General features: G+C 66.9%; 45 protein-coding genes (2 of these 45 cut by a window edge). 25 read left to right on the forward strand and 20 right to left on the reverse strand.

All coding sequences use genetic code 11. The features are described 5' to 3' along the window. On the reverse strand, positions 1–7,709 hold the 5' portion of the coding sequence (locus AC5P7S_RS08380) for an ESPR-type extended signal peptide-containing protein (protein WP_095378087.1). It extends 199 nt beyond the left edge of the window; only the first 7,709 of its 7,908 coding nucleotides appear in the window; its start codon is at positions 7,707–7,709; the stop codon falls past the left edge of the window. A 439-nt stretch (positions 7,710–8,148) separates the two neighbouring features. Further along, positions 8,149–12,033 (reverse strand): phosphoribosylformylglycinamidine synthase, encoded by a 3,885-nt coding sequence (gene purL / locus AC5P7S_RS08385; RefSeq protein ID WP_095378098.1) that lies wholly within the window; start codon positions 12,031–12,033, stop codon positions 8,149–8,151. Positions 12,034–12,852: 819 nt separating this feature from the next. Between purL and AC5P7S_RS08390 the strand changes: the two genes are divergently transcribed. Beyond that, the gene (locus AC5P7S_RS08390; RefSeq protein WP_197599318.1) at positions 12,853–14,952 is read left to right on the forward strand and encodes a glycosyl hydrolase family 18 protein; all 2,100 of its coding nucleotides are present in this window, start codon (positions 12,853–12,855) and stop codon (positions 14,950–14,952) included. 110 nt (positions 14,953–15,062) lie between these two features. On the opposite strand, the gene AC5P7S_RS08395 is transcribed toward AC5P7S_RS08390, so the two are convergent. Together AC5P7S_RS08395 and xerD are read right to left on the reverse strand one after the other, a co-directional pair. Further along, complete coding sequence (locus AC5P7S_RS08395) at positions 15,063–15,848, reverse strand: thioredoxin fold domain-containing protein (protein ID WP_095378089.1); 786 nt, start codon at positions 15,846–15,848, stop codon at positions 15,063–15,065. A gap of 100 nt (positions 15,849–15,948) precedes the next feature. Then, positions 15,949–16,926: a site-specific tyrosine recombinase XerD gene (xerD, locus tag AC5P7S_RS08400; RefSeq protein WP_005415216.1), complete on the reverse strand. Its 978-nt coding sequence runs from the start codon at positions 16,924–16,926 to the stop codon at positions 15,949–15,951. Positions 16,927–16,982: 56 nt separating this feature from the next. Between xerD and AC5P7S_RS08405 the strand changes: the two genes are divergently transcribed. Beyond that, positions 16,983–17,474, forward strand: coding sequence for an RDD family protein (locus AC5P7S_RS08405; protein WP_065179146.1), 492 nt, complete (start codon positions 16,983–16,985; stop codon positions 17,472–17,474). 90 nt (positions 17,475–17,564) lie between these two features. Here the strand turns inward: AC5P7S_RS08405 and lptG are convergent, their stop codons facing one another. Both lptG and lptF read right to left on the reverse strand, forming a co-directional pair. Beyond that, positions 17,565–18,671, reverse strand: a complete 1,107-nt coding sequence (gene lptG / locus AC5P7S_RS08410; RefSeq protein WP_049414332.1) for an LPS export ABC transporter permease LptG — start codon at positions 18,669–18,671, stop codon at positions 17,565–17,567. Next, positions 18,668–19,750, reverse strand: a complete 1,083-nt coding sequence (lptF, locus tag AC5P7S_RS08415; protein WP_495213621.1) for an LPS export ABC transporter permease LptF — start codon at positions 19,748–19,750, stop codon at positions 18,668–18,670. The genes lptG and lptF overlap by 4 nt, the downstream gene beginning before the upstream one ends. 104 nt (positions 19,751–19,854) lie before the next feature. On the opposite strand from lptF, the gene AC5P7S_RS08420 reads away from it, so the two are divergent. The 4 genes from AC5P7S_RS08420 (at position 19,855) to AC5P7S_RS08435 (ending at position 25,697) form a co-directional block, all read left to right on the forward strand. Further along, entirely contained in the window at positions 19,855–21,333 is a 1,479-nt protein-coding gene (locus AC5P7S_RS08420; protein ID WP_005415212.1) for a leucyl aminopeptidase, read from the forward strand. Between the two features lie 82 nt (positions 21,334–21,415). Beyond that, the gene (locus AC5P7S_RS08425; protein WP_005415211.1) at positions 21,416–21,841 is read left to right on the forward strand and encodes a DNA polymerase III subunit chi; all 426 of its coding nucleotides are present in this window, start codon (positions 21,416–21,418) and stop codon (positions 21,839–21,841) included. A 72-nt stretch (positions 21,842–21,913) separates the two neighbouring features. Continuing rightward, entirely contained in the window at positions 21,914–24,742 is a 2,829-nt protein-coding gene (locus tag AC5P7S_RS08430) for a valine--tRNA ligase (protein WP_095378091.1), read from the forward strand. Between the two features lie 133 nt (positions 24,743–24,875). Beyond that, positions 24,876–25,697: an EamA family transporter gene (locus tag AC5P7S_RS08435; RefSeq protein ID WP_095378092.1), complete on the forward strand. Its 822-nt coding sequence runs from the start codon at positions 24,876–24,878 to the stop codon at positions 25,695–25,697. 45 nt (positions 25,698–25,742) lie between these two features. Here AC5P7S_RS08435 and rimI read toward each other — a convergent pair whose 3' ends face one another. From rimI to pssA, 3 genes are read right to left on the reverse strand one after another with little or no spacing between them, the layout of a single operon-like run. After that, positions 25,743–26,240, reverse strand: a complete 498-nt coding sequence (rimI, locus tag AC5P7S_RS08440; RefSeq protein WP_005415208.1) for a ribosomal protein S18-alanine N-acetyltransferase — start codon at positions 26,238–26,240, stop codon at positions 25,743–25,745. Then, on the reverse strand, positions 26,237–26,746 hold the full coding sequence (locus tag AC5P7S_RS08445; protein WP_005415207.1) for a hypothetical protein: 510 nt from the start codon (positions 26,744–26,746) through the stop codon (positions 26,237–26,239). Before AC5P7S_RS08445 ends, rimI begins: the two co-directional genes overlap by 4 nt. Continuing rightward, positions 26,743–27,519: a CDP-diacylglycerol--serine O-phosphatidyltransferase gene (gene pssA / locus AC5P7S_RS08450; protein ID WP_005415206.1), complete on the reverse strand. Its 777-nt coding sequence runs from the start codon at positions 27,517–27,519 to the stop codon at positions 26,743–26,745. The genes AC5P7S_RS08445 and pssA overlap by 4 nt, the downstream gene beginning before the upstream one ends. An 80-nt stretch (positions 27,520–27,599) precedes the next feature. On the opposite strand from pssA, the gene AC5P7S_RS08455 reads away from it, so the two are divergent. The 3 genes from AC5P7S_RS08455 to AC5P7S_RS08465 all read left to right on the forward strand — a co-directional run bounded on the left by AC5P7S_RS08455 (position 27,600) and on the right by AC5P7S_RS08465 (position 30,863). Beyond that, positions 27,600–27,977 (forward strand): DUF4124 domain-containing protein, encoded by a 378-nt coding sequence (locus AC5P7S_RS08455; protein WP_032953917.1) that lies wholly within the window; start codon positions 27,600–27,602, stop codon positions 27,975–27,977. A 577-nt stretch (positions 27,978–28,554) separates the two neighbouring features. After that, positions 28,555–30,258 (forward strand): proline--tRNA ligase, encoded by a 1,704-nt coding sequence (locus AC5P7S_RS08460; RefSeq protein WP_095378636.1) that lies wholly within the window; start codon positions 28,555–28,557, stop codon positions 30,256–30,258. Between the two features lie 221 nt (positions 30,259–30,479). After that, on the forward strand, positions 30,480–30,863 hold the full coding sequence (locus AC5P7S_RS08465) for an H-NS histone family protein (protein WP_005415203.1): 384 nt from the start codon (positions 30,480–30,482) through the stop codon (positions 30,861–30,863). A gap of 109 nt (positions 30,864–30,972) precedes the next feature. Here AC5P7S_RS08465 and AC5P7S_RS08470 read toward each other — a convergent pair whose 3' ends face one another. Next, entirely contained in the window at positions 30,973–32,232 is a 1,260-nt protein-coding gene (locus AC5P7S_RS08470) for a threonine/serine exporter family protein (protein WP_046428410.1), read from the reverse strand. A gap of 92 nt (positions 32,233–32,324) precedes the next feature. Between AC5P7S_RS08470 and AC5P7S_RS08475 the strand changes: the two genes are divergently transcribed. Genes AC5P7S_RS08475 through AC5P7S_RS08490 form a run of 4 tightly spaced genes read left to right on the forward strand, consistent with a single transcriptional unit; the run spans position 32,325 to position 35,843 of the window. Next, positions 32,325–33,446: an MlaE family ABC transporter permease gene (locus AC5P7S_RS08475; protein ID WP_095378638.1), complete on the forward strand. Its 1,122-nt coding sequence runs from the start codon at positions 32,325–32,327 to the stop codon at positions 33,444–33,446. Between the two features lies 1 nt (position 33,447). Then, positions 33,448–34,275 (forward strand): ABC transporter ATP-binding protein, encoded by an 828-nt coding sequence (locus AC5P7S_RS08480; protein ID WP_005415200.1) that lies wholly within the window; start codon positions 33,448–33,450, stop codon positions 34,273–34,275. Positions 34,276–34,278: 3 nt separating this feature from the next. Next, positions 34,279–35,205, forward strand: coding sequence for an MlaD family protein (locus tag AC5P7S_RS08485; RefSeq protein ID WP_095378641.1), 927 nt, complete (start codon positions 34,279–34,281; stop codon positions 35,203–35,205). Next, a complete protein-coding gene (locus tag AC5P7S_RS08490; protein ID WP_095378644.1) occupies positions 35,202–35,843 on the forward strand; it encodes an ABC-type transport auxiliary lipoprotein family protein in 642 nt (213 codons plus the stop codon). The genes AC5P7S_RS08485 and AC5P7S_RS08490 overlap by 4 nt, the downstream gene beginning before the upstream one ends. Positions 35,844–35,918: 75 nt before the next feature. Here AC5P7S_RS08490 and AC5P7S_RS08495 read toward each other — a convergent pair whose 3' ends face one another. From AC5P7S_RS08495 to AC5P7S_RS08505, 3 genes are read right to left on the reverse strand one after another with little or no spacing between them, the layout of a single operon-like run. After that, entirely contained in the window at positions 35,919–36,506 is a 588-nt protein-coding gene (locus AC5P7S_RS08495) for an alpha-ketoglutarate-dependent dioxygenase AlkB family protein (protein ID WP_095378647.1), read from the reverse strand. A gap of 46 nt (positions 36,507–36,552) precedes the next feature. Further along, the gene (locus tag AC5P7S_RS08500; RefSeq protein ID WP_095378650.1) at positions 36,553–37,185 is read right to left on the reverse strand and encodes a CoA transferase subunit B; all 633 of its coding nucleotides are present in this window, start codon (positions 37,183–37,185) and stop codon (positions 36,553–36,555) included. A gap of 1 nt (position 37,186) precedes the next feature. Beyond that, positions 37,187–37,921: a CoA transferase subunit A gene (locus AC5P7S_RS08505; protein WP_095378653.1), complete on the reverse strand. Its 735-nt coding sequence runs from the start codon at positions 37,919–37,921 to the stop codon at positions 37,187–37,189. 139 nt (positions 37,922–38,060) lie between these two features. Between AC5P7S_RS08505 and AC5P7S_RS08510 the strand changes: the two genes are divergently transcribed. After that, on the forward strand, positions 38,061–39,407 hold the full coding sequence (locus AC5P7S_RS08510; protein ID WP_095378656.1) for a phosphohexomutase domain-containing protein: 1,347 nt from the start codon (positions 38,061–38,063) through the stop codon (positions 39,405–39,407). An 11-nt stretch (positions 39,408–39,418) separates the two neighbouring features. Further along, positions 39,419–40,822, forward strand: coding sequence for a mannose-1-phosphate guanylyltransferase/mannose-6-phosphate isomerase (locus AC5P7S_RS08515; protein ID WP_005415191.1), 1,404 nt, complete (start codon positions 39,419–39,421; stop codon positions 40,820–40,822). Positions 40,823–40,925: 103 nt separating this feature from the next. On the opposite strand, the gene rfbD is transcribed toward AC5P7S_RS08515, so the two are convergent. From rfbD to rfbB, 4 genes are read right to left on the reverse strand one after another with little or no spacing between them, the layout of a single operon-like run. Next, positions 40,926–41,819, reverse strand: a complete 894-nt coding sequence (rfbD, locus tag AC5P7S_RS08520) for a dTDP-4-dehydrorhamnose reductase (RefSeq protein WP_095378659.1) — start codon at positions 41,817–41,819, stop codon at positions 40,926–40,928. Next, positions 41,816–42,373: a dTDP-4-dehydrorhamnose 3,5-epimerase gene (gene rfbC / locus AC5P7S_RS08525; RefSeq protein WP_004141806.1), complete on the reverse strand. Its 558-nt coding sequence runs from the start codon at positions 42,371–42,373 to the stop codon at positions 41,816–41,818. The genes rfbD and rfbC overlap by 4 nt, the downstream gene beginning before the upstream one ends. Continuing rightward, entirely contained in the window at positions 42,370–43,257 is an 888-nt protein-coding gene (gene rfbA, locus AC5P7S_RS08530) for a glucose-1-phosphate thymidylyltransferase RfbA (protein WP_014645856.1), read from the reverse strand. Before rfbA ends, rfbC begins: the two co-directional genes overlap by 4 nt. Positions 43,258–43,271: 14 nt before the next feature. Beyond that, the gene (gene rfbB, locus AC5P7S_RS08535) at positions 43,272–44,327 is read right to left on the reverse strand and encodes a dTDP-glucose 4,6-dehydratase (RefSeq protein ID WP_095378662.1); all 1,056 of its coding nucleotides are present in this window, start codon (positions 44,325–44,327) and stop codon (positions 43,272–43,274) included. 263 nt (positions 44,328–44,590) lie between these two features. On the opposite strand from rfbB, the gene AC5P7S_RS08540 reads away from it, so the two are divergent. The 10 genes from AC5P7S_RS08540 to AC5P7S_RS08585 all read left to right on the forward strand — a co-directional run bounded on the left by AC5P7S_RS08540 (position 44,591) and on the right by AC5P7S_RS08585 (position 55,122). Continuing rightward, positions 44,591–45,337 (forward strand): electron transfer flavoprotein subunit beta/FixA family protein, encoded by a 747-nt coding sequence (locus AC5P7S_RS08540; protein ID WP_095378665.1) that lies wholly within the window; start codon positions 44,591–44,593, stop codon positions 45,335–45,337. Continuing rightward, entirely contained in the window at positions 45,337–46,275 is a 939-nt protein-coding gene (locus AC5P7S_RS08545) for an electron transfer flavoprotein subunit alpha/FixB family protein (RefSeq protein ID WP_095378668.1), read from the forward strand. Before AC5P7S_RS08540 ends, AC5P7S_RS08545 begins: the two co-directional genes overlap by 1 nt. Beyond that, positions 46,276–47,259, forward strand: a complete 984-nt coding sequence (locus AC5P7S_RS08550) for a lysylphosphatidylglycerol synthase transmembrane domain-containing protein (RefSeq protein ID WP_095378671.1) — start codon at positions 46,276–46,278, stop codon at positions 47,257–47,259. A 113-nt stretch (positions 47,260–47,372) separates the two neighbouring features. Further along, complete coding sequence (locus AC5P7S_RS08555; RefSeq protein WP_095378674.1) at positions 47,373–48,791, forward strand: UbiA family prenyltransferase; 1,419 nt, start codon at positions 47,373–47,375, stop codon at positions 48,789–48,791. Continuing rightward, on the forward strand, positions 48,788–50,101 hold the full coding sequence (locus tag AC5P7S_RS08560; RefSeq protein WP_095378677.1) for an FAD-binding oxidoreductase: 1,314 nt from the start codon (positions 48,788–48,790) through the stop codon (positions 50,099–50,101). Before AC5P7S_RS08555 ends, AC5P7S_RS08560 begins: the two co-directional genes overlap by 4 nt. 2 nt (positions 50,102–50,103) lie before the next feature. Continuing rightward, positions 50,104–50,835, forward strand: coding sequence for an SDR family oxidoreductase (locus tag AC5P7S_RS08565; protein WP_095378680.1), 732 nt, complete (start codon positions 50,104–50,106; stop codon positions 50,833–50,835). Between the two features lies 1 nt (position 50,836). Beyond that, positions 50,837–51,781 carry an NAD-dependent epimerase/dehydratase family protein gene (locus AC5P7S_RS08570; protein WP_095378683.1) on the forward strand — a complete coding sequence of 315 codons (945 nt, stop codon included), beginning with the start codon at positions 50,837–50,839 and terminating at the stop codon, positions 51,779–51,781. A gap of 28 nt (positions 51,782–51,809) precedes the next feature. After that, the gene (locus tag AC5P7S_RS08575) at positions 51,810–53,117 is read left to right on the forward strand and encodes an NAD(P)/FAD-dependent oxidoreductase (protein ID WP_095378686.1); all 1,308 of its coding nucleotides are present in this window, start codon (positions 51,810–51,812) and stop codon (positions 53,115–53,117) included. Continuing rightward, complete coding sequence (locus AC5P7S_RS08580) at positions 53,114–53,539, forward strand: GtrA family protein (RefSeq protein WP_095378689.1); 426 nt, start codon at positions 53,114–53,116, stop codon at positions 53,537–53,539. The genes AC5P7S_RS08575 and AC5P7S_RS08580 overlap by 4 nt, the downstream gene beginning before the upstream one ends. Continuing rightward, positions 53,536–55,122 (forward strand): hypothetical protein, encoded by a 1,587-nt coding sequence (locus AC5P7S_RS08585; protein ID WP_141239389.1) that lies wholly within the window; start codon positions 53,536–53,538, stop codon positions 55,120–55,122. Before AC5P7S_RS08580 ends, AC5P7S_RS08585 begins: the two co-directional genes overlap by 4 nt. 116 nt (positions 55,123–55,238) lie before the next feature. Here the strand turns inward: AC5P7S_RS08585 and AC5P7S_RS08590 are convergent, their stop codons facing one another. From AC5P7S_RS08590 to AC5P7S_RS08600, 3 genes are all read right to left on the reverse strand, one after another. Next, positions 55,239–56,780, reverse strand: coding sequence for an ArnT family glycosyltransferase (locus tag AC5P7S_RS08590; protein WP_095378694.1), 1,542 nt, complete (start codon positions 56,778–56,780; stop codon positions 55,239–55,241). A 79-nt stretch (positions 56,781–56,859) separates the two neighbouring features. After that, the gene (locus AC5P7S_RS08595) at positions 56,860–57,417 is read right to left on the reverse strand and encodes a hypothetical protein (RefSeq protein ID WP_141239390.1); all 558 of its coding nucleotides are present in this window, start codon (positions 57,415–57,417) and stop codon (positions 56,860–56,862) included. Between the two features lie 12 nt (positions 57,418–57,429). After that, positions 57,430–57,671, reverse strand: the final stretch of a protein-coding gene (locus AC5P7S_RS08600) for a phytanoyl-CoA dioxygenase family protein (protein WP_095378699.1). 718 nt of this gene lie beyond the right edge of the window; the window shows 242 of its 960 coding nt (coding positions 719–960); its start codon lies off the right edge, out of view; the stop codon is at positions 57,430–57,432.

A 57,671-nucleotide genomic window follows, 5' to 3' on the forward strand; every position in this document is an offset into this window, starting at 1 on the left:
GCCGCACTCATCGCGCCCTGGCGGTCGATGCGACGATCCATGTGGCGCAGGCGCCCGTCGATCTCGCCCTTGAACACATCGAAGCTGTCGGCGACGGCCTGCACGCGGCTGTCGGTGTAGCTGTTGGCGGTGGCCATGCCACGATCCAGCTGGCCCTTGTTGACGGCGTCGGTGGCGGTGGTGCCTGCGGCGACGTTGGTGACCTGGCGTTCGTTGCCTTCGCTGCCCACCGACACCGTATTGGCACGATCAGCGACCGAGCCCTGGCCCAAAGCCACCGCGTTGGCAGCCGTGGCACTGGCACCCTGGCCGATGGCTGTGGACGAGGCGCCACTGGCCACTGCGCCCTCACCCATGGCGACGGCATTGAAGCCGGTGGCCGGGGTGCCAACCGGAATCCCGGCACCGGCGGCGGCGGCAGTCGGCGTGCCCTGCACGCGTGCGGTGCTGGCCGGTGCTGCATCGGCGGTGGCCGGTGCGTCGGCGACGCTGGCCAGCGGGCTTTCATCCAGCGAGGCACTCATCGAACGCAGGCTTGCCGTTCCCGAACGCGTGCCTCCGGCGGTGCGGCGATCGATCTCGCTGACCTTGCGGTCCAGCGCACCGAGCGCATCGCCGACGTTGCTGTAGGTGGCGCCCTGGATCACGTAGTTCGGCGCCACGAACACGCCCTGCATGCCGACGCTGGCGCCACCGCCGAGGAAGCTGGCGGCATCACTGAGCGACTGGAACAACTGCCCGCCATTGATCGCCTGGCGGCTGCCGGCGGCGATGCTGCCGGCACCGACGTTGTCGATGGTGGTACCCTGGAAGCCGGAGAGGGTCAGGCGATCACGGCTGGCGTCGTCATAGCCGACTGCACTGGCCGCCGTGGTCTCGACCGTCGCGATGCGCGAATCGAAATCACCGACGCGGGTTTCCACTGCGCCCACGCGCTGGTTGGTGACGTTGAGCTGCGAACCGGTGACCGCATCGGTGCTGCCGGCAGCGATGCGGCCGTCGGCCACATTGACGATGCGCCGCGTGGCCGGGCCATCGGTGCCATTGCCGCCGCCGACCGAGACCACGTTGGCATCGAGCGCACGCGAACCCGCCCCCAGAGCCACCGAGTTCGCACCGGACGCGCCGGCGCTGTTGCCCAGTGCAAGCGCACCATTGCCAATGGCCATCGCGTTGGCACCCAGCGCATTGCTGCGTGCACCACTGGCAGTGGCGGCCGAACCGACCGCAGCGGCATCGCTGCCGCTGGCACTGGCGGTACCCGCACCAGTGGCCTTGACGTAGCGTGCGGTGCCATCGGCGGTCGCCGCGACCGCATCGAGCTGGCCACGATTGACTGCATCGGTGCGCTCGGTACCGGCGGCGACACGGGTGATCTGACGATCACTGGTGCTGCTGCCCACTGACACGGTGTTGGCACGATCAGCCACCGAGCCGGCACCCAGTGCGATGCTGCCGGCTGCCGACGCATTGGCGCTGACACCCACTGCGGTGGCATTCGCGCCGGTGGCCTTGCTGCCGTAGCCGACCGCCGTACCAAGCCGGCCACTGGCTTCGGCATAGCTGCCCAGCGCGGAGGCACCGTCAGCCGAGGCGTTGGCGCGGAAGCCGCTGGCCTGCGACTGCGTGCCGCTGGCCGTGGCCTGCGCACCACTGGCGGTGCTGTAGGCACCCTTGGCCTGGGCACCGGTGCCGCTGGCGCTGGCACCGAGTTCGCTGGCGCTGGCGCCGCTGCCCACCGCCACGCTGTCGACACCACTGGCCTGTGCGTTGTTGCCCAGAGCCGCGGCGTTGTTGCCGGTGGCCAGGGCATCGACGCCGACGGCGGTGGCGTTGACGGCCATGGCATTGGCTCCGCTGCCCAGCGCGGTGGCGCCGTTGCCGACGGCGTTGGCCGCGTTACCGGCGGCCAGTGCGTTGTCGCCGTCGACCAGGGCACCGGCTTCGCCGTCGGCGTTGCCGCTGGCCTGGAACTGCCGGGCAGTCCTGTCGGCAACGCTGGCAACCGCGTCCAGCTGGCCCTTGTTCACCGCGTCGGTGGCCTCGGTGCCGGCTGCCACATGCGTCACCTGGCGCTCACCGCCCGCGGTGCCCACGGCCACGGTATTGTCGCGCTCGGCCTTGGAGCCGGCGCCCAGCGCCACGCTGTTCAACCCACTGGCGGTGGCACTGGCGCCCAGTGCCGTGCCATCTGCGGCATCCGCCCACGAATTCCAGCCGATCGCGGTGGCGTAATCTTCGGTCGCCCAGGCGCCGGCACCGAAGGCCGCCGCGCCGGTGCCGCTGGCACGCGACGGGATCAAGCCGAAGAAGGTGCTGCCACCAATGGCCACGCTCTCCTCGCCACTGGCCTCGCTGGACTGGCCCACGGCCACGGCACCGGTACCGGCTGCGGCGGCACCGAAGCCGACCGCGGTGGTGTTGGCCCCGCTGGCGGCCGAGCCGTAGCCCAACGCGGTGCCGAGGCGTCCGCTCGCTTCGGCATAGCCACCGACGGCGGTGGTGCCATCGGCAGAGGCGGCACTGCGGAAGCCACTGGCCAGTGCCTGCGTGCCACTGGCGTTGGATTCGGTGCCGGTCGCGGTGCTGTACGCACCACTGGCCTGCGCACGCGCCCCTACCGCGCTGGCGCCGAGCTCGCTGGCGCTGGCGCCGGTACCGAGCGCAAGGCTGTCTTCGCCGGTGGCCTGTGCGGTACTGCCCAGTGCTGCGGCGTTGTTGCCGGTGGCCAGCGCATCGATGCCGACCGCCGTGGCGTTGGCGGCCAGTGCATTGGCGCCGCTGCCGAGTGCGGTGGCACCGTTGCCGATGGCGTTGGCCGCATCACCGGCCGCCAGCGCGTTGTCACCCTCGACCAGGGCGCCGGTTTCACCCTCGGAGTTGCCACTGGCCTGGAACTGCCTGCTGGTCTTCTCCGCTGCTGCGGCTACGGCGTCAAGCTGGTTCTTGTTGACCGCATCATTGCCCTGCGTGCCATCGGCCACGTTGGTGATCTGGCGGGTGTTGCCAGCACCGCCTACCGACACGGTGTTGTCACGGTCCGCGATCGAATCGGCACCCAGCGCCACGCTGTTGGCAGCGCGCGATTCGGCGGCGTTGCCCAGTGCGGTGCTGTTGATGCCGCCGGACCAGGCGCCGCCACCGACGGCGGTGGAGTAATTGCCCGATGCTTCGGTGGCCAGCACGCCAAACAGCGAACCACCGACGGCGACGCTGTTGGTGCCGGTGGCCAGGCTACCCTGGCCGGTGGCGGTGCTGTAGGCACCCGACGCCTCGGAGTCGCCGCCCAGCGCCACGCTGTTGGAACCGGTGGCACTGGCGAAGTTGCCGAAAGCGGTGGCGTTGAACGCCGATGCCTGGGAATAGCCACCGATGGCGGTGCTGTAGCCACCGGTCGCTTCGGCGCCGATGCCGAACGCTGCCGACGCCGTGCCGCTGGCGACGCTTTCGCTGCCGACCGCGGTGGCGCCGCTGCCGCTGGCATTGCTGAAGTAGCCCACCGCCACGGCTTCCTCGCCGGAGGCTTCGGACAACACACCGTTGGCGGTACTGCCGGCACCACTGGCGATGCTGGCGGCACCGAACGCCGCGCTCTGCTCGCCGCTGGCTTCGCTTTCCGCACCCTGCGCGGTGGCGTACTCACCGGTCGCCTGTGCGTTGGCACCGACGGCGCTGGCGTTGGCGGCGCTGGCCAGCGCGTTGAGACCGATCGCCTGCGCGTTGTTGGCCAGCGCATTGGCACCACTGCCGAGTGCGGTGGCACCGTTGCCGATGGCGTTGGCCGCATCACCGGCGGCCAGCGCGTTGTCACCCTCCACCAGCGCACCGGCTACGTCGTCACCGCTGCCACTGGCCTGGAAGAAGCGGCTGGTGGTGGTGGCGGTACTCGCGACCGCATCCAGCTGTGCCTTGTTCACCGCATCGGTGGCCTGGGTGCCAGCGGCGACGTTGGTGATCTGCCGCTCGTTGCCGGTGCTGCCGACCGACACGCTGCGGGCGCGGTTGGCAACCGAGCCGGCGCCGAGCGCGACAGCGTTGCTGGCGCTGGCGTTGCTACCGGCCCCGAGCGCGATCGCGCTTTCACCACCGGCCACCGTGTTGGTGCCGATGGCAATGCTGTTGAGGCTGTTACCCAGCGCCTGGAAGCCCAGCGCCACGCTGTTGTCGCCATAGCCGAAGGCACCACGGCCGACTGCGGTTGAGCTGGCACCATTGGCCCAGCTGTTGTATCCGATGGAGGTTGCGCCACTGCCGCTGGCCCATGCCGCGTTGCCGAACGCCGAGGCGTTGGTGGCGGTGGCCCATGCACCGGAACCGAAGGCGCTCGCACCACTGGCCGTGGCCCAACTGTAGCCACCGACAGCGGTGCTGTCATCGCGGCTGGCGAAGGCGCTGTCACCGACCGCAACGGCATAGCTGCCGGTCGCACGCGACTTGCCGCCGGCCGCGAAGCTGTTGTCGCCGCTGGCCTTGGCGGCATTGCCGAACGCGCTGCTCACGGCACCGGTGGCCTGCGCACCGCTGCCGACCGCCGTGGCATCGGCAACCGCCGTGGTGCCCACCTGTTGCGCCTTTCCGTCGGCGCCGATGATCGGCTGGTTGTACTCGTCGTAGGCCTGTCCGACGCCACCGATGGCAACACCGCCGTTGCCGGTGGCGCTGCTGTTGCGACCCACCGCCACGCTGTCATCACCGATCGCTGACGCGGCAGCGCCATGTGCAACTGCACCAGCACCGACCGCGTTGCTCGAGGAGCCGGCCGCAACCGCACCTTCGCCCTCGGCGAACGCACCGGCATCACTGCCCGCTTCGGGCTGTGCCTGGAAGAAGCGCGCGGTGCCGTCGGCGGTGCTGGCCACAGCGTCCAGCTGCGCCTTGTTCACTGCATCCGTCGCCTGCGTACCTGCGGCCACGCTGACGATCTGGCGTTCATTGCCATTGGTGCCCACGGCCACCGTATTGGCCCGATTGGAGCCCGAATAGGCGCCCAGCGCGACACTGTTTTCGGCGCCAGCGGTGGCGTAGTAGCCGATGGCCGTGCTGTCCTTGCCGATGGCCCAGGTCTGCGCGCCCAGTGCACTGGCGTTGTCGCCTGCGGCATAAGCGAAGTAACCCAGCGCGGTGGATTCCGCGCCCACTGCTTCGGTGAAGCTGCCGTTGGCCAACGAACGGTCACCACTGGCGACCGCACCGCCGCCTACCGCGGTGGAGGACACACCGCTGGCCCGCGTCTGCACATACAGGCCCATGCCCGGCACGATGTCGGCCGGGCCACCGATGGCGACGCTGCCGGCGCCGGTGGCGCTGCTCTGCGTTCCCAGGGCGGTGGCGTTGCTGCCACTGGCGGTGGCCGCCGCGCCGAAGGCCGCGCTGCCCTGCCCCGAAGCCAGCGCATTGCTGCCGACGGCAGTGGCGCTCTGCGCGATGGCGACGGCGCCCGCACCCAGTGCACTGGTGCCATTGCCGATCGCGTTGGCCGCCTCGCCGGCGGCCAGCGCATCTTCGCCTTCGGCCAGCGCACCGGCATCGCTGTTGCTGCTGCCGGTGGCCTGGAAGTGCTTGGCGGTGGCATCAGCCACGGCAGCGACGCCCTTCAACTGGGCCAGATTGACCGCATCGGTGGCTTCACTGCCCGCGGCAACGCTGGTGATCTGCCGTTCGTTGCCTGCGCTGCCGACCGCTACGCTGTTGGCGCGGACAGCTTCGGAGTTCGCGCCCAGTGCAACGCTGTTGGCACCGCGAGCGGTGGCGTAATAACCGACGGCGGTGCTCTGCGCACCGCTGGCCCAGGTCTGCGCACCGAGCGCGCTGGCATTCTCACCCGGGGCATAGGCGAAGTAGCCCACGGCGGTGGATTCCACGCCGGATGCTTCGGTCAGGCTGCCGTTGGCCACCGCACGATCACCGCTGGCGATAGCGCCGGCGCCGACCGCGGTGGCGGCTTCGCCGCTGGCCTGGGTCTGCACGAAGAAGCCCAGGCCCGGAATCAGGTCGGCCGGGCCGCCGATGGCGACGCTGCTGGTACCGGTGGCGGTACTCTGCGTACCCAGTGCGGTGGAGTAGTCACCGATGGCATTGGCGACCGCACCGAATGCCGACGACTGCGCACCGGCGGCATACGCGCCAACGCCGTAGGACGACGCCGCAAATCCACTGGCTTCGGCACTGGCGCCGACTGCGGTGCCACCGACACCTGCGCTGGTGGCGCCGGTTTCCACCGGCACGCCGCCACTGGTGATCAGCGGGTTGCCGTCGGCATCCACCGCAGCACCACCGACGGCGACACTGCCCGGGCCGTTGGCCTGTGCGTTGTTGCCGAACGCGGCGCTGTTCTGGCCCGACGCCAGCGCGTTGTTGCCGACGGCGGTGGCGTTCTGCGCAACGGCCGTGGCGCCGGCACCCACGGCGGTGGTGCCGTTGCCGATGGCGTTGGCCGCCTCGCCGGCCGCCAGCGCCTCGTCACCTTCGGCCAGCGCGCCGGCGTCGCTGTTGCTGCTGCCAGTGGCCTGGAAACGCTTGGCCGTGGCATCGGCCACGGCGGCCACGTTCTTCAACTGGCCGACATTGACCGCGTCGGTATCTTCAGTACCCGCAGCGACGCTGGTGATCTGCCGGGTCAGGCCATATTCGGCGGCGCCGACAGAGACGGTATCGACGCGGTCGGCCAGCGAGCCGGCGCCCAGCGCCACGCTGCCGGTGGCAACCGCCGCCGAGTTGGACCCCAGCGCGGTGCTGTACTCACCGACGGCGGTGCTGAACGCACCCACCGCGATTGATGCTTCATTGGCGGCAGTGGCGCCGCGGCCCAGTGCGGTACTGCCCGGGCCCATCGCCACGGCACCGCCACCCACGGCAGTGGCGCCATCGGCGGTGGCTTCGGACAGCGCACCCAGGGCGGTGGCCGCGCCATTCTCGCTTGCAGCGTAGGCACTGGCGCCGACGGCGGTGTCACCAAGACCGAACGCGGCAGCACTCTGCCCGACCACCACGCTGGCGTCACCGATTGCCAATGCGCCCTGGCCGAACGCGCTGGCGCCCAGGCCGGCGGCAATCGCCTGGGTACCGATGGCGGTGGTGGCATTGGCCAACGACTGCGCACCGGCGCCCGCTGCAACCGCGCCCTGCCCGTCGATCTTCGCCGCGTCGCTGTCATCACCTGCGCCATCGGCCTTGAAATAGCGGTTTCCATCTGCGGCGACATCCGCCAGCGCGGCCTGCGTGGCGCGCGCCTGCGCATCCAGCTGTGACTTGTTCACCGCATCGGTGGCCTGGGTACCAGCGGCCACGTTGGTGATCTGCCGTTCCTTGCCGGCGTCGCCGACGGACACGGTATTGGCCCGCGCTGCTTTGGAGCCAGCGCCCAGCGCCACGCTGTTGGCGGCGCTGGCATTGCTGTTGCTGCCGATCGCCACCGCGTTGCTGCCCTTGGCCGTGGCCGAGCCTTCGATCAGGCACTTTTCCAGCAGCTTGCCGCTGAATGCGACGCAGGTAGCGCTGCCGCCGATCTGCACTGACTGTGCAATGGCGGAACCGCTCATGCCCAATCCCAATACCAGGCCCAGTGCCACCGCCAACAGCGCGGGCGTGGCCTGTGTCGTATCACGGCGCTGGTCGACAACACCACCGCTGCTGTCGGAGGAGGCCAGTTCCGAGGCCACCACCAACTGACCCAATGCTTTGTTCCAGACCTTGCGATAAATCCGATTCATCGGTACGGCTCCTGATTGGACTGGTTTTGGGCAAAGCAACGCCACCGCCGGGCCTTGTGGCCCAACGTCCCCTGGGGGCGTTTATTCGCGTGATTTACTGCGGGGTATTGCCGAACGGCGCGCAGCGACAGAAAACCGAGCGCGTGCGCCGAGCGGTTACTGCGGAATGAATGGTTCTGAAACGGGGTTCAAGTGTTAACGGCAACTTTGCAGATCGTCAAGACTTTGACACGGCAAATGCTATTGCCGTGAAGCAGTTCACCATTTCACGTGTTTATAAAAGTATTTTGTTAGGTACACGTGACGGACCGCTGGCGCATGAAAACCGATGTAACTAGCGGGCGCGACAAGGGTTTCACGCGTGCAAAGAAAAACCCGCCGACGAAGCGGCGGGTTTTTCCATACGCGGTGGCATTGCGGCCTGCGCGGAACGATGCGATCAGCCGCACCACACCCGCGCGTTGCGGAACATGCGCATCCACGGCGAATCACCCTGCCATTCCGCCGGTGCCCAGCTCAGGTTGAGCGCGCGCGGGGTACGTTCCGGGTGCGGCATCATGATGGTGACGCGGCCGTCGCTGCTGGTCAGGCCGGTGATGCCGTCCGGCGAACCGTTCGGGTTCAGCGGGTACTGGCTGGCCACCTTGCCATTGCCATCGATGTAGCGCAGCGAGACACGTGCAGCAGCCTGGTCGACGGCATTGTCGAACACGGCCTGGCCTTCACCATGCGCCACCGCCACCTGCAGGCGCGAGCCGGCCATGCCACGCAGCAGGATCGACGGCGATTCCACCACTTCCAGCAGCGCGGTGCGGGCTTCGAACTGCTCGCTGGCGTTGCGACGGAACTGCGGCCAGTGCTCGGCACCCGGAATGATGTTCTTCAGCTGGCTCATCATCTGGCAGCCGTTGCATACGCCCAGCGCGAAGCTGTCTTCGCGCGCGAAGAACGCGGCGAAGGCATCACGCAGTGCGCTGCGCTCCAGGATCGAGGTGGCCCAGCCACGGCCGGCACCGAGCACGTCGCCATAGCTGAAGCCACCACAGGCCACCAGGCCGGTGAAATCCTGCAGGGCCACGCGGCCTTCAATCAGGTCGCTCATGTGCACGTCGAAGGCACGGAAGCCGGCACGCTCGAAGGCGTTGGCCATTTCGATCTGGCCGTTGACGCCCTGCTCGCGCAGCACCGCCACGCGCGGACGCGCACCGCTGCTGATGAACGGTGCCGCCACATCCTCGTTGAGGTCGAAGCTGAGCTTCGGCTTCAGGCCCGGTGCGTTGAAGGCACGCGCGATCTCGCGCTCGGCATCGGCATTGGCCGGGTTGTCGCGGCGCTTCTGCATCGCGTGGGTGACCGACCACCAGGCATCGAACAAGGCCTCCCAGCGCCACTCGGCCAGGTTCTCGCCGCCCAGCGACACGCGCACCACCGGTGCGGTGGTTGGCTTGGCGATGCGCTGCGCGCATTCGGTCAATGCATGGCGTTCAACCAGGTCGGCAAACGCTGCACGGTCTTCGCGCGCGATCTGCACCACCGCGCCCAGTTCTTCGTTGAACAGGCTGCGGAACGGATCGTCACCCCAGGCATCGAGGGCGATGTCCAGGCCCAGGCGCGAGGTGAAGGCCATTTCGCACAGCGCGGCGAAAGCACCGCCGTCGCTGCGGTCGTGATAGGCCAGCAGCAGGCCGGACTGGCGTGCATCGCGGATCAGCTCGAAGAAACCCCGCAGGCGCTGCGGATCGTCCAGGTCCGGGGCGGCACCGGCGAAGGCCGGCAGGTCGCCGTGGTCGGCATGCACCTGGGCCAGGATCGAACCCCCCAGGCGCTGCTTGCCGGCACCGAGGCCGATCAGCCACAGCTCGCTGTCCACCTCCCGGTCGAGCAGCGGGGTCAACTGCTGGCGCACGTCGGCGACCGGCGCGAACGCCGAGATCACCAGCGACACCGGCGACACACTCTTGTGCGCTTCACCCTGGTCGTGCCACTGCGCCTGCATTGACAGCGAGTCCTTGCCCACCGGGATGCTGATGTCCAGCTGCGGGCAGAGTTCCATGCCCACCGCCTTCACCGCGTCGTACAGCAGCGCGTCTTCGCCCGGGTGACCGGCCGCGGCCATCCAGTTCGCCGACAGCTTGATCTCATCCAGCGCATCGACCGGGGCCGCGCACAGGTTGGTCAGCGCTTCGCCCACCGCCATGCGTGCCGAAGCAGCGGCATCGAGCAGGGCCAGCGGGGTGCGCTCGCCGATCGACATCGCCTCACCGGCTACGCCGTCGAAGTCGGCCAGGGTGATTGCCACGTCGGCCACCGGCAGCTGCCACGGGCCGACCATCTGCTCGCGCGCGGTCAGGCCGCCGACGCTGCGATCACCGATGGTGACCAGGAAGTTCTTCGAGGCCACGGTCGGGTGCGCGAGCACGCGCAGGCCGGCTTCCTGCAGGTCCAGGCCACCGGTCTTCAGCGCCGGCCAGCGCGGTGCCGGCGGGTGCGCGGTATCGCGGTGCATCTTCGGCGGCTTGCCGAACAGCACGTCCATCGGCAGGTCGATCGGTGCATCGGCCGGGGTGTGGCCCGGCACGGCACCGTAGGCCACCACCAGATGTTCCTCGGCGGTAGCCACACCGACCGCAGCGAACGGGCAGCGCTCGCGGGCGCACAGCGCGGCGAACTCGGCCAGGCGTTCCTGGGCCACGCCCAGCACGTAGCGTTCCTGCGACTCGTTGCACCACAGCTGCATCGGCGACAGCGACGGATCATCGGTGGGCACCTTGCCCAGGTCGATGACACCACCGACGTTCGAGTCGTGCAGCAGTTCGGGGATGGCGTTGGACAGGCCACCGGCGCCGACGTCGTGGAAGAACTTGATCGGGTTGTTGGCGCCCATCGCCACGCAGCGGTCGATGACCTCCTGGCAGCGGCGCTCCATTTCCGGGTTGTCGCGCTGCACGCTGGCGAAGTCCAGGTCCTCGGCGCTTTCACCGGAGGCCACCGAACTGGCCGCACCGCCGCCCAGGCCGATCAGCATCGCCGGGCCACCCAGCACGATCACCGCATCACCGGCCTGCAGCGGGATCTTGTCGACCTGCACGCGGTCGATCGCGCCGAGGCCACCGGCCAGCATGATCGGCTTGTCGTACGCGCGCACCAGGTCGGCGCCTTCCGGCAGCTCGAAGCTGCGGAAGTAGCCGAGCAGGTTCGGGCGGCCGAACTCGTTGTTGAACGCGGCGCCGCCGAGCGGGCCGTCGGTCATGATTTCCAGCGCCGGTGCCATGCGCGGGTTCAGCGCGCGCGGCGCCTCCCACGGCTGCGGTAATTCCGGAATGCGCAGGTGCGAGACCGAGAAGCCGGTCAGGCCCGCCTTCGGCTTGCCACCGCGGCCGGTCGCGCCTTCGTCGCGGATCTCGCCACCCGCGCCGGTCGAGGCGCCCGGGAACGGTGCGATCGCGGTTGGGTGGTTGTGGGTTTCCACCTTGATCTGGAAGGCACTGGGCACCTGCGCTTCGCGGCGGTATTCGCCACTGGCCGGATCGGGGCGATAGCGCGACGCCGGATGGCCTTCGATCACCGCGGCATTGTCGCTGTACGCGCTGAGCGTGTGCTGCGGGGTCTGCTGGTGGGTGTTCTTGATCATCCGGAACAGCGAGCGGTCCTGTTCCTGGCCATCGATGGTCCAGCTGGCGTTGAAGATCTTGTGGCGGCAGTGCTCGGAATTGGCCTGCGCGAACATCATCAGTTCCACGTCCGACGGCGAGCGGCCCAGCGCGGTGAAGCGTTCACGCAGGTAGTCGATCTCGTCCTGGGCCATGGCCAGGCCGAGGCGCTGGTTGGCGGCCTCCAGCTGGTCCACCGGCACGCGTTCCAGCTCGCCACGCGCCGGCGCCGAGAACAGCGCCTGGCCCTGCTCCACGGTCTCCAGCACCGACTGTGTCATCGGGTCGTGCAGCGCCTTGACCAGCGCCTGCTGGGCGTCAGCATCTGCCGGCCAGCCCTGCACGTCGATACGCAGGCCACGCTCGACCCGGCTGACCGGCTGGCCGGCACCGCGGACCAGTTCGGTGGCCTTGCTCGACCAGGGCGACAGCGTGCCCAGGCGCGGCACCACGATGCGGCTGACCGCGCCGTCGGCCACGGCTTCGGCCTGCGGCGCCGCTTCGAGGATGCGGCACAGCGTGGTCAGGTCGGGGGCGGCGCTGCCTTCGGGCTGCACGAAGTAGACGTGCCAGGCGCCGCTGATGCGCAGGGAGGGAGCGATGGACTGCAGGCGGGATTCAAGACGTTCGCGGCGGAACGGCGACAGGGCGGGCGCGCCCTCGAGGACCATCATGTCCGGGGAACCGTAGTTGGGAAACGGGCCCGACATTGTACCGGAAGCGGGGGAAGGGCTTTGGCCGGGCGGCGCCCGGCACCCGCCGAGGCCACGGCCGAAGCAACGGCAACGGCCAAAGCAACAGCAAGAGCTGGCTTCTGTGAGCTGGCGGGGCGGTGGGAGCCAGCAGGACACGCCGTAAACCCATACATGGGGGCTCGATGGCGCCATCCATGGCGCCAACGGTCCTGCTGGCTCCCACCACCCCGCCCCGACAGTTTCCCGCGATCTGCGGCCATGCGTGGACGCTTCCCGGTAGTGCCGGCCGCTGGCCGGCAACCAGGAAATGTCAGAAATCAGGCATTGAAGAGCGCAGCGACCGGCTTTTGCCTTTGTTTTTTTTCTTCTGTCTTTCGTGGCTGGCCGCGCAGGAACCTGTCCGTGGCCGGGCGGGTGGGCTGCGCAGGGGCGTGAGCCGCATGGATGCGGCGACCGAGCTTACATGGACGTACTTGCAGCGCCCCCTGCGCAGCCCACCCGCCCGGCCAACCCCCAGAAATCCGCTGTTCGCGGCAAGCCCCAGCCACGAGGGGGCTCCGCCGATGGCCGCCGACTGCGCGCCAGCGCCGCTTTCCGCCCAAATCGCCGAACCATGCGCTTGCTCACGGATTGACCACGCAATTGATGACAACGTTGTCCCCACCTGGTGCCGGACTCTCTCCCCGGCCTCCCAGGTGCCTCCGTCCGGCCCCTCCGTCGCCTTCCCGGGCGATGCCCGGACCTGCGTCACGCGCGGCGCCATCGGGGCCCGCGCGCCCTTTGATCGGAGACTCACCCATGTACGACCCGATTGTGCGCAGTGCCGAACGTTCGACCCGAAGCTGTCGTCCCCGCCATCTGGCCTGGCTGCTTGCCCTGGCCGCCGGCAGCGCCGCCCTGCCCGGCCTGGCGCAGGCTGCCAGCTGTGCCGGCGTGGCCCAGTGGGACCAGGCCAAGATCTACCGGGCCGGCGATACCCTGCAGAAAGGAGGCGTCCTCTATCGGGCGAACCAGGACATCTGGAACGCGCCACCGGACCATCCGGCCGGTGCGCCCTACTACACCAACCTCGGTGCATGCGATGGCAGCGGCACCAACCAGCCGCCGGTGGTCAGCCTGACCTCGCCGGCCAACGGCGCCACCTTCAGTGCCGGCAGCACGGTCAACGTGACCGCCACCGCCAGCGATCCGGACGGCAGCGTCGCCAAGGTCGAATTCTTCCGCGACGGCAGCACGCTCGGCGTGGCCACCAGTGCGCCGTATGCGGCCAGCTGGACCAATGCCAGCGCCGGCAGCCACACCCTGCGTGCGGTCGCTACCGACAACAACAACGCCACCAGCAGCACCGCGACCATCACCATCACCGTCAACGCCGCCAGCGGCGACACCACCGCACCGAGCGTGCCGGGCGGGCTGGCGGCCGGAACGCGCACTGCCAACAGCATCGCGCTCAGCTGGAGCCCATCCACCGACAACACCGGTGGCAGTGGCCTGGCCGGCTATGACGTGTACCGTAACGGAAGCCTGGTCGGTTCGCCGTCCAGTGCCAGCTATGTGGATGGGGGGCTGACCGCATCGACCACCTACCGTTACCGCGTGCGGGCGCGCGACAACGCCGGCAACGCGTCGGCGCAGGGCACCGAGATCAGCGCCACCACGCTGGCCGGCGACGGTGGCACCACCGGCAAGCGGGTCATCGGTTACTTCACGCAGTGGGGCATCTACGGCCGCAACTACCGGGTCAAGAACATCGACAGCAGCGGTTCGGCGGCGCGCCTGACCCACATCAACTACGCGTTCGGCAACGTGCGCAACAACCGCTGCGAAGTCGGCATCACCCAGCCGTCGGATCCGAACAGCGGTGCCGGTGGCGATGCCTTCGCCGACTACACCAAGGCCTTCAGTGCCGCCGAGAGTGTCAGCGGCAGCGCCGATACCTGGGACCAGCCGCTGCGCGGCAACTGGAACCAGCTCAAGCAGCTCAAGGCCAAGTACCCGAACCTGAAGGTACTGATCTCGCTGGGTGGCTGGACCTGGTCGCGCGGCTTCTCCAGCGCGGCGCGCCCGGAAAACCGCCAGGCCTTCGTTGCCTCGTGCATCGACGCCTACATCAAGGGCAACCTGCCGGTGACCGACGGTGCCGGCGGCGCCGGTGCGGCGCTGGGCGTGTTCGACGGCATCGACATCGACTGGGAATACCCGGTGGCCTGCGGCATCGAATGCGGCAAGCCGGAAGACAACGCCAACTTCACCGCGCTGATGGCCGAGTTCCGCCGCCAGCTCGACGCGGTGCGTCCGGGCCTGTTGCTGACGGTGGCGGTGGGTGCCGGCATCGACAAGATCCGCGTCACCGATCCGGCGGCGTACCACCCTTACCTGGACTACATCAACGTGATGACCTACGACTTCCACGGCGCGTGGGATGCGAAGACCAATCACCAGTCGGCGCTGTTCGATTCGCCGAATGATCCGTCCACCGGCGACCAGAAGCTGTACAACAGCAACGACGCCATCGAGGCCTTCATCAGCCGTGGCGTGCCCGCCGCCAAGCTCAACCTGGGCATCGGCTACTACGGGCGTGGCTGGACCGGCGTGGCCAATGCCAACAACGGCCTGTACCAGACCGCCAGCGGTGCTGCCCCGGGCACGTATGAAGCCGGCATCGAGGACTGGAAGGTGCTGAAGAACCTGGCGTGGCCGGGCTACACCGACAACACCGCCGGTGCCACCTGGATCTACAACGGCAGCACGCTGTGGAGCTTCGACACCCCGGCCAACATCACCCGCAAGATGGGTTACGTGAAGACCCAGGGCCTGGGCGGCGCGTTCGTCTGGGAGTTCAGCGGTGACGATGCGCAGGGCACGCTGACCAAGGCAGTCAGTGATGGCCTGAAATAAGGTAAAAGCCGGGGGCGCATTTTGCGCCCCCGGCCTCTGATCTGTAGAGCCGAGCCCATGCTCGGCTGATGTTTCCGCAGTCGAGCATGGCTCGACTCCACAATTCTGCGTCAGCGCTTGGCCGACAGCTTCTCCAACGCCGCACGCAGCTGTGCCGGCGGCAGGTAGCCCCCCAGCTGGGTGCCGTCCGGCGCGAAGATCGCCGGCGTACCATTCACGCCCAGCTGCTGGCCCAGCGCGTACTGCATCGCCACCGGATTGGTGCAGTTCCTGGCGGGAACGTTGCCGCCGCGCTTGGCGTTGGTCAGCGCCTGGCGACGATCCGCTGCACACCAGACCGAAATCATGTCGGTGTAGTCCTTGCTGCCCAGGCCCATGCGCGGGAACGCCAGGTACTCGACGGTGATGCCGTTGCGGTTGAGCTCGGCGATGTCCTGGTGCAGCTTGCGGCAGTAACCACACTCGATGTCGGTGAACACGCTGATGGTGTACTTGGCGTTCGGCGCGGCGAACACGATGCGATCGCCGTGGTTGGCCTTGGCCAGCAGGCCGCGGCGATAGCCGAGCAGGCCTTCGCTGTTGGCCGGGCCCTTGGCGTGGGTGTCGTAGGGCTGAGACTGGAACAGATAGCGGCCGTCATCGGACACATACAGAAGCTGGCCTGAAACGACGACCTCGCGGAAGCCGGGGAAAGGCGCGGCGCCAATGTAGTCCACCTGGAAACCGGGGTTCAACGCGGTCAGTGCGGCGCGTACCGCCTGGTCGGCGGGCGCATTCGCGGCCGGACTGGCCTTGGCCGCAGCGGCGGCGGGTGCCTTGGCGGCCGGCGGAGCCGGCTGGGCGCAGGCGGTCAGGCTGAGCGCACCGAACACGGCGGCGATGGCAAATCGGAGCATGGAGCGGTCCGCGACAGAAGAAGACCCCGGATTCTGACACAGCCGCCGGTACCGGGCGGCGACGCCCGGCAGCGCCCCGGGCAGCGATTCAGCCCGGCACTCAGCCACGCGGATGGTGGCGGGCGTGCAGCTTCTGCAGGTGCTCGCGCGCTACCAGGGTGTAGATCTGGGTGGTCGACAATGAACTGTGGCCGAGCAGCATCTGCAGCGCGCGCAGGTCGGCACCGCGGTTGAGCAGATGGGTGGCGAAGCTGTGCCGCAGCCCATGCGGGCTGATCCGCGCCGGGTCGATGCCGGCCACCTGTGCGTGGCGCTTGACCAGATGCCAGAACGCCTGCCGGGTCAGCGCATGCAGCGTCGGTTCAATGAACAACGGGGCCTGCCCATCCGCCAGGGCATGCACCTTGCCCTTGCCGACCAGCTGCGGGCGCGACTGCTGCAGGTAACGCTCCAGCCAGTGCTGGGATTCCTCTCCCAGCGGCACCAGCCGTTCCTTGCTGCCCTTGCCGGTGACCCTCAGCACGCCCTGGCGCAGGTTGACCGCCGTCGCGGGCAGCAGCACCAGTTCACTCACGCGCAGGCCCGCGGCATACATCAGTTCCAGCATGGCGCGATCGCGCAGGCCCAATGGGCTGTCGACGTCCGGGGCCGCCAGCAGCGCATCGATCTGGCTCTCGGCCAGCGCCTTGGGCAGCAGCCGTGGCAACTTCGGCGGGTCCAGCAGCGCGCTGGGATCCTCGCTGCGTTCGCCGCGGCGCACGCCATCGGCGAAGAACGCCCGCAACGCCGACAGCAGGCGCGCGTTGCTGCGCGGTGACCAGCCATGCCGGGTGCGCCAGGCCAGATAATCGAACAGCCCAGGACGCTCGATGCCGGCCAGGCCACCGTCGCGCCCATCCATCCAGCGCGCCAGCCCTTCCAGGTCACGCCGGTAACTGTCGAGGGTGGCACGGGCCAGGCCGTTCTCGGCCCAGATCGCATCGAGGAAGCGCTGGATGCGCACGCCGTCGTCGGCGCGAAGCTCGGGCAGTTGCTGGACCAGCTGGCGGCGTTCTGCGGGGGTGGAGACAAGGGCCATGCGTGCAGGATACGAGGGCCACTGCGGGCACGGCCAGCTTTGCGTATGCTCGGCGCATGTCCCGCCCTGCCACCGACACGGCCCCTGCGGCCGCTACCGAAATGCCCCGCCCACGTGCCTTGTTGGCCTGGCGCGTGCTGGCGATGGTCTACGACGCACTGCCGGTGCTGGCGCTGTGGATGCTGGCCGGCACGCTGTTCACCCTCGCCTACACCTTCAGCGGCCACGCGCAACGCGAGAACATCGCGCCGTTCAGTGCCTGGCAGTGGCTGCTTTGGGCGGTGTGCTGGGCGATCACGGGCTGGTACGCGACGGCCAGCTGGCGCCGCGGTGGACAGACCCTGGGCATGCGCCCGTGGCGGCTGACAGTGCGATCAATCGATGGCACGCCGTTGCGGCGCGGCCAGTTGTGGCTGCGCTTTGCGGTGGGCACGCTGTCCCTGCTGCTGGGCGGACTGGGATTCTGGTGGGCGTGGGTCGACCGCCAACGCCTGACCTGGCACGACCGCGCCAGCGGTACCCGCCTGGTGCGGATGCCGAAACGGTAAGGCGCTGTCTGTAGCGCCGAGCCCGTGCTCGGCTGCTTTCCGCACTGTACGTGACAGCCGAGCACAGGCTCGGCTCTACAACAATCAGAATCAGCCCGACTTGCGCCGGAACAGAAGTCCGGATACCGCCAGCATCACGATCGGCGGCAACGCGTAGGCAATGCGGTAATCGAACTTCAGCGCGCCGGCCATGCGGCCGAAGAACAGCTGCAGCAGCCAGAAGCCCAATGCGAACAGGATGCCCAGGAACAAGCGCTTGCCCATGCCGCCGCTGCGCAGCGATCCGAACGCGAACGGCACCGCCGCCAGGCACAGGGCCAGCACGTTCACCGGATAGAACCAGCGGCTCCAGTACACATCCTCGAAATCGCGCGCGTCCAGCCCGTTGCGTTCGCGGTAGGCAATGCTGGTGCTCAGCTCGGACACGCTGAGGTTGCGCGGCTTGGCGATACCGGTCGCCAGCGCGGCCGGGTCCAACTTCGAGTTCCAGGGCTCACGTGCCACTTCCTGACGGGTTGCCGAGCGCTCGCCAAAGGTGTCGCGGCGCACGCCGGTCAACACCCAGCCGTCCTTGTCGTGCTCGGCGGTGGCGGCATGGGTCAACGAGGCGATCTTGCCGTCTTCGGCGACCCGGTACAGGCGCACATCACGCAGGATCAGCCGCGTGCCCTTGTCGCCCACCAGCTGCTCCTCGCCGCTCTGCGCATTGAGGAAGGTGTCGCCTTCGCGTGCCCACAGCCCCGAGTAACGGGTAGTGGCAATATCCCGCCCCCATTTGGCGCTGGATTTCAGCGCATCGGCACGGTCCTGGCCCCACGGGCCCAGCGTCTCGGCGCTGAGCACCATCACCGCGGTCAGCAGCGACAGCGCAATCGCCACCGATACGCTCAGGCGCTTGCGCGACAGGCCCAGGGCACGCAGTGCGGTCAGCTCCGAGGTCGCGGCCAGCTGGCCCAGGCCCATCAGTGCGCCGATCACCGCGGCCGTCGGGAACATCGTGTAGGCGCGGCGCGGCACGGTGTACAGCACCCACGCGGCGGCATGGCCCAGGGTGTAGCCGTTCTTGCCGATGTCCTTGAACTCGCCGGAGAAGGCCATCACCACGTCCAGGCCCACCAGCACCGCCCAGGTCAGCAGCACGGTGGTGAACACCGACCGGCCCAGGTACAGGTCGAAACGCATCGGGCGCAGCCTCATGCGCGGGCTCCCTTCGGGCGGGCCAGGCGGCCATCACGTACATACATCCAGATCGCCAGCGCCAGCAGCGGCAGGGTCAGCCACCACAGGCCGAGCGCGGCCGGGATCTTGCCGTTGGCGATCCAGCCGCTGCCGATGAACATCAGGTTGGTGCCCACCATGTAGGCCAGCAGGGCCAGCATCATGCGTCCATAGCGCTGCTGGCGCGGCGAGCTGCGGCCCAGCGGCACGGTCAGCAGGGCAAACGCCAGCGCAATCAGCGGCGGCGCCAGGCGGCGGTGCAGCTGTGCCTGTGCCTGCGGCCGCGCATCTCCGATCAACTGCAGGGTCGGCATCAGTTCGGGATCATCCTCGGTGCGGGTCTGTGCGCCATCGGGCAGGGCCACGTCGTTGCGGGCGAAGGTCGCCAGCCGGTAATTCAGCCCAGCGGCCACCGGGCCTTCCACCTGGTGGCCATCATCCAGCTCCAGGAAACGCTGGCGGGTGCCCTCGAAGTACATGCGGCCACTGTTGGCCGACACCACTTCCAGGCGATCGTCCTTCTGCCGCTGCATGAACACCTTGCCCAGCTCGGTGCCGTCAGGCGAGATCGAGGACAGGTAGACCACGCCGCCATTGGGCAGCGGCGTGAACCGGCCCGGCTCCAGGCCGGCCATCAGCACGCTGCGGTTGGCCTCGATGATCATCTGCTCGGCCACCCGGCCTGCCCACGGGCCCAGCCACAGCGAGCAGGCGCCGACCAGCAGCACCACCGGCACCACCAGCATCAGCAGCGGCCGCAGCAGTCGCTTGGGGCCGACACCAATGGCGGTGATGACCGCCATTTCCGAGTCGCGGTACAGCCGCGCCACGGCCAGCAGCAGGCCCAGCATCAGTGCCAGCGGCAGGATCAGCGGCAGGTAGGCGATGAACTGCAGGCCCAGCTGGGAGAACAGCAGCTTGGCTGGCAGGCGTCCGTCGGCGATGTTGCCGAGGATGTCCACCAGCACGCCGCCCACGCTGACCACCAGCAGGACGATCAGGGTAGCCAGGAAACTCTGGACGAAATCGCCCAGCAGGTATCGGTCGAGCTTCAGCATGGGGCGGTGGTTTAAACTCTGGGGTTCGTTCGCGGTGCCGCCCAGTCTACTGTCTGGGCGTAAACGGCCTGCGATTGTACGGACTCGCCAATGGAATCTGCTCAATGGCCCTCGAATTCACCCTGAACCACGTTGCTCCGGCCGCCGCCACCGTTGATTGCCTGGTGGTCGGCGCGTATGCCGACCATACCCTGACCCCGGCCGCGCAGGCCCTGGATGCCGCCAGCGGTGGCCGCCTGGCGGCCCTGGCCGAGCGTGGCGACCTGTCCGGCAAGACCGGCGCAACCACCCTGCTGCACGACCTGCCGGGCGTAACCGCCCCGCGCGTGCTGGTGGTCGGCCTCGGTGAAGCCGCCCGTTTCGGCGTGCCGCAGTACCTGAAGGCCGTGGGCGACGCCGTGCGCGCGCTGAAGGCCGGTGCTGCCCGCAGCGCACTGTTCACCCTGTCCGAAGTGGCGGTGAAGGACCGCGACGCGGCCTGGGCGATCCGTCAGGCGGTGATCGCCGCCGATCACGCCGCCTACCGGTATACCGCCACTCTGGGCAAGAAGAAGGCCGACGACGCCGGTCTGACCCAGCTGGCCATCGCCGGTGACGACGCGCAGGCGCTGGCTCAGGGCCAGGCCATTGCCGCCGGCGTCGAGTTCGCCCGTGAGCTGGGCAACCTGCCGCCCAACTACTGCACCCCGGCCTATCTGGCCGACGTGGGCGTGAAGTTCGCCGGCGAGCACGAGGGTGCCGAAGCCGAGATCCTCGACGAGCACCAGATGGAAGCGCTGGGCATGGGCTCGCTGCTGGCCGTGGCCCGTGGCTCGGCCAACCGCCCGCGCCTGGTCGTGCTGAAGTGGAACAATGGCGGTGACGCCAAGCCGTACGTGCTGGTCGGCAAGGGCATCACCTTCGATACCGGTGGCGTCAACCTGAAGACCCAGGGCGGCATCGAGGAAATGAAGTACGACATGTGCGGTGGCGCCAACGTCATCGGCACCTTCGTCGCTGCGGTCAAGGCCAAGCTGCCGCTGAACCTCGTCGTGGTGGTCCCGGCGGTGGAAAACGCCATTGATGGCAACGCCTATCGTCCGTCGGACGTGATCACCTCGATGTCGGGCAAGACCATCGAAGTGGGCAACACTGACGCCGAAGGCCGCCTGATCCTGTGCGACGCGCTGACCTACGCGCAGCGCTTCGAGCCGGCCGCGCTGGTCGACGTCGCCACCCTGACCGGTGCCTGCATGGTCGCCCTGGGCCACCAGACCGCCGGCCTGATGAGCAAGCACGACGACCTGGCCAACGAGCTGCTGGCCGCCGGCGAGCACGTGTTCGACCGCGCCTGGCGCCTGCCGCTGTGGGACGAGTATCAGCCGATGCTGGATTCGAGCTTCGCCGACGTCTACAACATCGGTGGCCGCTGGGCCGGCGCGATCACCGCCGGCTGCTTCCTGTCGCGCTTCGCCGAAGGCCAGCGCTGGGCCCATCTGGACATCGCCGGCGTGGCCAGCGATGAAGGCAAGCGTGGCATGGCCACCGGCCGCCCGGTCGGCCTGCTGAGCCAGTGGCTGCTGGACCAGGCCGCCCGCGCCTGATGCCGTACCCGACCCTGGCCGGCAGACGCCGGCCGGGGCCTCGCCCGGCACTGCCGGGCCCCTGCCTGACCCGGACCCTGCCATGCCCCGCGCCGACTTCTACCTGATCGCCAAGCCCCGCTTCCTGACCGAGCCGCTGCGCCTGGTCTGTGAGCTGGCGCGCAAGGCCAACGACGCCGGGTTGTTCACCCTGGTGCTGGCCCGTGACCAGGCCCAGGCCGAGGAGCTGGACGAGCTGCTGTGGGCGTTCGACAACGACGCCTACATCCCGCACCAGATCGCCGGCGAAGACATGGACGAGGAAGAGGCCCTGGTACTGATCGCGGTACCCGGCACCGAGGCACCGGCGCGTCCGCTGGTGATCAACCTGCGCGACGAGCCCTGGCTGGGCCAGTGCGAGCGCGTGCTGGAAGTGGTGCCGGCCGATCCGGAAGCGCGCGAACCGCTGCGCGAGCGCTGGCGCCAGTACAAGGCCGCCGGTTACGACCTGAACAAGCACGACATGTGAGCGCGCGCCGGCCCCCTTGATGGGCCGCCGCCGCGCCCTGATCCTTCAACGATTACCTCCTGGTTCCCCCGCATGACCCAACTCGCCTCCAGCTACGACCCGAAGTCCTTCGAGACCGACCTCTACGAGGCCTGGGAGAAGGCCGGCCACTTCAAGCCGTCCGGCACGGGCGAGCCGTACACCATCCTGCTGCCGCCGCCGAACGTGACCGGCACCCTGCACATGGGCCACGCCTTCCAGCAGACCCTGATGGACGCGCTGGTGCGCTACCACCGCATGCGCGGCTACGACACGCTGTGGCAGGTCGGTACCGACCACGCCGGCATCGCCACCGAAATGGTGGTCAGCCGCAACCTGGCGCTGGAAGGCAAGGGCGAGACCCGCGATTCGCTGGGCCGCGAGGGCTTCATCGGCAAGGTCTGGGAGTGGAAGCAGCAGTCCGGCGACACCATCGAACGCCAGATGCGTCGCCTTGGCACCTCCGCCGACTGGTCGCGCAGCACCTTCACCATGGACCCGCAGCCGTCGGCGGCGGTCAATGAAGCCTTCGTGCGCTGGTACGAGCAGGGCCTGATCTACCGCGGCCAGCGCCTGGTGAACTGGGACCCGGTGCTGAAGACCGCCATTTCCGACCTGGAAGTGGAGAGCGCCGAGGAAGACGGCTTCCTGTGGTCGATCGCCTACACGCTGGACGAAGGCCTGAGCTACGAGCACGTCGAGCGCGATGCCGACGGCGTGGAAACCCTGCGAGAAACCCGCGACTACCTGGTCGTTGCCACCACCCGCCCGGAAACCCTGCTGGGCGATACCGCGGTGATGGTGCACCCGGAAGACGAGCGTTACGCGCACCTGATCGGCAAGAGCGTGGTGCTGCCGCTGACTGGCCGCCGCGTGCCGGTGATCGCCGACGACTACGTGGACCGCGCGTTCGGCACCGGCGTGGTCAAGGTCACCCCGGCGCATGATTTCAACGACTACGAAGTGGGCGTGCGCCACAGCCTGCCGATGATCAACCTGTTCACCCCGGTGGCGGCGCTGAACGAAAACGCGCCGGAACGCTTCCAGGGCCTGGACCGCTATGAAGCGCGCAAGGCCGTGCTGGCCGAACTGGAAGACCTGGGCATCCTGGTCGAGACCAAGGCGCACAAGCTGCAGGTGCCGCGCGGCGACCGTACCGGCCAGGTGATCGAGCCGTACCTGACCGACCAGTGGTTCGTGAAGATGGACGACCTGGCCAAGCGTGGCCTGGAACTGGTCGAGGACGGAAGCATTTCCTTCGTGCCGCCGAACTGGATCAACACCTACCGCCACTGGATGAACAACATCCAGGACTGGTGCATCAGCCGCCAGCTGTGGTGGGGCCACCGTATCCCGGCGTGGTTCGATGCCGCCACCGGCAACTGCTACGTCGGTCGCAGCGAAGAGGACGTGCGCGCGAAGCACAACCTGGGCAGCGACGTGGTGCTGAACCAGGAAAGCGACGTGCTGGAGACCTGGTTCTCCTCGCAGCTGTGGCCGTTCTCCACCCTGGGCTGGCCGAATGAGCAGGCCATGGCCGAGCGCGGCTTCGACCGCTACCTGCCATCGTCGGTGCTGATCACCGGCTTTGACATCATCTTCTTCTGGGTGGCGCGCATGATCATGGCCACCGACAACCTGGTCGGGAAGATCCCGTTCAAGGACGTCTACTTCACCGGCCTGATCCGCGACGGCCAGGGCCAGAAGATGTCCAAGAGCAAGGGCAACGTGCTCGACCCGCTGGACATCATCGACGGCATCACCATCGACGACCTGGTCGCCAAGCGCACCGGCGGCCTGATGCAGCCGAAGATGGTCGAGAAGATCGAGAAGGCCACCCGCAAGGAATTCCCGGACGGCATCGCCGCCCACGGTGCCGACGCGCTGCGCTTCACCATCGCCGCGCTGGCCACCCACGGCCGCGACATCAAGTTCGACATGAACCGCGCCGAGGGCTACAAGAACTTCTGCAACAAGCTGTGGAACGCCAGCCGCTTCGCCCTGATGAACACCGAAGGCGCTGCGTTCACCGGCGTGCCCAAGCCGCGCACCGATGCCGAGCGCTGGATCCTCGCGCGCCTGGCCGCCACCACCGCCGAAGCTCAGGGCCATTTCGCCGCGTATCGCTTCGACCTGCTGGCGCAGTGCCTGTACGAGTTCGCCTGGAACGCGTTCTGCGACTGGTTCCTGGAGCTGAGCAAGCCGGCCTTGAACGGTGCCGACGCGGCTGATGCCGAAAGCACCCGCCACACCTTGCTGTACGTGCTGGAAGCACTGCTGCGCCTGCTGCACCCGCTCACGCCGTTCATCACCGAACAGCTGTGGCAGCAGCTGGCCCCGCGCCTGGGCCTGGTCGAAACCACGCTGTCGCTGCGCCCTTACCCGACCGCCGCCGAATTCGCCGGTGATTTCGCCCAGGCCGAGGCCGACGTGGAATGGCTGAAGGCGGTGATCAGTGCCGTGCGCCGCGTGCGCAGTGAGCTGAACGTCGCACCGTCCAAGCTGGTGCCGCTGCGCCTGCAGGCCGGCCTGGCACAGGACCGCGTGCGTATTGAACGCTTCAGCGCTTCGCTGTCGTTCCTGCTGAAGCTGGACAGCATCCAGTGGCTGGCCGAAGGCGAAAGCGCACCGCCGGCGGCCGCCGCGATCGTGGGCGAGCTGAAGCTGCTGGTGCCGCTGGAAGGCCTGGTCGATCTCGATGCCGAGCGCGTGCGCCTGGACAAGGAAATCGCTCGCGTCGAAGCCGAAAAGGAGAAGAGCGAGACCAAGCTGGCCAAGTTCACCGACAAGGTGCCGCCGGCCGTGGTCGAGCAGGAGCGCGTGCGCCTGGCCGACTGGAACACCCAGCTGGCCGGCCTGCGCGAACAGCGCGCGAAGCTGTAACGCCGCGCTCTGGTGCGTGCCAACCAAGGTTGGCACCTACCACGCCGGGAGAGGTTGGCACCCACCCAAGCGAAATGGGAAACGCCGGGCGATGCCCGGCGTTTCCATTTCCCCCGCATGGCATCATCGCCGGATGCCTCTTTCGATCTTCCTGCTGGTTCTCGCCGCTGCGGCACTGCATGCCAGCTGGAATGCGATCGTCAAGCGCGGGCCGGACAAGTTCCTCGGCACCGTGCTGGTCACCGGCAGCGCCGCGCTGCTGTCGGCCGCCGCCCTGCCCTTCCTGCCTTTTCCCGCCGCGCACAGCTGCCCCTGGCTGGGCGCATCGGTGCTGTTGCAGGTGACCTATTACGGGCTGGTCGCACGCTGTTACCAGCAGGTCGACATGAGCCTGGCCTACCCGCTGATGCGTGGCAGCGCGCCGATCCTGGTCGCACTGGCGGGCACCCTGCTCGGTGAACCATTGCCCGCTGCAGCGTGGCTGGGTGTGGTGCTGGTGAGCACCGGCATCCTGTGCATGGCAGTGGGTGCGCGTAGCGGCCAACTGCGCCTGCCGCTGCTGACCGCAGCGATGATCGCCACCTACACGCTGGTCGATGCGCAGGGTGCGCGCCAGTCCGGCAGCGCGCTCAGCTACACGCTGTGGTTGTTCCTGCTGTCGGGCGTTCCGCTGCCGCTGTGGGCGTTGTACACGCGCGGCGGCGCGGTACTGGACTATGCGCGGCAGCATTGGCCGCTGGGACTGGCCGGTGGCGTCGGCACCACCGCCTCCTATGCGATGGCGTTGTGGGCCATGACCCAGGCGCCGGTGGCGATGATCTCGGCGCTGCGCGAATCCTCGATCCTGTTCGCGCTGCTGATCTCGGTGTTCCTGCTGCGCGAACGGATACCACGCGCGCGCTGGCTGGCAGCGTCGCTCATCGTCGGTGGCGTGCTGGCGTTGCGCCTGGCGTGATGGGCGCGTTGGTAGTGCCGGCCGCTGGCCGGCAACCCGTCTGCGTCACAGCGGCGGCATCACCTGCAGGTCGCCGTCGACCAGCTCGATCGCCATCACCACCGCGTCCTCGCGGCCCTGTGCGGCCGGATAGTAACGCGGGCGGCGGCCGATCTCGTTGAAGCCTTCGCTGTGGTACAGCGCCAGCGCCGGCGTGTTGGACGGACGCACCTCCAGGAAGACGCGCTGGGCACCACGGTCGGCGGCCAGTTGCACCATCGCGCGCAGCAGCTGGCGGCCCAGCCCGCGCGACTGTGCCAGCGGGTCGATGCAGATGTTGAGCACGTGCGCTTCATCCGCGGCGATGCTGAGCACGCCATAGCCGACCAGCAGGCCATCGCGCTCCATCGCCAGGCCGGGATAGCCGGCGCGCAGGCAGTCGATGAAAATGCCGCGGGTCCAGGGAAAAGGATAGCCCCGCAGCTCGATCGCCATCACGGCATTGAGGTCGCTCTCGCGCAGCGCACGCAGGCTGACCGGGCCGGGCCGGGTCACCGCGCTCACCGCGCACCCCGCTTGCGCAGGGCACGCAGCTGCGGCCACAGCGCACGCTTGGCGGCCGGGTCACGGCGCAGCTGGTCCAGCGGCCAGCTGTCCATCAGCACCTGCGTCGCCGGGTCGTTCGGGTTGCAGCCGGACGCGCGCAGCAGCGCGATCTGCAGGCGATCGGGCAGGCGTACCACCGGCTGTCGTGCGTTGCCGCTGGGCAGCGGGCGCTCAGCCGCCGGCACGGTATCCGGGGCACTGACCGGCGTTTCGCGGCGCGGCGGAGCCGGGCGTTCCGCGCGTACTGCGGTCGCCGTCGCGGCGCGGGCGTCGCGCGGCGGCACAGCGGCCCGCACCGGCTCCGGTTCCGGCGGGGCAACACTGGCCTCGGCTTCGGCCACGCTCAACTGCAATGCGGCATCCAGCTCGGCGGCCAGCTGGCCGTCGTGATAGACGGTATAGCCCATGGCCTGCAGCCAGGCCTGCTGGGCCGGCGACCACAGCACGGGCAGGTCCTGGCTCACGCGGCCTCGGGCTTCTTGCGCAGGCGCTGCACGGCCCACATCACCGGGCCGGACAGGGCGTACAGGATCCCGACCGCGAACAGCACGCGCGGCAGGTCGATCACCGCGATGGCAATGGCGACCGGCACCAGCGCCAGCACCAGGAACGGCACGCGATCCGAACGGGTGCCCTTGGCCGCGCCGCCCTTGAAGCTCCAGAAACGGATACGGCTGACCATCAGCAGCGCAGCGATGATCGTCACCGCCAGCGCCACGTAGCGCAGCTGGTTGCCATCCCAGCCCAGGTTGCCGTCGGCGAACGCCCAGACGAAGGACATCATCAGGCCCGCTGCGGCCGGGCTGGCCAGGCCAACGAACCAGCGCTTGTCGACCACCGCCACCTGCGTGTTGAAGCGGGCCAGGCGCAGTGCCGCGCAGGCCGCATACAGGAAGGCCACGGCCCAGCCGACGCGGCCGAGCAGCGGATCATCGAACTTCAGCCACGACAGCGACCAGTGGTACATCACCAGCGCCGGGGCCATGCCGAAGCTGACCAGGTCGGCCAGCGAGTCGTACTGCACGCCGAATTCGCTGCTGGTACCGGTCAGGCGCGCCACGCGCCCGTCCAGGCCATCCATCACCGCCGCCACGAACACGGCGATGCTGGCATTGACGAAATCCCCGTTGGCCGCGGCGATGATCGCGTAGAAACCGGCGAACAGGCCGGCGGTGGTGAACAGGTTGGGCAGCAGGTAAATCGTGCGCGAGCGCGGCGGCGGTGTGATCGGGTCCATGGAATCCAGTTTAATCGACTTGCCAGTGCTCGGCGCCAATGCTGCAATCGGCGTTCTACGCCCATTCCGTGGAGTTTGCCATGCGTGCCCTGTCCTGCCTTGGATGCCTGCTGCTGTTGGCCAGTGCCAACGCCGTGGCCGGTCCCGTCTACAAATGGAAGGACGCCCATGGCGTGACCCAGTACTCGGAGACCCCACCGGCGGGCAAGAAGTACGAGACCCGCGAGCAGGCCCGCACCCCGCAGGCCGCGGCCAGCACCGAGACCCCGGCCGCGCCGGTTCCCGAGCAGTGCAGCACGGCCCGGGCCAACCTGGCCCTGCTGGACGGCGGTGGCCAGGTGATGCAGGACACCGATGGTGATGGCAAGGCCGATACCCCGTTGACCCCGGAGCAGCACACCGCGCAGAAGGGATTGGCGGAGGCGGCCATCAAGGCTTACTGCCCACCGGCCGGTTAAGGGTATCGGCAGGGCTGCGCCCTGCACCTGCCGAGGCTGCAAGCAACGGCAACGTCAAAAGCGGGCATTCCGTGGAATGGCGGGGCGGTGTCGGATTGCGGGGACGCCGCAAGTACGTCCATGTAGGCTTGGCAGCCGCATCCATGCGGCTGACACCCCGCAATCCGACACCGCCCCCCCCCCCCGACAGATTTCCGGTGGCCAGTAGATCCACGCCATGCGTGGATGAAATCTGTCGGATCTCGAATTGAATCCGGGGTCAGATCCGTTTTCCTGCGGAAAACGGATCTGACCCCGGGAGCCATTCCGACAGCTCGCAGGAAACTGTCGAAGGCGGGGTGGGTCCGGTTGCGGGAGTGTCCGCGGCATGGATGCCGCGGCCAAGCCCCCATGGATGGGTTTACGGCGTCTCCCGCAACCGGACCCACCCCGCCATCCCACGGGAAACCCGCTGTTGCTTCTGAGGTTGCCGGCCAGCGGCCGGCACTACGGCGGGTGCAGGGCGCAGCCCTGCCGATACCCCTCCCCCCGGCCGGGCTGGCAGAATAGACGTCTCTGCCGTTATCCGAAGCCGACGATGCGCCTCTCCCAGTTCCACCTGCACACCACCAAGGAAACCCCCAGCGACGCCGAGCTGACCAGCCACCGGCTGATGCTGCGCGCGGGCATGATCCGCAAGCTGGCATCGGGCCTGTACATCTGGTCGCCGCTGGGCCTGCGCGTGCTGCGCAAGGTCGAGCGCATTGTTCGCGAGGAAATGGACCGGGCCGGCGCGGTGGAATTCCAGATCCCGACCATCCAGCCGAAGGAACTGTGGGAGCAGACCGGCCGCTGGCAGAAGTTCGGCCCGCAGCTGCTGAAGATCAAGGACCGCAAGGACCAGGTGTTCTGCTACAGCCCGACCGCCGAAGAAGCCGCCTGCGACTTCGCGCGCAGCGAGCTGTCCAGCTACAAGCAGCTGCCGGTGAACTTCTACCAGATTCAGACCAAGTTCCGCGACGAGATCCGCCCGCGCTTCGGCGTGATGCGCGCGCGCGAATTCCTGATGAAGGACGCCTATTCGTTCCACCTGCACGATGAGTGCCTGGTGCGCGAGTACGAGAACATGAAGTCGGCCTACAGCCGCATCTTCACCCGCCTCGGCCTGGACTTCCGCATGGTGCAGGCGGACTCCGGCGCGATCGGCGGCGATGCCTCGCAGGAATTCCACGTGATCGCCGATTCCGGCGAAGACGCCCTGGTGTTCTCCACCGGTTCGGACTACGCGGCGAACATGGAGGCGGCGATCGCCGCCGATCCGGCACCGCGTGCGGCCGCCACCGAAACAATGCGCAAGGTGGATACCCCCACCCAGAAGACCTGCGAGGACGTCGCGGCCCTGCTCGGCATCGACCTGCAGCGCACGGTGAAGTCGGTGGCACTGATCGCCGGCGAAGGCGAGGCACAGCAGTTCGTGCTGGTGCTGGTGCGTGGCGACCATGAGGTCAACGAGATCAAGCTGGCCAAGGTGGCCGGGCTGGACGAGCAACGCTTCGCCAGCGAGGCGGAAATCGCCGAGCACCTGGGCAGCGTGCCAGGCTTCCTCGGCCCGGTCGCGCCGGCCAAGGCCATCCGCGTGGTCGCCGATCGCGAAGTGGCGGCAATGGCCGACTTCGTCGTCGGCGCCAACGAGGCCGGTTTCCACCTGGCCGGCGTCAACTGGGGCCGCGACCTGCCGGAACCGGAAGTGGCCGACATCCGCAACGTGCGTGCCGGCGATCGTGCCGTGGACGGCGGTGAACTGAAGATCGCCCGTGGCATCGAAGTCGGCCACGTGTTCCAGCTCGGCCGCAAGTACGCCGAAGCGCTGGATGCCACCGTGCTGGATGAAAACGGCAAGGCGGCGGTGATGGCGATGGGTTGCTACGGCATCGGTATCTCGCGCGTGGTGGCTGCCGCGATCGAACAGAACCATGACGATGCCGGCATCATCTGGCCGGACGCGATGGCGCCGTGGCAGATCGTGGTGTGCGTGATCAACCCGAAGGGCGATGCCGCCGTGGCCGACGCTGCAGCCAATCTGCTGAATGAGCTGCGCGACGCTGGCCTGGACGCCGCGCTCGACGATCGCGGCCTGCGCCCGGGCGCGATGTTCGCCGACATGGAACTGATCGGCATCCCGCACCGCGTGGTGGTCAGCGAACGCGGCCTGGCCGCCGGTACCTACGAGTACCGCTCGCGCCGCGCCAGCGAGGCGGAGAGCCTGGACAAGGCCACCCTGCTGCAGCGACTGCAGGGCTGACGTGGAAAGACCGGGGCCTGCCCCGGTCTTTTTTTTCTGCCCGCGGCCTTCGCCGATATTGCAGCGGACATAATCCGGTCAAAATCGCCGCCACGGCGCTGGTATGCCGCCACGGCATGTCCTGCCTGCATTTGTGCTGTGATTAATTCATCTCTATTCTGTCCGCCGACGCCATGGACTGGCTTGTCCCGTCCACACATTAGTTTCCGGAGTAACCGTAAATGAGCATTGACCTGACCGGCCTGTCAGCACGCGAGCTGGGCGCCCTGATCCGTACCGCCAAGAAGCAGCAGACCATCGTCGCCAAGCGCCGGCCGATCACCAAGGTGCGCGCCCAGCTGACCAAGCTGGCCAAGACCGAGGGCTACACCATCGAGGAACTGTTCGGCGACGCCCCGGCCCCGCGCGCGCGCAAGGTGGCCAAGGTCGCCAAGGCACCGTCGAAGACCGCCGGCCGCAAGCTGGGCAAGGTTGCCCCGAAGTACCGCAACCCGGCCAACCCCAAGGAAACCTGGACCGGCCGTGGCAAGCAGCCGCGCTGGATGGCTGAACTGACCGCCAAGGGCAACAAGAAGCCGGAAGATTTCCTGATCAAGAAGGCCTGAGGCCGAATCGGGGAGCAATGAAAAACGCCGGCGAAAGCCGGCGTTTCCTGTATGTTGAGCCGAGCCCACGCTCGGCTATCCATATGCAAAGCCGAACATGGGCTCGGCTCTATAGTGTCTTGCGCGCCGGCATCAGCAGGTTGCCGAACAGCAGGCCCGCCACCAGCGCCATCACCACGTTCAGAACGGTGAGGAACACGCTCTGGCCGGCGCCCACGTCCTGCTGCTGGACCAGGGTCAGCACGCCACGCAGGCTGGTGCTGCCGGGCACCATCATGATGATGCCCGGCAGGCGGATGATCGCGCCCGGACGCCCGACCAGGCGACCGAACAGGTTGCCACCGGCGGTCAGCAGCATTGCCGACAGGAAGATACCGGCCGGTGCGCCCCAGGCGTGGCCGCCAAACTTGGAGATCGCATAACCGGCCACCGAGGCGGCAATCACCCACGGATAATCGCGGCGATTGGCCTTGAACAGCATCGCGAAGGCAAATGCGGCGGTCAGCAGCGAGCCCCATTCCACCCACGGCCCCTGCGGCCGCGCGGCCCGGATCACCGGATCCAGGCCGAGCACATCGGCCAGGGTCACCGCGATCATCGCGCCGACGCTGAGCTTCATGATGGTGGTCAGCGCGCCGGCAAAGCGCGCGGTACCCGATACCCAGTGCTGGCTGGCCAGCTCATTGACCGCATTGGTCAGCGACATGCCGGGCAGCAGCACCACCAGCGAGGCGATGATCACCGTATTGAGGTTGAGCGCACCAATGAACGACGCGACCAGGGTGGCGACCATGCCGGCCAGCAGCGCGGCCAGTGCCTCGGCGGCTTCGCGGGTGGCCGGGCGGCGATCGGTGACCATGCCGAGCAGGCCGATCATCAGGCCGATGACACCGGCGGTGGCGATGTCCAGCCACGGCAGCTTCCACATGCCCGCCACGCCCGCCGCGCCGAGGGTGAACGACAGGATGGTGCGCAGCTTGCCGCGCCGGCCCGGATCCTTGTCCAGCTGGCGCAGCGCAGTGTGGCCCTGGGCGATGCTCATCCGCCCGTTGGACACTTCTTCGGCGATGTGGTCGGCAACGCTGAGCTTGTGCAGGTCGTTCTCACCCGGTGCCAGGCGGATCACGCGGGTGATGTCGCTGGAGCCGATCGCCTGGGCCGGATCGCTGAAGCTGAGGATGATGCCGGTGGGATTCGACCACGGTTCACAATCCAGATCGAGCTGGCGGGCCAGTGCAACCACCGCCGTTTCCAGGCGCTGGGCCGTGGTGCCATAGCTGTGCAGGCGTCCGGCGATCTCGGAAACGAAGGCCACGCGCTGTGCGTAGGTGGCCTGGGGCGTGGGGATCGTGTGAGCATCTGCGGACATGCGCCGTAGTATTACCTACGCTGGGGCCCACCGGAGAAATTCATCCGAGTTCGACGCGAAGCCCGATACAGAACGGTTATGCTGCGACCCGAATGGCCCAAGTGACCCCGAACCACGCCCCCCAGCTCGAACAGGATGCCCACGACCCGGGCCTGATCCGCCTGTCCGGCACCTGGACCTTGAAGACCGCGCTGGCCGCGGCCGAGGTCCTGCACGGCGTTCCCGAAAAGCTGACCGGCATCGATGCCACCGGCATCGAGCAGCTCGATTCCGCCGGCGTGCTGCAGGTACTGCGCGTGGCCCATCGCGCCGACCTCCACGAAGACGCACTGCAGTTCCGCCCGGACCACCAGGCGCTGGTGTGCACCATCGAGGAAGTGGCCGACGACCGGCCCAAGGCCAAGCGCGATTTCGGCGTGCTGGCCGCGCTGGAGCGGCTGGGTGTCAGCGTCCACGCCACCGGCCACAACATCAAGGCCCTGTGCAGTTTCCTCGGCGAGAACCTGGTCAAGGCGGCGCGGCTGGTCAAGGAACCCCGCCGCTTCCGGCTGACCGCCACCGTGCATCAGATGGAGCAGGTCGGGCTGGATGCGGTGCCGCTGGTGGCGCTGTTGTCCTACCTGGTGGGTGCGGTGATCGCGTTCCTCGGCTCGACCATCCTGCGCGACTTCGGCGCCGAGATCTACGTGGTCGAGCTGGTCAACATCGCTTTCCTGCGCGAGTTCGCCGTGCTGCTGACCGCGATCGTGCTGGCCGGCCGTACCGCCAGCGCCTTCACCGCGCAGATCGGTGCGATGAAGGCACGCGAGGAGATCGATGCGATGCGTACGCTGGGCCTGGACCCGGTCGACCTGCTGGTGCTGCCACGCTTGCTGGCGCTGCTGGTCACCCTGCCCTTGCTGACCTTCATCGCGATGATCGCCGGCCTGGCCGGCGGCATCACCGTCGGTGCGTTCGACCTCGACATCCCGCCGCAGATGTACATCGCGCGCATGCACGAGACGATGGAAGTGCGGCACCTGCTGGTGGGCCTGTCGAAGGCGCCGGTATTCGCCCTGGTGATCGGCCTGATCGGCTGCCTGGAGGGTCTGAAGGTCGAGGGCACCGCGCAGTCGGTCGGCGAGCGCACCACCTCCAGCGTGGTGCAGACGATCTCGCTGGTGATCATCATCGACGCCTTCGCGGCGTTGTGGTTCATGCACATGGACTGGTGACATGAGCACATCCGCCCTCCCCGAATCCATCGACATGCGCGACGACCAGGGCCACGAACTGGCCATCCGCGTGCGTGGCCTGGTCAACCGGTTCGGCAGCCAGACCGTGCACGAAGACCTGGATCTGGACGTACGCCGCGGCGAGATCCTGGGCGTGGTCGGCGGCTCCGGCACCGGCAAGTCGGTGCTGATGCGCTCGATCCTCGGCCTGCGTGTGCCGGATGCTGGGCAGATCGAAGTCCTCGGCCGCGATGCGCGTGCCGACGACGCCGAGAGCCGCCTGCACATCGAACGCAATACCGGCGTGCTGTTCCAGGACGGTGCCCTGTTCTCGTCGCTGACCGTGGGTGAGAACGTCCAGGTTCCATTGAAGGAACACCACCGCGAACTGCCCGAGCGCTGGCACTACGAACTGGCGCTGCTGAAAGTGAAACTGGCCGGCCTGCCCGCCGACGCGATCAACAAGCTGCCTTCGCAGCTGTCCGGCGGCATGCGCAAGCGCGCCGGCCTGGCCCGGGCGCTGGCGCTGGATCCGCCGTTGCTGTTCCTGGACGAACCCACCGCCGGCCTCGACCCGATCGGCGCGGCGGCGTTCGACCGCCTGATCAAGACGCTGCAGGAAGCGCTGGGGCTGACCGTGTTCCTGATCACCCACGACCTGGACACGCTGTATGCGATCTGCGACCGGGTAGCGGTGATCGCCGACCGCAAGGTGGTGGCCAACGCCGCCTTGCCCGACATCGAGAAACTGGATCATCCGTGGATCCAGGAATACTTCCACGGACCCCGCGCGCGCGCCGCGCGTGGCGAACAGATCGAGAGTGCCTGAGCCATGGAAACCAAAGCCAACTACGTGCTGATCGGCGCGTTCACCCTGATCACCGGCCTGGCCCTGCTGGCCTTCGGACTGTGGGCGGCCAAATACTCCTCCGACCGCACCTGGCAGGAGTACCGCGTGGTGTTCCGCGAAGCGGTGACCGGCCTGTCGGTGGGCAGCCCGGTGCAGTACAACGGCATCGCGGTGGGCTCGATCACCGAACTGAACCTGGTGCCGGACGACCCGCGCCAGGTGGTCGCGCGCATCCGCCTGAACTCCAACACGCCGGTCAAGACCGATACTCGCGCCAAGCTGGCGATCACCAGCCTGACCGGCCCGTCGATCATCCAGCTCAGCGGAGGCACGCCGCAGTCGCCGGCACTGACCACGGTCAACAAGGATCCGGCACCGATCATCCCGACCACGCCCTCGGCGCTGCAGAACATCACCGACGTGGCCAACCGCATCGTCGAGCGCATGGACCAGATCCTCAGCGACCGCAACGTGGCCTCGATCAACGCGACGCTGGCCAACCTGGAGACGATCAGTGGTGGCCTGGCCGACCGTGACCAGGGTACGCAGGCGCTGCTGCTCAGCGCGCGCGATGCCGCCCGCAGCCTGGACACCACGCTGAAGACCACCAACGGCACCATCGAGCGCCTGGACAGGAACCTGGTGCAGCAGCTGCCCGGCATCATCGACAAGCTCGACACGACCCTGGCCAAGCTCGATTCGGCCGCCGGCAACGCCGATTCGATCCTTGGCGAGAACCGCGCCGCGATCAACAGCTTCGCCAACGATGGCCTCGGCCAGCTGGGCCCGACGCTGACCGAACTGCGCGGCCTGATCCGCGACCTGCGCCGGGTCAGCGACCGTCTCGAGAACAACCCCGCGCGCTACCTGCTGGGCCGCGACGCACCGAAGGAGTTCGAACCCCAATGAGCACGCCCCCCCTTCCGCGCCTGCTGCTGGCCGCTTCGATGGTCACCCTGCTGGGCGGCTGCTCCATCCTCGGCAGCAGCGAGAAAACTGCGGTGACGCTGTACTCGCCGTCCGTGCAGGTCAAGGCGGACCCGGCGTGGCCGCAGGCCAGCTGGCAGCTGGTGCTGGCCAAGCCCAGCGCCGCGCGCATGGTCGACAGCCCGCGCATCAATGTGCGGCCGACACCCTCCCAGCTTGAGATCTACAAGGGGGCCAGCTGGGCGCAGCCGGCCACCGACATGATCGAGGACACTTTGCTGCGTGGCTTCGAGGATTCCGGCCGCATCCGCGGCGTGGCCCGCAGCACTGCCGGCATCCGCGCCGACTACAAGCTGTCCACCGACGTGCGCCGCTTCGAATCGGATTACCAGGGCCAGGCCACGCCGACCGTGGTGATCGAGGTCAACGCCAAGCTGATCCATGTCGCCGACCAGCGCGTGGTGGCCGACCGCACCTTCCGCCAGGCGCAGCCGGTCGGCAGCACCGACGTGCCGGCGGTGACCGCGGCGTTCGAGCGCGGCCTGCAGCAGCTGGCGCAGGACATGGTGGGCTGGACGTTGACCAGCGGCCAGGCCGACCAGCCGAACGTTGCACGCTGATCTCCGCATTCGCCGGGCACGTGGTTGCGGGGTCAGATCCCTTTCCTGCCGGAAAGGGATCTGACCCCTTCTTCGTCAACGTGGGGTAATCCAGCGGAACGTCAGGTTGATGCGCTCGCCCTGCACCCGCGTCATCTTCGGCAACGCGTGCTGGTAGAAGCGCTGCGTCTGCCCGGCCATCAGCAGCAGGTCACCATGGCCAAGCACGAATTCGGCCTTGCGCGCCGGATCGTCGCGTCGGCGCAGCAGGAAACGGCGCGCCGCACCCAGGCTCAGCGACGCGATCACCGGGGCCGGCCCCAGCTCCGGCTCGTCATCGCTGTGCCAGCCCATGTAGTCGCCGCCGCCGCGATAGCGGTTCAGCAGCACGCTGTTGAAGCGACCGTGGCCTTCGGCCCGCAGGCGCTCGCGCACGGCCTGCAACACAGGCGGCCACGGATGCGGCACGAACTCGGCACCGGAGTAGCGGTAGCGCGCCTGCGGGTCGCCGATCCAGCAGCTCAGCCGTGGCGAGTCCACCCAGTTGCCGAACATGCGGATGCGGTGGGTTTCCCAAGGCACTTCGGCCTGCAGTGAGGACAGGAACTGGTCGGCGTCGGCCGCAGCCAGCCAGCCTGGCAGGTGCAGGACGTCGGCATCGGGCAGGTCGTGGGGGAACAGCATGGCGATCCCTCAGGAAACAGGGCGGCCCTGGGCCGCCCTCGTACCATCAGCCGCGCTGGAACGCGACGCCGGTCTTTTCCTTCAGCTCTTCATCACTGACACCCGGCGCGGCTTCCACCAGCAGCAGGCCCTTGTCAGTCACGTCGAATACCGCCAGATCGGTGATGATGCGGTCGACCACGCCCACCCCGGTCAACGGCAGCGTGCATTCGGCCAGGATCTTGTGCTCGCCGTTCTTGGCGGTGTGCTCCATCAGCACCACCACACGCTGCACGCCAGCCACCAGGTCCATGGCGCCGCCCATGCCCTTGACCATCTTGCCGGGCACCATCCAGTTGGCCAGGTCGCCCTTGTCGGTCACCTGCATGGCACCAAGGATGGCCAGGTTCACATGGCCACCGCGGATCATCGCGAAGCTGTCGTGGCTGCCGAAGTAGCTGGCACCGGCACGCGCGGTGACGGTCTGCTTGCCGGCATTGATCAGGTCGGCGTCAACTTCAGCGTCGGTCGGGAACGGGCCGATGCCGAGCAGGCCGTTCTCCGATTGCAGCCATACGTCCACGCCTTCGGGAATGTGGTTGGCAACCAGCGTCGGCAGGCCGATGCCCAGGTTCACGTAGGCGCCGTCGGTCAGCTCCTGGGCAGCGCGTGCCGCCATCTCGTCACGGGTCCACGCCATGTCAGTTGCCCTCCGCGCGGATGGTGCGCTGTTCGATTCGCTTTTCAGGATGCGCGTTGTGCACGATGCGGTGCACATAGATGCCCGGCAGGTGCACCTGGTCCGGGTCGATGGCGCCGACCGGCACCACCTCTTCCACTTCCACGATGCAGACCTTGCCGGCCATCGCGCAGGCCGGGTTGAAGTTGCGCGCGGTCTTGCGGAACACCAGGTTGCCAGCCTCGTCGGCCTTCCAGGCCTTGACCAGCGCCACGTCGGCGCGCAACGCGGTCTCCATCACGTAGTGCTTGCCGTCGAATTCGCGGGTTTCCTTGCCCTCGGCCACCACCGTGCCGTAGCCGGTGGCAGTGAAGAACGCCGGAATACCCGCGCCACCGGCACGCAGGCGCTCGGCCAGGGTGCCCTGTGGGTTGAACTCCAGCTCCAGCTCGCCGGCCAGGAACTGCCGTTCGAATTCCTTGTTCTCGCCCACATAGGACGAAATCATCTTCTTGATCTGCCGCGTTTCCAGCAGCTGGCCCAGGCCGAAACCATCGACGCCGGCATTGTTGGAGATCACGGTCAGGCCCTTGGCGCCGCTGTCGCGCAGCGCAGCGATCAGTGCCTCGGGAATGCCACACAGGCCAAAGCCGCCCACGGCCAGGGTCTGGCCATCGGCGACCACCCCCTGCAGGGCCTCCGCCGCACTGGCGAAGCGCTTGCCGCGCTTACCGCCGGTCGTTGCCGGGTTGCTCATCTACGCCCTCACCTCGTTGGTGTAATCCGCCCATTCTAGGGCAGCGCACCGGTCGGTCACGTGGCGTTGCGGCATGGAAACGATTCCCATACAGGACTGGGACTACAATCTTGGGCTGAGTTCCCCAAGGATCCGATCAATGCCCCTGCCCGCCTTCAAGGCCTATGACATCCGCGGCCGCGTGCCGGAAGAACTGAACGAAGCGCTGGCGCGCCGCATCGGCGTGGCTCTGGCGGCACAGCTTGCGCCGGGCCCGGTGGTACTGGGCCATGATGTGCGCCTGACCAGCCCCGCGCTGCAGGACGCATTGGCCGCAGGCCTGCGCGGTACCGGGCGCGAGGTGATCGACATCGGCCTGTGCGGTACGGAGGAGGTCTATTTCCAGACCGACCATCTGGGCGCGGCCGGCGGCGTGATGGTCACCGCCAGCCACAACCCGATGGACTACAACGGCATGAAGCTGGTCAAGGAGAACGCGCGGCCGATCAGCTCCGATACCGGCCTGTTCGCGATTTCCGATGCGGTCGCCGCCGACACGTCCGAGGCGCAACCGCCGCGTGCCGCGCAGAGCGCCCGGCACGACAAGAGCGCGTATATCCAGCATCTGCTGAGCTATGTCGATGCTGGCAAGCTGCGCCCACTGAAGCTGGTGGTCAACGCCGGCAACGGCGGCGCCGGTGCCATCGTCGACCTGCTGGCACCGCACCTGCCGTTCGAATTCATCCGCATCTGCCACGAACCGGACGGCAGCTTCCCCAACGGCATTCCCAACCCGCTGCTGCCGGAGAACCGCGCCGCCACTGCCGACGCGGTGCGCGAACACGGCGCCGATTTCGGCATTGCCTGGGATGGTGACTTCGACCGTTGCTTCTTCTTCGACCACACCGGCCGCTTCATCGAGGGCTACTACCTGGTCGGCCTGCTGGCCAAGGCAATCCTGGCGCGCAACCCCGGCGGCAAGGTCGTGCACGACCCGCGCCTGGTCTGGAACACCGTGGACATGGTCGAACAGGCCGGCGGCGTACCGGTGCAGTGCAAGAGCGGCCACGCCTTCATCAAGGAAAAGATGCGCGCCGAAGACGCGGTGTACGGCGGCGAGATGAGCGCCCACCACTATTTCCGCGAGTTCGCCTATGCCGACTCGGGCATGATCCCGTGGCTGCTGATCGCCCAGCTGGTTTCCGAAAGCGGGCGCTCGCTGGCCGATTGGGTCGAAGACCGCATGGCTGCCTACCCCTGCAGCGGCGAAATCAATTTCAAGGTCAGCGATGCCAAGGCCGCCGTCGCGCGCGTGATGGAGCACTTCGCGGCGCAGTCGCCCACGCTGGACCACACCGATGGCATCAGCGCCGACTTCGGCGACTGGCGCTTCAACCTGCGCAGCTCCAACACCGAGCCGCTGCTGCGCCTGAATGTCGAAGCCCGGGGCGATGCCGCGCTGATGCAGGCGCGCACCAACGACATCTCCCGCCTCATCCAGCAGTAACCGAGGAACGCATGAGCAGCATCCAGCCCGTCATCCTGTCCGGTGGATCCGGTACCCGCCTGTGGCCGCTTTCGCGCGAGGCGTATCCGAAGCAGTTCCTGCCCTTGGCGGGCGAACTGACGATGCTGCAGGCCACCTGGAAGCGCGTGGCGCCGATCGCCGCGCGCGGACCGCTGGTGATCGCCAACGAAGAGCATCGCTTCGTCGCCGCCGAGCAGCTGCAGCAGGTTGGGGCCGAGCCGGCCGCGATCATCCTGGAGCCGATCGGTCGCAACACGGCCCCTGCGATCGCAGTGGCCGCGCTGGAAGCCACCCGCGACGGTGCCGACGCCCTGCTGCTGGTGCTGCCGTCCGACCACGTGATCACCAACGAGACCGCATTTCGCAGCGCCGTGCAGGCGGCAGCCGGCGCTGCCGAGGCCGGCAAGCTGGTCACCTTCGGCATCGTGCCGACCGGACCGGAAACCGGCTACGGCTACATCAAGGCCGCCGATGGCCAGGGCCTGCGTGCGGTCGAGCGCTTCGTCGAGAAGCCCGACCTGGATACCGCGACCGGCTATGTCAGCAGCGGCCAGTATTACTGGAACAGTGGCATGTTCCTGTTCAAGGCCTCGCGCTACCTGCAGGAGTTGGAACGCTTCCAGCCCGCGATGCTGGCTGGCAGCCGCCAGGCCTGGCAGCAGGCCCGCCGCGACGCCGACTTCACCCGCCTGGACAAGGACGCCTTCACTGCCGTTCCGTCCGATTCGATCGACTACGCGGTGATGGAGAAGACCGCCGATGCGGTGGTGATTCCACTGGATGCGGGCTGGAACGATGTCGGTTCGTGGACTGCGCTGCGCGATGTCTCGCAGCAGGACGGCGATGGCAATGCCCACCAGGGCGACGTGATCGCCATCGACTGCCGCAATACCTATGCCTACGGCCAGCGCCTGGTGGCCATGGTCGGCCTCGATGACGTGATCGTGGTCGAGACCGACGATGCCGTACTGGTCGGCAAAGCCGACCGCATGCAGGAGGTCAAGACCGTGGTGGCACAGCTGAAGGCCGAAGGCCGCAGCGAGGCCACCTGGCATCGCAAGGTCTATCGCCCGTGGGGCGCCTACGATTCGATCGACAACGGCGAGCGCTTCCAGGTCAAGCGCATCACGGTCAAGCCCGGTGGCACGCTCAGCCTGCAGATGCACCACCATCGCGCCGAGCACTGGATCGTGGTCAGCGGCACCGCCGAGGTGACCCGTGGCGATGAAGTGATCCTGCTCAGCGAGAACCAGAGCACCTACATTCCGCTGGGCGTGACCCACCGCCTGCGCAACCCGGGCAAGCTGCCGCTGGAACTGATCGAGGTGCAGTCCGGCAGCTACCTCGGCGAGGATGACATCGTGCGCTTCGAGGATACCTACGGGCGCAGTTGAGGTTTGCCCGGGGTCGGATCCCGTTGCTGCGCAGCGGGCTCTGACCCGTTCCTGATCGGCCCGGCCGCGCGGCATCGCCGGGCACGGCCCGGCGCTACGGCCATCAGGCCAGCTCCGCCATCACCCGCTTCAGGCCGTCCTGCCAGGTTGGCAGCACGATGCCGAAATCCTGCTGCAGCTTGCGGTTGTCCAGCACCGACCAGGCTGGACGCTTGGCCGGGGTCGGATACTCGGAGCTGGGAATCGCCTCGACCGTCGGCACCTTGGCCAACACGCCGGTAGCCAACGCTTCGGCGAAGATCGCCTCGGCAAAACCATGCCAGCTGGTCTGGCCGCTGGCGGTCAGGTGCCAGGTCCCGGACAGCTGCCCGGGATGCTGCAACGCCTGCAGGGTGACATCGGCGATCAGCGCGGCAGGCGTCGGCGTGCCGACCTGGTCGGCCACCACCCGCAGCGCATCGCGCTCGGCCCCGACGCGCAGCATGGTGCGCAGGAAATTCGCGCCGTGCGAGGCATACACCCACGCCGTGCGGAAAATCAGATGGCGGCCACCGGCCGCACGCACCGCGTCCTCGCCATCGCGCTTGCTGGTGCCATACACGCCCAGCGGTGCGGTCGGCTCGTCCTCGCGATAGGGCGCGCTGCCCTGGCCATCGAACACGTAGTCGGTCGAATAGTGTACGAACGGCACGCCGTGGGCCGCGCACCAGCGCGCGATTGCGCCCGGCGCCTGCGCGTTGGCAGCGAAGGTCGCATCAGCGTCCTGCTCTGCGCGGTCAACGGCGGTGTAGGCGGCCGCATTGACCACCAGCGACGGCTGCACGCGATCCAGCAGTGCCGGCAGGCTGTCGGGCTGGCCGAAGTCGGCCGTTTCGCATGCACTGCCGTCCGGCAGCTGGCCGCTGCGGGTAGTCGCGACCACCTTGCCCAGCGGCACCAGCGCGCGCAGCAGCTCCTGGCCGACCTGGCCATTGCCACCGAACACCAGCACGGTCATGGCACGTAGACCGGCAGGCGGTCTTCAGCAATGTCCTTCAGGAATGGCGCGTTCTCGTCCTTGGCCGACAAGGTCGGGGCACTGACCGGCCAGTCCACGGCGATGTCCGCATCGTTCCAGCGCACGCCGGCATCGAAGTCCTTGAGGTAAACCTCGGTGCACAGGTAGCTGAACACCGCACGCTCGGACAGCACAGCGAAGCCGTGCGCGAAGCCCTCCGGAATCCAGAACTGCTTCTTGTTCTCCGCGCTCAGCACCACCGCTTCCCACTGGCCGAAGGTCGGCGAGCCGCGACGGATGTCGACGGCCACATCGTAGACCTCGCCTTCGAGCACGCTGACCAGCTTGCCCTGGGGGCGCGGCCACTGGTAATGCAGTCCGCGCAGTACGCCCTGCGCGGACGTCGACACGTTGCTCTGCACGAAGCGATCGGGCAGGCCCAGCGCGGCGAAGCGCTCGGCATTCCAGGTTTCGAAGAAATAGCCGCGGGCATCGCCAAACACCGCCGGCTCGATCACCACGCAACCGGGCAACTTGGTTTCAATCACTTTCACGGAACGACTCCACGCAGGGCAAGCTTGTGCAGGTACTGGCCGTAGCCATTCTTGATCAGCGGCGCAGCCAGTGCTTCCAGCTGCTCGGCGTTGATCCAGCCCTTGCCGAACGCGATTTCTTCCGGGCAGCAGACCTGCAGGCCCTGGCGGGTCTGGATGGTCTCGATGAAATTGGAGGCCTCCAGCAGCGACTGGTGCGTGCCGGTATCGAGCCAGGCGTAGCCACGGCCGAGGGCCTCCAGGTGCAGGTGGCCCTCGCGCAGGTAGCGCTGGTTCAGATCGGTGATCTCCAGCTCGCCACGCGGCGATGGCTTGAGCTCGGCCGCATAGTCGCTGGCATTGCCATCGTAGAAGTACAGGCCGGTGACCGCGTAGTTCGAACGCGGATTCTCCGGCTTTTCGACCAGATCGATGACCTTGCCGTCCTTGTCGAACTCGGCTACTCCGTAACGTTCCGGGTCGTTGACCCAGTAACCGAATACGGTCGCGCCCTGCTCTCGCTGGTCGGCGTTGCGCAGCACTTCGCGCAGGCCGTGGCCGTGGAAGATGTTGTCGCCCAGCACCAGGCAGCTCGGCTTGCCGGCGACGAAGTCGCGGCCGATCAGGTAGGCCTGGGCGAGGCCGTCCGGACTCGGCTGCACCGCGTACTGGATGTCCATACCCCACTGCGAGCCGTCGCCCAGCAGCTGCTGGAACAGCGCCTGCTCGTGCGGGGTGTTGATGATCAGCACTTCGCGGATGCCCGCCAGCATCAGCACGCTGAGCGGGTAGTAGATCATCGGCTTGTCGTACACCGGCAGCAGCTGCTTGCTGACGCCCTTGGTGATCGGATACAGCCGAGTGCCGGAGCCACCGGCGAGGATGATGCCTTTACGCTGCGTCATGTCGTCTCCAGGGTTCAGGCCGCAGTGCCGATGCGCTGCAGACGGTAGCTGCCGTCCAGCACGCCGTTGACCCACTCCTGGTTGTCCAGGTACCAGTCGACGGTGAAGGCGATGCCCTGCTCGAAGGTGTAGGCCGGCTCCCAGCCCAGATCGTTCTTCAGCTTGGACGCATCGATCGCATAGCGGCGGTCGTGGCCGGGGCGGTCAGTGACATAGGTGATCTGGCTGCTGCGCGGCTGGCCATCCGCACGCGGGCGGCGCTGGTCCAGCAGTGCGCAGATGGCCTGCACCACTTCGATGTTCTGCTTTTCCGAATTGCCGCCGACGTTGTAGGTCTCGCCGACCTTGCCCTTGGCCAGCACGGTGCGGATCGCCTCACAGTGGTCGGACACGAACAGCCAGTCGCGCACCTGCTTGCCATCGCCGTACACCGGCAGCGGCTCGCCGGCCAGCGCCTTGGCGATCACCAGCGGAATGAGCTTCTCCGGGAAGTGATACGGGCCGTAGTTGTTGGAGCAGTTGGTGGTCAGCACCGGCAGCCCGTAGGTGTGGTGGAAGGCACGCACCAGGTGGTCCGAAGCGGCCTTCGACGCCGAATACGGGGAATTCGGGGCGTACGGCGTGGTTTCGCTGAACTTGCCGGTCTCGCCCAGGGTGCCGTAAACCTCGTCGGTGGACACGTGCAGGAAGCGGAAGGCCGCTCCCTGTTCGGCCGGCAGCGCCTTCCAATAGTCACGGACCGCTTCCAGCAGGCCCAGGGTGCCCACCACGTTGGTCTGGATGAAAGCGCCCGGGCCGTCGATGGAACGGTCCACGTGGCTCTCAGCGGCGAAATTCAGTACGGCATCGGGCTGGTGTTCGGCCAGCAGGCGGGTGACCAGGGCGCTGTCGCCGATGTCACCCTGCACGAACACGTGGTTCGGGTTGCCGTCCAGGCTGGACAGGGTCTTCAGATTGCCGGCATAGGTCAGGGCGTCGAGATTGACGACCTTGATGCCACGGGCGACCGCTTCGAGAACAAAGTTACCGCCAATGAATCCGGCACCGCCGGTGACAAGCCATGTAGGCACTACCTGTTCTCCTGATCGAAATTCATCCAAGGGGTGCCATGAAGCACCCCAGCACAGCAGCACAGGATACATGTGGTTCGTCTTCACGACTGCCTGCGTGACGTGAACGACGCACTGGATTCACGCGAGCCATGCCGCAGCGCAGCATAACCATACGCATTCGCATGGTCGTCCCAAGCCAGCTAGAATCGGGATCCCACCCCCGAACCGGTTGCTGTTGCAGGACCGGACGTTCTCCCCGTTATTGAAGGACCCCGTACCAGATGAAAATCCTCGTCGCGTACAAGCGCGTGGTGGACTATAACGTCCGCATTCAGGTCAAGCCGGACGGTTCCGGCGTGGTCACCGACGGCGTCAAGCTGTCCCCCAACCCCTTCGATGAAATCGCCCTGGAAGAAGCGCTGCGCCTGCGCGACAAGGGCATCGCCAGCGAAGTCGTGGTCGCCACCATTGCTCCGGCCGATGCCCAGGCGCACCTGCGCAACGGCCTGGCCATGGGCGCCAACCGCGCCATCCATGTGGTCACCGACCAGGCCATCCAGCCGCTGACCGCCGCACGGACCCTGCTCAAGCTGATCGAGAAGGAACAGCCGGACCTGGTGATCCTCGGCAAGCAGGCCATCGACGACGACGCCAACCAGACCGGCCAGATGCTGGCCACGCTGTGGGGCCGCCCGCAGGCGACCTTCGCCAGCAAGCTGGACATTGCCGACGGCAAGGCCACGGTGACCCGCGAAGTCGACGCCGGCCTGGAAACGCTGGAAGTCGATTTGCCGGCGGTGGTCACCACCGACCTGCGCCTGAACGAGCCGCGCTTCATCAAGCTGCCGGACATCATGAAGGCCAAGGCCAAGCCGCTGGAGACCCTGCAGCTGACCGACCTCGGCGTTGAAGCCGCCGACACCTTCAAGACCACCCAGTACGCCGCACCGTCCAAGCGCAGCAAGGGTGTGATGGTCAAGGACGCGGCCGAACTGGTGGCCGCACTCAAGCAGAAGGGGCTGCTGTAATGAGCAAGATTCTCGTCATCGCCGAGCACCACGACGGCAAGCTCAACGCCGCCACCGCCAAGACCGTCAGCGCTGCTGCCGCCATCGGCGGGGCCAGCATCGACGTGCTGGTGCTGGCCGCCGATCCGGCCGCCGTCGCCGCCGAGGCCGCGAAGATCACCGGCGTCGCCAAGGTCCTGACCGTTGCCAACGCTGCCAACGCGCAGGCCATCGCGCAGGTGCTGGCGCCGCAGATCGCGCAGCTGGCCAAGGGCTACACCCACGTGTTCGGCCCGTCGACCACCTTCGGCAAGGACCTGATGCCGTGCGTGGCTGCCCTGCTGGGCGTCAACCAGGTCTCCGACCTGATGACCGTCGAAGGCAGCCACACCTTCAAGCGCCCGATCTATGCCGGCAACGCGATCATCACCGTGGAAGCCCCGGCCGACCAGATCGTGGTCGCCACCGTGCGTGCCGCGTCGTGGCCGGAAGCCGCCCAGGGCGGTAGCGCCGCCATCGAAGCGGCCAGCGTCGACGCTGCCCTGCCGACTCACACCCGCTTCGTCGGCCTCGCCGCGGGTGCCAGCGACCGCCCGGACCTGCAGAGCGCCAAGCGCGTGGTCTCCGGTGGCCGTGGCGTCGGTTCGGAAGAGAACTTCAAGGTGATCTTCCAGCTGGCCGACAAGCTCGGTGCCGCCGTTGGTGCCTCGCGCGCCGCGGTCGATGCCGGCTACGTGCCCAGCGACCTGCAGGTGGGCCAGACGGGCAAGATCATCGCCCCGGAGCTGTACGTGGCCGTGGGTATCAGCGGTGCGATCCAGCATCTGACCGGCATCAAGGACGCCGGCACGATCGTCGCGATCAACAAGGATCCGGATTCGCCGATCTTTGAGATTGCCGATATTGGGTTGGTGGGGGATCTGTTTGCGATCCTGCCGGAGCTGGAAAAGGCGTTGTAAATGAGTGGAAGCGCGTCCCCGGCACCGGCGTCGCCGGACCGCCGGGGACGGGCGGCCCGCTGGGTCATCATCATCGCAGCGGTCTATATCGCCGCTCTGTACTACATCGATCGGGACAGGAATATTCTGTCCCGCCTCGCCGACATGGCGGCGCCTCTCGGCGCCTGCGCCCTGCTGGTACTTCTGAGTTATCTCCTGCGTTACCTGCGATGGCGCAGCATTCTGCGTGCCCAGGGTTTCCCACTGCCGCAATGGAGGCAGGGGCTCCTGGCCTATCTGGCAGGCTTTGCTTTCACCGCCTCACCCGGCAAGGCAGGAGAACTGCTGCGAATCCGCTACTTCGGATGGCTGCATGTCCCCGCCCGGACCACCCTCAGCACTTTCATCTTCGAGCGCGCCATCGACCTGCTGGTCATTACCCTGCTGGCGATCGGGGCGGCCACTCTGGTGCCTGTATTCGGTCTGCTGACAGTGATCATTCTGCTGATCCTGTCTGCGCTGGTTGCGTTTGCCCGCTGGTCACCGCTGGCGCGCGCCTCACGCCATGCGATTGACCTGGTGCCGGGAAGGCCGTTGCGCCAGCTGGGTCACTTTCTGGTGGACGGTGCTGGCGCTCTCGGTCCATTGATGCGTCCCGGCCTGCTGGCCAGCAGCTCCAGCTGGGGCGCCGGCGCCTGGGGACTCACCGCAATCGCCTTCGCATGGCTGTGCCATACCTCCGGCATTGACCTGCCGTGGCCACTCGCGCTTGGCATCTACCCGTTGGCAATGCTGGTCGGGGCGCTGTCCTTCGTACCCGGCGGGGTAGGCACCACCGAGGCATCCATCGTAATGATGCTGAACGCGAGCGGTGTCGACACCGACGCGGCGCTGGCCATCGCCATCGGCATCCGCCTGGTCAGCCTGTGGCTGGCAGTGCTGGTTGGCGTGCTGGCGATGGTCGCGCTGGAGTCTGCCGGTTCAGCGCCCCGGCAAGGCCACTGAAGCCCTACTGCTGCCCCTGAAGCCTCGATCACTTATCATCGTCGGGTTATCAGGGACTTGAAGAGCACTGCAATGCGAAAATTGGATGCACCCAGGAATGGAGCCGGCGCACTGTGACGGTTTCCAATCGCCCGCTCTGCGTTGATCTCGACGGCACCCTACTGCGCTCGGACATCCTGTACGAGTCACTGCTGGCCTTGCTTGCCCACAATCCGCTTTACGTCTTCCTCCTTCCCTTCTGGCTGTTGAAGGGCAAGGCGCATGTGAAGCGGCAGCTGGCCTCCCGCGTGAAGCTGCCCGCCGAAACACTGCCCTACGACGAGCGCGTGCTGGAGATCCTGCGCACCACCACGCAACGCCCCCGCGTGCTGTGCACCGCCTCCGACCGCCTGTTGGTCCAGCCCATCGCCGACCATCTGGGATTGTTCGAGGAAGTGATGGCCAGCGACGGCCAGACCAACCTGTCCGGCAGCAACAAGGGGCAGGCACTGGCAGCGCGCTTTGGCGAACGAGGCTTCGATTACATGGGCAACGGCAAGGTCGACCTGAAGGTCTGGGCCCATGCCGGCGGTGCGATCGTGGTCAACAACGGGGCCGGGCTGGCCAAGGCCGCGGCCAAGCAGACCGAAGTGCTCGCCCACCTGCCCTCGCAGAACGGCGGTCTGATCACGTGGATCAAGGCGCTGCGCGTCTACCAGTGGCTGAAGAACCTGCTGGTGCTGGTACCGCTGCTGACTGCCCACCGCTTCTTCGATCTCACCTCGATCATTGATGCGGGCGTGGCCTTCCTGGCCTTCGGTCTGTGCGCATCCGGCGTGTACCTGCTCAACGATCTGCTGGACCTGACCCCAGACCGGATGCACCCGCGCAAGCGCAAGCGCCCGTTTGCAGCGGGCACGCTGCCACTACTGCATGGCCTGCTGGTGGCGCCGTTGATCACCCTGGCCGGCTTCGCCCTGGCGCTGGCCTGCAGCCCGGCCTTTGCCGGCGTGCTGCTCTGCTACTACGTGATGACCCTGAGCTACTCGCTCAAGCTCAAGCGCATTGTAATGATCGACGTGGTGATGCTGGCGGCGCTGTACACGGTGCGCATCATCGGCGGCGCGGTGGCGATCAACTCAGAGTTGTCGTTCTGGCTGCTGGCGTTCTCGATGTTCGTGTTCCTCAGCCTGGCCATGCTCAAGCGCTACACCGAACTGGCCTCGGCACTGGCCAGCGGCAAGGAAATGGCAATCGGCCGAGGCTATTCGGTGGCAGACCTGCCGCTGGTGCAGTCGCTGGGCGCGGCCGCCGGCTACATCGGCGTCGCGGTCTTCGCGCTGTACATCAACAGTCCCGAAAGCCTGGAGCTGTACACCAATCCCAAGCTGCTGTGGCTGTTGTGCCCGATCCTGCTGTACTGGATCAGCCGGATGTGGATCGTCTCGCACCGGGGCGACATGCATGACGACCCGATCGTGTTCGCGGCGATGGACCGCGGCAGCCAGATCGTCATCGCCCTGTGCGTGCTGATCGTCCTGATTGCCATATGAGTGCAGCGGTTGGCCAGTCCTGGGGGCGCTACCCGCGGGTAGAGCAGCGGATCCTTCCGGTGCTCGACCGCGCTGCTGCCCTGCCGCTGCCCGCAGAGGGCGGCACTGTGCTGCCCCACGGCAACGGGCGCAGTTACGGCGACAGCTGCCTGAACCCAGGCGCGACACTGCTGACCAGCCGCGCCCTTGACCGTTTCATCGATTTCGATCCGGCCACGGGCATCGTGCGCTGCGAAGCAGGGGTGACCCTGGCCGACATCCTGGACATCGCGCTGCCGCGCGGCTGGTTCCTGCCGGTCACCCCGGGCACCCGTTACGCCACCGTGGGCGGCGCAATCGGCAACGACGTGCACGGCAAGAACCACCATCGCGCAGGTACGTTCTGCCACCACGTGCTGCGCCTTGAACTGCTGCGCAGCGATGGTTCGCGCCAGCAACTCACGCCGGACGATAGCAGCGGCCTGTTCGCCGCCACCGCAGGTGGGCTGGGCCTGACCGGCTTCATCACCTGGGCCGAGCTGCAGCTTCGTCGGGTACCAGGCCCCTGGATTGAAACCGAGTCGATCCGTTTCGGCAATCTCATTGAGTTCTTCGAGCTTTCGCGTGACTCGGCCGAAGGGTTTGAATATACGGTGGCCTGGATCGACTGCCTGGCCAAAGGTGCAAACCTCGGTCGCGGCCATTTCCTGCGTGGTGACCATGCCCCTGGCGATGCGCAGGCGGCCACGCCCAGTTCGGCCCCTCGCCGTAGCATGCCCATCGTGCCTCCGGTATCGCTGGTCAATCCGCTGACCCTGCGTCCGTTCAACACGCTGTACTACTGGCGCCAGCCGGCGCGCCGGGCCCGCCACGTATCGCACTACCAGAGCTATTTCTATCCGCTGGACGGCATCAACCACTGGAACCGCATGTACGGCCCGCGCGGCTTCCTGCAGCACCAGTGCGTGCTGCCGCCGGCCACCGCGCGCGACGCCACCGCTGCGCTGCTGGGCGAAATTGCCCGCAGCGGGCGCGGTTCGTTCCTGGCGGTGCTGAAGGAGTTCGGCGACCGGCCCTCGCCAGGGCTGCTGTCGTTCCCGCGACCAGGTACCACCCTGGCGCTGGATTTCCCCAATGACGGTCCCGAGCTGTTGAAGATGCTCGGCCGCCTGGACCGCATCGTCAGCGAAGCGGGTGGCGCCGTGTATCCGGCCAAGGACGCCCGCATGTCCGGCGCCTTGTTCCGCCAGGCCTATCCGGCCTGGGAAGCCTTCTCCCGCTTCATCGACCCTCGATTCTCATCCGGCTTCTGGCGCCGGGTGATGGAGTAACCATGCAGAAGATCCTGATCATCGGCGCGACCTCGGCCATCGCCGAATCGGTTGCGCGCCTGTACGCCGCTCGTGCCGCCGCGCTCTACCTGGTGGGCCGCAGTACAGGCAAGCTGGACGCCATTGCCGCCGACCTGCGTGTGCGTGGCGCCCAGCACGTGCATACCGGCGTACTGGACGTGAACGATGTGGCCGCCCATGGCGCCCTCCTGGACAACGCATGGGCCGCGCTGGGCGGCATCGATACCGTCCTGATCGCGCACGGCACCCTGCCCGACCAGGCTGCCTGCGATGCCTCGGTGGACCTGTCGCTGCGCGAGTTCGCCACCAACGGTACGTCCACCATCGCCCTTGCAGCAGCCCTGGCACAGCGCCTGCAGTCCGGTGCGAGCCTGGCCGTCATTTCTTCGGTGGCCGGTGATCGTGGCCGCGCCAGCAATTATCTGTACGGCAGCGCCAAGGCAGCAGTCACCGCCTACCTGAGCGGGCTGGGCCAGCGCCTGCGTCCGGCTGGCATCAACGTGCTGGTCATCAAGCCCGGCTTCGTCGATACGCCGATGACCGCCGCGTTCAAGAAGGGCGCTCTGTGGGCGACACCGGACAAGGTCGCCGCCGGCATCCTCAAGGCGATCGGCAAGCACAAGGCCGTTGCCTACCTGCCCGGTTTCTGGTGGGCCATCATGATGATCATCAAGAACATCCCCGAATTCGTTTTCCGCAGGATCAAGCTCTGACATGACCGACAAGCACGCCAAGATCGTCATCACCGGTGCCGCCGGCCTGGTCGGTCAGAACCTGATCGTCGAGCTCAAGCAGCAGGGCTACACCCAGCTGGTGGCCATCGACAAGCACGCGCACAACCTGGACATCCTGCAGAAACTGCACCCGGATGTCCGCGTGGTGCTGGCCGACCTGGCCGAGCCGGGTGCCTGGGCCGGTGAGTTCAACGGGGCTGCCTGCGTAGTGCAACTGCATGCACAGATCACCGGCAAGACCACCGACCTGTTCGTGCGCAACAACATCACCGCCACAGGCCATGTGTTGAAGGCTACCCAGGACGCGGCTGTGCCGTACATGGTGCACATCAGCTCGTCGGTGGTGAATTCGGTCGCCAAGGACGATTACACCAATACCAAGCGCGAACAGGAAGAAATGGTGGTGGCCAGCGGCCAGCGCCACTGCGTGCTGCGCCCGACGCTGATGTTCGGCTGGTTCGACCCCAAGCACCTGGGCTGGTTGTCGCGTTTCATGGCGCGCACCCCGGTGTTCCCGATCCCGGGCGATGGCAGGTTCATGCGCCAGCCCCTGTATGAACGCGATTTCTGCCGCTGCATCGCCAAGTGCATCGAAACCGAACCGGACGGCGAGGTCTTCGACATCGTCGGCGACACCCGCGTGGACTACGTGGACATCATCCGCACCATCAAGCGGGTGAAGAAGCTGCATACGGTGATCGTGCACATCCCGATCGGCTTCTTCGGCTTCCTGCTGAAGGTCTACAGCCTGTTCAGCAGCAAGCCGCCCTTCACCGCCGACCAGCTGAAAGCACTCAGTGCCGGCGATGACTTCAAGGGCATCGACACCGAGGCCGTTTTCGGGGTGAAGCAGACGCCGTTTGAAGAAGCCATCCGCGAGAGCTACACCGACCCGCGCTACAGCCACATCGTGCTGCAGCGCTGATCCACAAGAACAGAAGAAGACTCCTCATATGCGCAATTTCGCCATCATCGGCAGTGGCCCCATGGGTCTCATGGCAGCCCTGGAGCTGCTCAAGCAGGGCCACAAGGTCGACATCTACGAACGCGACGATCGTATCGGCGGCATGTCGGCCGACTTCGATTTCGACGGCCTGCGTATCGAGCGCTACTACCACTTCATCTGCAAGACCGACTATCCCCTGTTCAAGCTGCTCGACGAGCTGAAGATGTCTGACCGCCTGCACTGGACAGACACCAAGATGGGCTATTACTACCAGGGCAAGCTGCACAAGTGGGGCACGCCGTTCGCACTGCTCGGCTTCCCGCACCTGGGGCTGGTGGACAAGGTGCGCTATGCCCTGCATGTGATGCATACCAAGGGCATCCAGGACTGGACCGCGCTGGACAAGGAGAATGCACGCGACTGGATTACCCGCTGGATCGGCCCCAAGGCCTACAAGGTGATGTGGGAAAAAGCGTTCGCGTTGAAGTTCTTCGAATACCAGAACGACCTCTCCGCGTCCTGGATCGGCACCCGCATCAAGCGTGTGGCCCTGTCCCGCCGCAATCTGTTCAATGAAAGCATGGGCTACCTGGAAGGCGGTTCGGCCGTGCTGCTGGACCGGATGGCCAACGAAGTGACCCGTCTTGGCGGGCGCATCCTGCTTTCCCAGCCGATCGAGGAAGTCACGTCCCTGGAAGGCAAGGTTACCGGCATCCGTACACCGGACGGCCACCATCCCTATGAAGCGGTGGTTTCCACCGCGCCCATCCAGTACGTGCCCCAGATGGTTCCAGGCCTGCCGAAGGCATTTGCCGACAAGGTGGCGGCCATCGAGAACATCCCGGTGGCGTGCGTGATCCTGAAGCTGTCGCAGCCGGTCAGCGAGAACTTCTGGATGAACATCAGCGATGACCGCATCACCATTCCCGGCCTGATTGAATACAGCAACCTCAACCCGGGCAAGGGACCTGGCGAACACATCGTGTACGCACCGTACTACATGCCCAAGACCCACCCGAAGTGGCAATGGAGCAACCAGCAGCTGATCGACGAGGTCATCAGCTACCTGCCCATGATCAACCCCGCATTCAAGCCGGAATGGATCAAGGCGACCCATTGCCACCGCTACGAGTACGCGCAGACCATCTGCCCGCCGGGCTTCCAGGACATGCTGCCGCCGATGAAGACGCCCGTCGAAGGCTTCTACATGGCCGACACCGCTTACTACTATCCGGAGGATCGCTCGATCAACGAGAGCATCGCGGTGGGTAGTTCGCTTGCGCGCCTCGCCAGCACCGGAGCAGCTGAAGCGTGAACCAGCCAGCAGTTTCGCGCCAGTTCCTGTTGTTCCTGATCGCCGGCGGCACCGCCGCGGCGATCAACTTCGGGTCGCGCATCCTCTTCAGCCAGTACATGCACTATGTGCCTGCGATCGTGCTGGCCTACTGCCTGGGAATGATCACCGCTTTCACGCTCAACAAGCTCTTCGTTTTCGAGAAGGCCGGCAACCGTCTGCACCACCAGATCCTGTGGTTTGTCCTGATCAACCTGGCGGCCGTCGTACAGACCATCCTGATCAGCCTGCTGTTTGCCCGGTACGTCTTCCCGTGGTCGGGCATCGATTTCCACAACGAGACACTCGCTCACAGCATCGGCGTTGCCGTACCCGTAGTGACGAGCTATGTCGGCCATAAATACCTGTCGTTCGCCAAGGCAAAAGACTCACCCGCTCGATGAAAACCCTCACTTCTGGCAACGCCCCCTCCCTGTCCATGCCGGGAGAGCGCCAACGCCGTGGTATTGCCAGCCTCCTGCTGACCGTCCTGTCGATCGCGGTGCTTATGGCACTGCATGTGGAGCTGCTGACTACCACGATCAACAAAGGCTTGTGCTGCTTCGACGACTCCTCGTTCGCCGTGGTATCCAAGAACCTTGCCAGCGGCGATGGCTATCTGCTGACACTTGATTATGGCAATGTCGATCACAGCGGGCGCCTGTTCCATCCGGCGCTGGGCACGGGGCCCAGCGCGATCCTGGTCGGTGCTGCTGCCATCGAGGTCTTTGGAACCAAGCCCTGGGCACCCGGCTTGATGCTGGTGCTGTTCAATGCACTTGTCCTGTCCTTCTGCATTGCCGTCATATCCCGACGGCTCGGCATTGCGCGCGCATCAAGCTACATCTGCCTTGTGGCGCTGGCCAGCATCGCAGTAACAACGCAGCATCATGAGCAGTGGTTCGCCTTCTTCGGCGAGGTCCAGTCGCTGGCGCTGGTGTTGGCCAGCTTCGTGTTGATTGCCTACGGAAACCGTTCACGCCTGAACCTGTTGGGTGCGGGCTTGCTGCTGGGCATGTCATTCCTGGCCAAGGAGCTGTCCGCACTGTTCACTCTGCCGGTGGCCTTGCTGGCATTGGCCCTGTTCCTCCGCGGCCCCGCGCGCCCCTGGCGCGTCCGCCTGGCAGAGTCGCTTGCGCCGCTGTTGCTGGTTGCTGCAGGTACGTTGCTGCCGATCGTGCTGTTCGAAGCCTATCGATTCCACGCCATGGGGGGTCTTGACGGGTGGCTTCAGAACTGGACGCAGCACATCGACTTCGTGAAGTCCCAAGGCATGGATGAGCGGGGTTTGGGCTTGTCTGCTCTTGTGGCAGAACGCCTGGCACTGTTCTCTTCCCGTTTCAGCATCGGCTTCATCGCGCTTTCCGTGCTGGCCCTGCTTGGCATCACCGCAACGTTGCTGACGGCGCATGATCGCCGGCCGAAAGAGCTTGCCCTGCTGGTCGGCAGTGCCTGGTTGATCATTTCCTGCTACTGGTTGCTGCTCTCGCTCGGGTGGGCGCGGTACGCCTTCAACGTGATTCCGCTGGCATTTGCGTGCGCCGCGCTTCCCGTGCTGTCCATCTCCGGCCGCGAATCACGCCGCGCCATTCTTCCAGGCGGCGTATTGACGCTCCTGCTGGCCATGCTGGTTCAGCCCACCTACCACTATGCGCGGGAAACCTGGCTTCCGACGGTACATCCCGCAACGCCCAGTGGATTGACCGACGCGCAGCAGCAGAACCGGCTTGAGGCCTACCTGCGCGATTACCACGGAACGCTGTACATCCCGTGGTGGGCCCATGGCGCGAGCATGGAGTATCGCCTTCCCGGCCACGCCCGGATGGCGGCCATTACCGCCTCTTCGGACAGTGAGGGATTGCTGCTCATCGATACGACCTTGCCGTTGCCGGAAAGCAGCGACTGGGCGGCCTTCTCTCCTCGTTGCACGCTCGAGGTCGAGTTCGGCGAACGCTATCGCGTAGAGCACTGCACCGCGAAGCCTTGATTCTCCCGCTGCCCGCCACGTCCTTCCGGACGTGGTGGGCAGCGGGCCGCAGCGCATCCGTTCCGATGCCCTGCCGCCGCCAGCCAATCACCCCGCACCGGGGTAACCGTCCCACATCATCGTGGGACGATGATCCTGCAATCAGCGGCAGGTAGTTCCCGCCCGCCCTCAGCGTATTCACCCAGGATCTGCCGGTAGTAGCCCTCGCGCTCACCCGACCCAGCCAGCTGGTTGGGGCAGTCCACCACGGCCCCCATGCGCCCACCACCGAGCAGGACGCTGTCGGGCTTGGCGATGGATGCATAGTGCTCCAGGGGCGCCCAGTCGGGCACCATCACCGCGCGACGGCTGGCCAGATAGGGCATCTCCGACGACCAGTCCATGCCGAAGACGATGATCACATCGTCGGTGTTTGTATTTTCCTTGACCACGCGGGCCACTTCGGAAAAGCGCGACGGCTGGAAGGCACCCTGCATCATGGGCAGAAAATGACCATGCATGTACCAGATGCTGAGAGCAGACAGGCCAAGTGCCGCGGCACTGCCCAGCATGACACCCCTGCGACCGGCAACTGACACCCCAAGCCACCACAGCAGCAGACCGACGATAGAGGTCGCAAAGACCTGGTTCGCCGTCTGGTAGTAATCGTGGACGAAGTGGAGGTTGGTAAAGGTCATGAACGGGATGACGTAGGCTGCCAGAAGCAGTCCCACCGCCACCCGCGTGCGCGGCACCACCAGGCCAAGCACTACCACGAGCAGGAACAGGTAGGTGGAACCGAACAAGTCGGCGAAACGCTTGTCCACGAAGACCTTCTTCCATACCGCCGGGTCCAGGCGCTGGGCCAACGTCCCGTAGTTCCAGTTGCCAAGGGCGGCCGATGTGAACGATGCACCCAGCGGTGTCTGGGACTTCATCGCATCGGCATGATGCAGCCATGCAATCAGCACAACCAGCGCCGCAACCGCCGAGGCGGCTCCCCAGCCAATCAGCCTCGCATGCGCGGAAATCCACGCGTAGCGCCAGCCCTTCTCCCGCAGTACCACCCACACGAACGCCAGCGCAACGAACACCGCGAATCCATAGAAGGTGGTCACCTTGATCAGCGCAGCGAGGAGGGCAGCGATAACGGCAAGCAACCCGTAGCGGTGTCCGCCACCACGCCAGACGCGGCAGATGGCCCACACGAACAGCAGTCCGAAGAATACCGCCGTGGACTCGATCATCACCGACCGAGCCCAGAACAATGCGAGCGGTGAAACAGCAAATGCGCCCGCAATGCAGGCCGCCATCGCCCGTTCGGCGCGGACCTCAAGCACGATCCGGTAGACCATCCAGACCGAGGCAATCTGGAACAACACAGACACCAATCGACCACTGCGATCAGTACCTAGGCCAGTCACCGCCGAGATCAATGCCGAAAGCCCCTGGAACAATGGAAACTCGAAGGGGATCGACCACGGAGCACCAGCGACAGGCGTGATGTAATCGAAGAACGAGCCACCACGCGCGAGCCATTCGGTAGACAGCGCTGTCTGCGCCTGACGGAATCCAAAGGCATCGACAATCGGCATCGACCAGCTGTACGAGGTCGCCCATACCAACAGAACGGTCGAACAAGCCAGAAGGATCTGGCCCGGCAGAGCGGTTCGCTTCATGAAAATCTCCTGGAATCATGCAATACACAGCCGTGCATGCAGCCTCCCGCCGCAGCGCGGCGGGAGGCGAATGGCAAGGTCAGAACTTCAGCCTGCGCCCGTTGTCGCAATTGAACTGAATCCCATCCCCCAGCAGGACGTGATACACGCCCGGCGGCAGGGCCGACAGGTCCATGAGCACTCGGAACCCACCCCGCTTCAATGCAGGAATCCCCCTGTCTTCGGCAACGTCAGGCCGTGGCGTGTTGTAGGTGATCGGAACCGTCCATGTCCTCGTGCCGCCTTCCTGCTTGAGAACCACCATCGGCGACTGCGACAGATCGCCTGCTGCCGCGCCCCCCATCCAGCCCCCGAGCATCACGTTCCCCGGGTTGGCCGGAACGTAGTACGGCTCGGCACCGAAGGGGTGGTTGTCGAGTGACTCGAGGTTGCACAGGCTGAACGGCTGGCTGGGCTGCGCAGCCTTCGCGGTGTCGAGTTCCGTCGCGTTCTGCAGGACGGGAATACCCGGCAGAATGCTCTCGGCTACATTCGGATCAGGAACCTGGGGCCCCTCCGGCACCTTGCACGAAGTAACCAGCAAGGCGACCGAAGCGATTCCCATGTACCGGAGGCAGAGCGATTGCATTCTGTTCATGCCGGCACCTGATCAGACGCGGCTCGGAAGCTGCTTGAGATCGTGCTGCCACGAGTATTCGAAGACGTACCCGCCGTGCGCATCGGAAATGTATCCGGACTTCGGCGCCCCCGGCTTCAGGTGATGCGGAGGATAGGCCTGCAACGAGGTGTAATGCGTTACGTAGGACTTGCGGGTCAGCATGTCATCGGTGATGCGGGTACCTTCATGCGACAGATTGCCATGCCATACCAGCACGTCTCCCTTCTTCGGGC

The organism is Stenotrophomonas sp. YJH_SMC_32, from assembly GCF_059369975.1.

Bases quoted from the DNA above. Each gene is read 5' to 3' on its own strand.
- purL (WP_095378098.1), bottom strand. From the start codon at position 12,033: ATGATGGTCCTCGAGGGCGCGCCCGCCCTGTCGCCGTTCCGCCGCGAA.
- AC5P7S_RS08390 (WP_197599318.1), top strand. From the start codon at position 12,853: ATGTACGACCCGATTGTGCGCAGTGCCGAACGTTCGACCCGAAGCTGT.
- AC5P7S_RS08395 (WP_095378089.1), bottom strand. From the start codon at position 15,848: ATGCTCCGATTTGCCATCGCCGCCGTGTTCGGTGCGCTCAGCCTGACC.
- xerD (WP_005415216.1), bottom strand. From the start codon at position 16,926: ATGGCCCTTGTCTCCACCCCCGCAGAACGCCGCCAGCTGGTCCAGCAA.
- AC5P7S_RS08405 (WP_065179146.1), top strand. From the start codon at position 16,983: ATGTCCCGCCCTGCCACCGACACGGCCCCTGCGGCCGCTACCGAAATG.
- lptG (WP_049414332.1), bottom strand. From the start codon at position 18,671: ATGAGGCTGCGCCCGATGCGTTTCGACCTGTACCTGGGCCGGTCGGTG.
- lptF (WP_495213621.1), bottom strand. From the start codon at position 19,750: ATGCTGAAGCTCGACCGATACCTGCTGGGCGATTTCGTCCAGAGTTTC.
- AC5P7S_RS08420 (WP_005415212.1), top strand. From the start codon at position 19,855: ATGGCCCTCGAATTCACCCTGAACCACGTTGCTCCGGCCGCCGCCACC.
- AC5P7S_RS08425 (WP_005415211.1), top strand. From the start codon at position 21,416: ATGCCCCGCGCCGACTTCTACCTGATCGCCAAGCCCCGCTTCCTGACC.
- AC5P7S_RS08430 (WP_095378091.1), top strand. From the start codon at position 21,914: ATGACCCAACTCGCCTCCAGCTACGACCCGAAGTCCTTCGAGACCGAC.
- AC5P7S_RS08435 (WP_095378092.1), top strand. From the start codon at position 24,876: ATGCCTCTTTCGATCTTCCTGCTGGTTCTCGCCGCTGCGGCACTGCAT.
- pssA (WP_005415206.1), bottom strand. From the start codon at position 27,519: ATGGACCCGATCACACCGCCGCCGCGCTCGCGCACGATTTACCTGCTG.
- AC5P7S_RS08455 (WP_032953917.1), top strand. From the start codon at position 27,600: ATGCGTGCCCTGTCCTGCCTTGGATGCCTGCTGCTGTTGGCCAGTGCC.
- AC5P7S_RS08460 (WP_095378636.1), top strand. From the start codon at position 28,555: ATGCGCCTCTCCCAGTTCCACCTGCACACCACCAAGGAAACCCCCAGC.
- AC5P7S_RS08465 (WP_005415203.1), top strand. From the start codon at position 30,480: ATGAGCATTGACCTGACCGGCCTGTCAGCACGCGAGCTGGGCGCCCTG.
- AC5P7S_RS08470 (WP_046428410.1), bottom strand. From the start codon at position 32,232: ATGTCCGCAGATGCTCACACGATCCCCACGCCCCAGGCCACCTACGCA.
- AC5P7S_RS08475 (WP_095378638.1), top strand. From the start codon at position 32,325: ATGGCCCAAGTGACCCCGAACCACGCCCCCCAGCTCGAACAGGATGCC.
- AC5P7S_RS08480 (WP_005415200.1), top strand. From the start codon at position 33,448: ATGAGCACATCCGCCCTCCCCGAATCCATCGACATGCGCGACGACCAG.
- AC5P7S_RS08485 (WP_095378641.1), top strand. From the start codon at position 34,279: ATGGAAACCAAAGCCAACTACGTGCTGATCGGCGCGTTCACCCTGATC.
- AC5P7S_RS08490 (WP_095378644.1), top strand. From the start codon at position 35,202: ATGAGCACGCCCCCCCTTCCGCGCCTGCTGCTGGCCGCTTCGATGGTC.
- AC5P7S_RS08495 (WP_095378647.1), bottom strand. From the start codon at position 36,506: ATGCTGTTCCCCCACGACCTGCCCGATGCCGACGTCCTGCACCTGCCA.
- AC5P7S_RS08500 (WP_095378650.1), bottom strand. From the start codon at position 37,185: ATGGCGTGGACCCGTGACGAGATGGCGGCACGCGCTGCCCAGGAGCTG.
- AC5P7S_RS08505 (WP_095378653.1), bottom strand. From the start codon at position 37,921: ATGAGCAACCCGGCAACGACCGGCGGTAAGCGCGGCAAGCGCTTCGCC.
- AC5P7S_RS08510 (WP_095378656.1), top strand. From the start codon at position 38,061: ATGCCCCTGCCCGCCTTCAAGGCCTATGACATCCGCGGCCGCGTGCCG.
- AC5P7S_RS08515 (WP_005415191.1), top strand. From the start codon at position 39,419: ATGAGCAGCATCCAGCCCGTCATCCTGTCCGGTGGATCCGGTACCCGC.
- rfbD (WP_095378659.1), bottom strand. From the start codon at position 41,819: ATGACCGTGCTGGTGTTCGGTGGCAATGGCCAGGTCGGCCAGGAGCTG.
- rfbA (WP_014645856.1), bottom strand. From the start codon at position 43,257: ATGACGCAGCGTAAAGGCATCATCCTCGCCGGTGGCTCCGGCACTCGG.
- AC5P7S_RS08540 (WP_095378665.1), top strand. From the start codon at position 44,591: ATGAAAATCCTCGTCGCGTACAAGCGCGTGGTGGACTATAACGTCCGC.
- AC5P7S_RS08545 (WP_095378668.1), top strand. From the start codon at position 45,337: ATGAGCAAGATTCTCGTCATCGCCGAGCACCACGACGGCAAGCTCAAC.
- AC5P7S_RS08550 (WP_095378671.1), top strand. From the start codon at position 46,276: ATGAGTGGAAGCGCGTCCCCGGCACCGGCGTCGCCGGACCGCCGGGGA.
- AC5P7S_RS08560 (WP_095378677.1), top strand. From the start codon at position 48,788: ATGAGTGCAGCGGTTGGCCAGTCCTGGGGGCGCTACCCGCGGGTAGAG.
- AC5P7S_RS08565 (WP_095378680.1), top strand. From the start codon at position 50,104: ATGCAGAAGATCCTGATCATCGGCGCGACCTCGGCCATCGCCGAATCG.
- AC5P7S_RS08570 (WP_095378683.1), top strand. From the start codon at position 50,837: ATGACCGACAAGCACGCCAAGATCGTCATCACCGGTGCCGCCGGCCTG.
- AC5P7S_RS08575 (WP_095378686.1), top strand. From the start codon at position 51,810: ATGCGCAATTTCGCCATCATCGGCAGTGGCCCCATGGGTCTCATGGCA.
- AC5P7S_RS08585 (WP_141239389.1), top strand. From the start codon at position 53,536: ATGAAAACCCTCACTTCTGGCAACGCCCCCTCCCTGTCCATGCCGGGA.
- AC5P7S_RS08590 (WP_095378694.1), bottom strand. From the start codon at position 56,780: ATGAAGCGAACCGCTCTGCCGGGCCAGATCCTTCTGGCTTGTTCGACC.
- AC5P7S_RS08595 (WP_141239390.1), bottom strand. From the start codon at position 57,417: ATGAACAGAATGCAATCGCTCTGCCTCCGGTACATGGGAATCGCTTCG.